The organism is Dongia sp. agr-C8 (assembly GCF_054658695.1).
On sequence record NZ_BAAGHZ010000002.1, the window covers coordinates 274,991 to 330,159 of the forward strand.

A 55,169-nucleotide genomic window follows, 5' to 3' on the forward strand; every position below is an offset into this window, starting at 1 on the left:
GACCACGCGGACCCGTCCGTCCACCAGCCAGGTGCCGTCCGCGCGCTTCACGACATTGGTCGCCTCGTCGCTGGATTCCAGCAGCTGGCCGGTGACCGCCGAGAGCACGTCGCTCGGCGTCACCACGCCTTCCAACGAGCCGTACTCATCGAGCACCACGGCGAGATGCGACGGCGCGTTGCGAAACAGCTCAAGCAGCCGCAGCGCCGTCGTGGTCTCGTGGATGCTCAGCACCTGGCTGCAGGCGGCCTCGAGATCGATCGCCTGCCCGGCCGCCAGCTGGTTCATCAGGTCGCGCATCCGCACCATGCCGACGATGTCGTCGAGTTCCTCGCCGCAGAGCAGCAGGCGCGAATGCCTGGCGGTGGCCAGGGTCTGCAGCACGTCCTCGCGCGAATCCTGCTTGGAAATCCATTCCACATCGGGCCGCGGCGTCATGATCTGGCGCACCGACAGATCGCCGAGCGCGAACACGCCTTCCAGCATGTGGCGCTCGGACTCCTCGATCCCACCCTGCTCGGCCCCTTCGGCGATCAGGGTCTTCACCTCCTCGTGGGTGACGCCCTCGCGCTCCTTGTGACCGCCGAGCAGGCGCACGAGGAGCTCGGTCGAGCGCTGCAGCAGCCAGACCACCGGCGTGCCGATCTTGGCCAGCAGCGCGATCGGCCGGCTGACCACGGCGGCGATGCCCTCGGCATGGTTCATGGCGAGGCGCTTCGGCACCAGTTCGCCGATCACCAGCGAGAGGTAGGTGATGATCGAAACCACGATCACCAGCGCCGCGTCGTCCGCCATCGTGCCGAGGAACGGAAAGGTCTCGCGTAGGGTGGCCGCGAAGGGCTCAGCCAGCGTCGCGCCGGAATAGGCACCGGCGACAATGCCGATCAGGGTGATGCCGATCTGCACCGCCGAGAGGAACTGGCCCGGATCCTCGGACAGCTTCAAGGCCAGCGCCGCGCCCTTGTGACCGCGCTCGGCCAGCTTCTGCAGCCGCGGCCGCCGCGACGAGACGATGGCGAGCTCCGACATGGCGAAGAAGGCGTTGAGCAGGATCAGCAGCAAGACGATCCCGCATTCGAAGAGGATGGTCACCAGGGTCCCCTTATGTGGCGCTAGAGGATCGTCTGCTTCAGCAGGCGGATCGCCTCGTCACTGTACCAGTCGACCGGCGCATCGACCCGCACCAGGGCATAGCCGTTCTTGTCGATCAGCAGCGAGACCGGGATCGCCTTGATCTCCAGGGCCTTCGCAAAGACATTCTTCGGGTCGAGATAGGGTTTCAGCGCATCCCAGCGCCGGTTGGCCAGGAAGTTGCGCACCTTTGCAGGGTCCGGCTCATCAACCGCGACCGCGACCACGGCGAGCGTGCCCGGCGCGGACGCGGCCTGGAGCTGGTTGAGCTTCGGCATCTCCGCAAGGCAGGGCGCGCACCACTTGGCCCAGATGTTGAGCAGGACGGGCCGTCCCTTGAAGTCGGAAAGCCGCACGGTGTTGCCGTCGGCGTCCTGGAAGGCGAAGCCGCCCATCTGCATCGGCGGGTCCATCGGCTTGAAGCCCTCGGGCAGCGCGCCCGCCGCCACGCCGCTGGGTGCCAGCGGTGCCGAGGACATTTGCCAGTACCAGTATCCGCCGGCGCCGATTGCGAGCAGAATGGCGATCAGCACCGGAACCAGGACTTTGGTGCGCGACACAGCGAGTGCCGTCACGAAGCATTGCCTTTGAGGTAATGCGCGATCAGCGCCTTGGCCTCCGCGGAATCCCATTGCGCGGCACCTTCGATCCGTCCCACCACCCGCCCCTCGCGGTCGATCACGACGGTGAGCGGCAGGCTCTTCGCCTGGAAGGCTTCTTGCAGGTTGCCGCGGGTGTCGTTGTAGAGGGCGAGATTCTTGATCCCCGCCCGGCGGTAGAACGGCGCCGATTTCTTGATTCCCTGGCGGTCGGTGGAGACCGCGACCACAGCAAAATCCTTGCCGCCCAGCTCGGATTGCAGCTTGTCCAGGGCCGGCATCTCGGCCACGCAGGGCGGACACCAGGTGGCCCAGAAGTTCAGGACCACGACCTTGCCCTTGAAGGCATCGAGGCTGACCGACTGGCCCATTTTGTCCTGGAAATTGGGCGCGGCGATTTGCTCCGGCGGGTCGATCGGGCTAAAGTCGGCGGAGATTCCGGCAAATTTGGGCGGTTCCGCCGCGCCGGCCGTTGCCCCCCAAAGGGCGATGGCGACGAAGGCGGAAAGGCGAGCCATACGAGTGAAGATCGAGAAGATCGAGGCCATGACGCAACAGAATCCTACCAAACCGGCCCCAACCCATTCGGGGAGCGACGAAGCGGCAACCCGCATGTGGGGCGGGCGTTTCGCCGCCGGCCCCTCGGCCGTGATGCAGGAGATTAACGCCTCGATCGATGTGGATAAAAGGCTTTATCGCGAGGACATTGCCGGCTCCCTGGCCCATGCCGCCATGCTGGCCGAGCGCGGCATCATCTCCCGGGAGGACGGCGCCGCCATCGCCGGAGGCCTGCAGGCGATCCGCGCCGAGATCGACGCCGGCGACTTCAAGTTCGACGCGGCGCTGGAGGACATCCACACCAATATCGAGGTGCGGCTTAGGGCGCTGATCGGCGACGCCGCCGGCCGGCTGCACACCGCCCGCTCCCGCAACGACCAGGTGGCGACCGATTTCCGGCTCTGGGTGCGCCGTGCCTGCGACGAGGTCACCCTCGATTTGAAGGACCTGCTGGGCGCCCTGATCGATCGCGCGGAAGAGCATTCGGCGACCCTGATGCCGGGCTTCACCCACCTGCAGCCGGCGCAGCCCACCACTTTCGGCCATCACTTGCTGGCCTATGTCGAGATGTTCGGCCGCGACGTCTCTCGCCTAGCGGATGCCAGGAAGCGGCTGAATGAATCGCCGCTCGGCGCCGCGGCGCTCTGCGGCACGTCGTTTCCGATCGACCGCCACCAGACCGCGAAGGCGCTGGGCTTCGACCGCCCGACCGCCAACTCGCTGGATTCCGTGTCCGACCGCGACTTCGCGCTGGAATATCTCTCGGCCCTTTCGATCATCGCCATCCATCTCTCCCGCTTCGCCGAGGAGATGGTGCTCTGGACCAGCGACGGTTTTCGCTTCGTGGCGCTCTCGGATGCCTTCACCACCGGCTCCTCGATCATGCCGCAGAAGCGCAACCCGGATGCGGCCGAGCTGGTGCGCGCGAAAGCCGGCCATGTGATCGGCATGCTGACGCAGCTGCTGATCGTGATGAAGGGCCTGCCGCTGACCTACGGCAAGGACATGCAGGACGACAAGGCGCCGACCTTCGCCGCGACCGACACGGTGCGCCTGGGGCTGGCGGCGACCGCCGGCATGGTGCGCGACATGCAGCCCAATCCGGCGCGTATGAAGACCGCGACCGAGACCGGCTTCATCACCGCGACCGATCTCGCCGACTGGCTGGTCAGGAAGCTCGGCCTGCCGTTCCGCGCCGCTCACCACGTCACCGGCGAGTTGGTGCGGCTGGCGGAATCCAAGGAGACCGCGCTGGAGAAGCTGAGCCTCGACGAGATGCGCTCGATCGACGCCCGGATTACCGACGACGTCTATTCGGTCCTCACCCCCGAACATTCGGTCGCGAGCCGCACCAGCTTCGGCGGCACCGCGCCCGACAACGTGCGCAAGGCGGCCGCCCAGGCGCGGGAGCGCTTTCTATGAACATGCGGGAGCGCTTCCTATGAGACTGCACAGCTTCGTGGCGCTCCTGCTGGCGCTGGCCGTGGCGACATCCCTGGTCGCCTGCGGCAAGAAGGGCGACCCGACCTTGCCCAAGGGGCAGAAGGACGACTATCCGAACACCTATCCGCAATCCTCCGACCCCCAGACCGGAGTCTTCAGCGGTTGAGATCCCTAGAATCAGAGAATCAATGAATCCGTTTCATCACAAGGACGGCGAACTCTACGCCGAAGACGTTCCGCTGCGCCGGATCGCCGAGGAAGTGGGCACGCCCTGCTACGTCTATTCCTCTGCCGCGATCACCGAGCGCTATGAGCGCTATGCCAAGAGCCTCTCGGGCTTGAACGCGCGGATCTATTACTCGGTGAAGGCCAATTCCAACCAGGCCGTGATCGCGACCCTGGGCAAGCTCGGCGCCGGCGCCGACGTGGTCTCCGTCGGCGAGATGTACCGCGCGCTGAAGGCCGGCATCGCCGCGCATGACATCGTCTTCGCCGGCGTCGGCAAGACCCGCGACGAGATGGTGGCAGCGCTTGAGGCCGGCATCCATCAGTTCAACGTCGAATCCCGCGGCGAACTGCTGACGCTCAACGAAACCGCCTTGAGCCTGGGCAGACGAGCGCCGGCGGTGTTGCGCATCAATCCCGACGTCGATGCCAAGACCCATGCCAAGATCTCGACCGGCAAGTCGGAGAACAAGTTCGGCATCGACATCGCCCATGCCGCCGAGATCTATGCCGAGGCGGCGAAGCTGCCGGGAATCGAGATCATCGGGCTGGCCTGCCATATCGGTTCGCAGCTGCTCGACATCGCGCCCTATCGGTCGGCCTTCGGCAAGCTCGCGGAGCTGACGCGCCAGCTGCGCGGCGCCGGGCTGAAGGTCAGTCGCATCGACCTGGGCGGCGGCATCGGCGTCGCCTATCGCGGCGAGCAGACCATCTCGGTAGACGACTACACCACCGCGGTCATGGAGACGGTCGGCAATCTCGGCGTTCAGCTCGAGATGGAGCCCGGGCGCAGCATCGTCGGCGACGCCGGGCTGCTGCTGGCGCGGGTGATCAACGTGAAGGCGGGGGTCAGTCGCAAATTCGTGATCGTCGATGGGGCAATGAACGATCTCATTCGCCCGGCGCTCTACGACGCCTATCACGAGATCCTGCCGGTCAGGGCCCCCGAAAGCGACGCGCCGGTCGAGCGGGTCGATGTGGTCGGCCCGATCTGCGAAAGCGGCGATCTTTTCGCCGAACAGCGGCCTATGCCGCCGGTTTCGCCGGGCGATCTCATTGCCTTCATGACGGCGGGAGCCTATGGCGCGGTCATGGCTTCTACCTACAACACCCGGCCGCTGGCCCCGGAAGTGATGGTTAAAGGCGGAGATTTCGCGGTGGTCCGGCCGCGCCTCAGTTATGACACTTTGATCGGCCAGGATGTTGTTCCGGCATGGTTATAGGGTAAAGTCACCCCATATCGTCGGGTAGGCGAACCGGGCAGGAGGATCGCCCTTGGCTGAAGGGCAGCGGCGCTCAGTTCTCGATCAGGATCGCAAGGCGGGATCGGCGCAGCGCGGCGCCGATGCGCTGCCGCTGCGGATTCGGGCCTATGTCTCGGCCGCCTGGCTCTGGCTGTTGCTGGAACGGTTGCTGCCCGCCGTGCTGCCGGCCTTCCTGGTGGCCGGCACCTGCGTCGCCCTCGCTCTCTTCGGCGTCCCGCGCCTGCTGCCCGCCTGGCCGCAGCTGATCCTGCTGATCCTCTGCGGCTTGGGCTTCCTGGCGGCGCTTTGGTACGGCTTCCGCGGCTTCCGGCTGCCCGACGGCGGCGAGGCGGTGCGCCGGGTCGAGACCGACAGCGGCTTCACCCACCGTCCGATCACCCATCTGACCGACGCCCAGGCCTCGAACCTGATCGACGCCGACTCGGTGGGCTTGTGGAAAAGCTATCGCCACCGCCTGATCGCCTCGATCGGCGTTCCCTTCCTCGGCCTGCCGCGCGGCACCGTCGCCGCCAAGGATCCCTACGGCCTGCGCGCGGTCGTGCTGCTGGCGCTGGTGATCAGCATCTTCGTCGCCGGCGACAGCTGGCAGAAGCGCCTGGTCCAGGCGACGCACCCGAACTTCTCCGCCTTCACCCAGACCGAGACATCCAAGGTCGAGGCTTGGCTGACCCCGCCCGAATACACCCGCATGGCGCCGATCAGTCTTTCCAGCACCGTGCAGCTCGAAAGCGGCGAGTCGCCCCCGCTCACCGTACCCGCGGGCAGCAAGATCCTGGCGCAGGCCGAAGGCATCGGCGCCAAGGCGGTGCTGCTGGCCAACGGTCAGAGCCGGGATTTCGAGATGCTGGACGCGATCACCCAGCGGATCGAAGGCAAGATCCAGTCCGGCGACGAGATCGCGATCGAAGCCGACGGCGACACCCTCGCCCGCTGGCGGATCAAGGTGATGCCGGATCAGCCGCCGAGCATCGCCTTTGCCACCGATCCCAGCGCCACCGATCGCGGTGTGCTGCGGCTCGACTACACCGCCAAGGACGATTACGGCATCCACAGCGTGAAGGCGGTCATCCAGCTCGCCAAGGACAGCCCGAACAAGGAGAGCCTCGAGCTCAACCTGCCGATTCCGCAGCTCGATGCCAAGGAAATGAAGGCCTATTCCTACCAGGACCTGACCGCGCATCCCTGGTCCGGCCTCGAGGTCGAGATCCGACTGGTGGCGCGCGACGCCCAGGGCCAGATCGGCGCCTCCCCGCCGGTGACCATCACGCTGCCGGAGCGCAAGTTCTACAACCCGGTCGCCCGCGCCATCATCGAGCAGCGCAAGAAACTGGCGCGCGACCCGGACTCCAAGGACACCGTCGCCGAGGCTTTGCGCGGCTTGAACGCCCAGCCCGAGGCCTATGACGGCGATGTCGCGGTGTTCCTCTCGCTGAATCTCGCCTGGCGCAGGCTCTCGGCGGATGCACTTTCCAAGGATGAGCTGTCGAAGATCGAAGAACAGCTCTGGGACACCGCGCTCGCGCTCGAGGATGGGGGCGTCTCGTTGGCGATGCGCGAGTTGCGCGAGATGCAGCGCCGGCTCGAGGAGGCGCTTAACAACGGCGCCAGCCAGGAAGAGATCGAGCGCCTGATGAACCAGGTACAGGAGGCGATGAACAAATACCTGGAGAACATGCGCCAGCAGCTCCAGGAGGCGATGAAGAACGGCATGCAGATGCAGCGCCTTTCGCCCAATGGCCTGAAGCTGTCGCAGCAGGACCTGAATAAGATGTTGAACGACGCGCGGCGCATGGCCCAGAGCGGCTCGCGCGAATCCGCCAAGCAGATGCTCGACCGGCTGCAACAGATGCTGGAGAACCTGCAGGCCGGCATCCCGATGCCGATGGGCCAGCAGGGCAATCAGGCGCAGAAGATGATGAACGACCTGATGCGCATGCAGCAGCAGCAGGATAAGCTGCTTCAGGACAGCTTCCGCATGCAGCGCGGCCAGCAGCAGGGCGAAGGCCAGCAGATGAACGGCCAGCCCCAGGCCGGGGAGCAGGAAAGCCTGCGCCAGGACCTCGGCAAGCTGATGCGCGACTTGGGTAACATGACCGGCGACATGCCGCAATCGATGGGCCAGGCCGAGCAGTCGATGCGCCGCGCCGTCGATGCGCTGAAGAAGGGCGACTTCGAGGGCGCCGGCGAGGCGCAGAGCCAGGCGCTCAGCCAGATGCAACAGAGCATGCAGCAGATGCAGCAGCAGATGCAGGCCGGCATGAACCGCGGCCCCGGCCAGCGCGACCCGATGGATCCCTTCGGCCGCACCACGCCGCGCGAGGATGCCGCCGGCGGCAACTCGGTCAACACCACCGGCGTGAAGGTACCGGACCAGTCGGAGATGGAACGCGCCCGCCAGATCTTCGAAGAACTGCGCGACCGCCGCAACGATCCCGCCCGCCCGCGCGACGAGCGCGACTACCTGGACCGCCTGCTAAAGCAGTTCTGAGGTCGCGACGATCTCCCAGCACTGAAAAGCACCGAGCGCGCAAACGAAAACGCCGCAGGCTGATCCAGCCCGCGGCGTTCTCAGATTCTATGAATGAAACGTCAGTGCACTTTGCCGCGCCGGGCGGCAAGCGCCTCTTCGACCGCGGCACAGATTTCCTTCAGCGAGAACGGCTTCGAGATGACGCGCTCGACCGGGCCGGCGGCAGTTTGCGCGCGCTGGCCTTCGCTGGCGAAGCCGGTCATCATCAGGACCGGCATGGCCGGGTCCTGCTTGCTGGCCTGGGCGGCGAGGGCGACGCCGTCGAGACCCGGCATGACGATATCGGTCAGCATCAGGTCGAAACGGCGCTCGGCCAAAGCCGCGAGCGCGGCGCTGCCATCCGGCACCGAGGTCACGCTATGGCCGTAATAGGCCAGCGCCCGCGACACGAAATCGCGCACCGCCTGATCGTCCTCGGCCACCAGGATAGAAGCCATCGCGGACCGTCCACCGGTCAGGGTCTGACCACCACCGAATTTCATCACTGTGTCTTCACTCTCGTTGTCATTCCGGGGCTTCGCCGCCTTCGCATCCGAGTCGTTAAGGTAAACAAACCCGTAACCGCTTGAATCTGGCCGAGCCAGCTGCGACTCGCGTCGACTCCGATACACCCTGGAAGAGTAGCCTTCAGCCGTTAAAAATTGGTGAGCGCACCCGTAAACGCGCACAACCTCGTGTGGTTCCACGGCCTTGCGAGGCAAGGCCTGCGTTCACGATTGTGGCGTTGTTGTGGCTTCTAGCTCTTCGGCTGCAGGCGACCGAAGGTGACGATGATGCCGCGCATGCCCTTCGGCGGGTTTTCGTAAAGAATGCGAAAGGTGATCGTCTCACCGGGTGCAATCTCGGATTCCTGCGTGCGGAACTGGAAGCCGGCGCCGATCGGTTGCTTGTCGGAATCGAGCGCGGTCACCATGAGCGGCGGAACCGCCAGGGGATAATCGGTCGGATTGAAGATGTCGGCGCGAACCGACGTCAGGCCGGAGCGCTGCTCGGACTTCACGTTGCCGATTTGCAGCACCCGTGCGGCATCGCTCTCGCCGGCGCCGAGCAGGTCGAAGATCGATTGCGCGGCCGGGAACATGCGCGCGATCGGCCCCTGGTAGATATAGGCGGCAACGCCGAGGCCGCAGACGATGCCGAGCAGCAGGATCCAGGGCCAGAGCCCGACCTTGCGCTTGGGCTGCGCCGGCTTGAGCTTCGGCGGCACCACGACCTGGGAGACCGGCTTCTGCTGCTGCTCGCGTCCGCTGAGCAGGGCCGCGAGGCCGGGCGCCATCCCCGGCGGCTCTTGCGCCGGCGTCTCCAGCTCGACCGGCGGCAGGGGCTCGATCGGCGTCGGCGGCTCCTGGCGCCAGCGATGCCCGCACTTCGCGCAGCGCACGTTGCGCCCGTTCGGTCCCAGCAGCGAGGCATCCAACGAGAAGCGGGTCGCGCAGGCGGGACAACTGACGATCACGACTCGACTCGCATGATTTTACGATGACAGGTCGTTATAGGACCTCGATCTGGCTCCTGCAAGGCGAGGGCCGCCCCGAACCTAGAGCGACTCGCGGCCAGGGATGGCGCGACGCGCACCGGTCCAGGCAAGACTGGACGAGCCGAAACGGCCTGTGTCATTTTGCCAGAGCTGCCTTAGGGTGGCTCTTTTTCCACAGGCCCGCACGGGACGGACGACCGTGATTCTGTTCGATGGGGTCGCGGTGCAATACAGTGCCGGCCCGCCGATTCTACGCGACGTCACTTTCACGCTGGCGCCCGGCTCCTTCCATTTCCTGGTGGGCCGCAGCGGCGCCGGCAAATCCTCCATGCTGAAAGTGATGTATCTGGGCCTGCGGCCGATCCGCGGCACGGTCTCGCTGTTCGGCCGCGACGTGGCGTCCCTGAGCCGCGCCGAGATGCCGGCCCTGCGGCGGCGGATCGGCGTGGTGTTCCAGGACTTCCGCCTGATCGAGCATCTCTCCACCTTCGACAACGTGGCGCTGCCCCTGCGCATCGCCGGCGTGCGCGAGGCCGAGATCAAGAAGCATGTGACCGAACTCCTCGCCTGGGTCGGTCTGAAGGAACATCTTGACGCCCTGCCCGCGACTCTTTCCGGCGGCCAGCAGCAACGGGTCTCGATCGCCCGGGCGGTGATCGCGCGCCCCAGCCTGCTGCTCGCCGATGAACCGACCGGCAACGTCGATGATGTGATCGGGCTCCGTCTCATGTATCTGTTCGAGGAGCTCAACCGCCTCGGCACGACGGTCGTGATCGCCACCCATAACGATACCCTGGTCAGCCGCTTCAGCCATCGCCAGCTCCGGATCGAGGAGGGCTCGATCCGCGTATTCGACCCGCGGCCGATGACCGCCTTCCCGTCTTCGGGCGCGGCCGGCGGCATACCCGCGGCGCCCAGTCCCGCGCGACGCCCGGGTGCAGCCTGATGTTCGGGCGCAGCGACCTTCCCTTGAACCGCGACGCCTCGGCGCGCTTCCTGCCCTGGATCATCGGCTTCATGACCTATCTCTGCGTCATCGCGGTCGCGGCGGCGCTGACCGTCGATCGCGTCGCCGAGCGCTGGCGCCAGGGTCTCGCCGGCAACCTGACCGTCGAACTCCCCTTCCCGGCCGAGCTCGAGACCGAGAAACGGGCGGAGCAACTCGACCAGGCGATGGAGCTGGTCACCGGCACCCCAGGCGTCACCGGTGCGACCGTCCTGGAGGACAGCCAGATCGCCGCCCTGCTCGAGCCCTGGCTCGGCCCCGATGCCGGCCAGCTCGACGTGCCCTTGCCGACCATGATCGCGGTGACCCGGCGCACCGATGCCACGATCGACCTCGCCGGCCTGCGCGAGAAGCTGCAGCAGATAGTGCCTGCGGCGCAGGTCGACGACCATGGCGACTGGGTCGCCGACGCGCTCGGCTTCCTGCGCTCGCTGCAGGCATTGGCGGCTGCCCTGAGCGCGCTTGCCCTCGCTGCCGCCGCGCTGACCGTGATCTTCGTGACCCGCACCGGCCTCGCCACCCATCGCGGCGTGATCGAAGTGGTGCATCTGATCGGCGCGCCGGACCAATACATCGCGCGCCAGTTCCAGGCCCAGGCGCTGAAGCTCGGGATCCTGGGTGGCATCGTCGGGCTGGGCTTCGGCGCTGCGACCTTGCTCGGCATTGGCCGCGTGGTCGCCTACAGCCTCGATGCGGCCAATCCCGGCTTGAGCTTCGATTTCCGCCTGCTGCCCTGGCAATGGGTCGTGCTCGGCGCCCTGCCGCTGGTGGTGGCCTTGCTCGCCATGTTCACGGCGCGCCGCACCGTAATGCGGTCGCTGGCAAGAATGCCGTAAATCATGGCGATGGCCCGCAGCTCCTCCCGCATCAATTTCCGCGACGCGCCCAACCAGCGCCGGCGCGGCTGGGGATGGCGCCTGGCGCACCTGCTGCTGGGCGTGCTGACGTTCTGGCTGATCGGCCTGCTCGCCTTCATCGCCGTGATCCCGGGCCAGGCCTCGAAGATCGACAGCGAGAGCAAGACCGACGCGATCATCGTCCTGACCGGCGGCGGCGACCGCCTGGCCGAAGGCTTCCGCCTGGTAGACCGCGGCCTCTCCAAGCGCCTGCTGATCTCCGGCGTCGCCCCCGGCGTCACGCTGCCCGAGCTGATCGACCGGCTGGGCGAGCAGCGCGACAGCGTGCCCAGCGCCGAGGAGCTCGCCTGCTGCGTGACCTTGGGCTACGAAGCCGGCAACACGGTCGGCAACGCCGACGAGAGCGCCGAATGGCTGCGCAGTAACGGCGCCAAGTCGGTGCGCCTGGTGACGGCGAACTATCATATGCTGCGGAGCCTGCTGGAATTCCGGCGCAAGGCGCCGACGATCTCCGTGGTGCCGAATCCGGTCTTCCCAAGCGAGGTGCGCGACCCGCACTGGTTCGTGAAGCCGCGCACCCTGCTGCTGCTGATCAACGAATATCACAAATACCTGGTCGCCCTCGCGCGCTCGCTGCCGGAGCTGGTGCAGCGCTGGACCTCGGGATGGTCGTTCGCATGGCCCAGCCTGTGATGAACGGCGCCGCACCGGCCGGCGTGGCCATCGTCCTGCGCTCCGTCCTGTTCAACCTGCTCTACGGGCTCTGGTCCGTCGGGATGCACATCGTCTGCCTGCCGCTGCTGTTCGCCTCCCGGCGCGCGGTGCAGGCCGCGGGCGGGATCTGGATCGACGGCACCCTCTGGCTCCTGAAGCATGTCGCCGGCATCGACTATCGCGTCACCGGCACCGAGCACCTGCCCGGCACCCCGGCGATCTATGCGGCCAAGCATCAATCGGCCTGGGAGACCCTGTTCCTCTCCCGCTATCTCGATTTCCCGGCTTTCGTGCTGAAGAAGGAACTGCTCTCGATCCCGCTGTTCGGCTGGTTCATGCGGAAGTCCGGCATGATTGCGGTCGATCGCAAGGGCGGCGCCAGCGCCCTGCGCCGGATGGCCCGCCAGGCGACCGAGACCCTGGAGAGTGGCCGTTCGATCCTGATCTTCCCCGAGGGGACCCGGGTCGCCCCCGGCCAGACCCGGCCCTACCAGCCGGGCGTCGCCGCGCTCTACACCCAGCAGAAGGTCCCGGTCGTTCCGGTGGCGCTGAACTCCGGCCTGTTCTGGGGCCGGCGCTCCTTCCTCAAGCGGCCGGGGACGATCCTGGTCGAAATCCTGCCGCCGATCCCGCCCGGCCTCGACCGCAAGGCCTTCATGAAGGAGCTCGAGAACCGGATCGAGCCGGCCGCCACGGCGCTCTTCCAGGGCGACCGGCGATAGTCCCGGGGACAACTCCGCCCACAGCCTGTGGACAGGAGTTGCTTTCATCAAAAGATAGCTTAGATTCAAAAGGCTATGCCGCTGAACTCTGTGGATGGTTTAGCGCGAAACAGCGGGAACAGTTTGAGAACTTTAGCCTTAGCGCTGGGGCCTGCTCTGCGCTAAAATCCCGGCCCATTTGAACACCGGATTAAGAGCATCCCATGCCGCAAGTGGCCGCCATCTCCCAGCAGATCTGGGACATGAAATACCGCCTGAAAGGGCCCGACGGCGCCCCGGTCGATAAGACGATCGAGGACACCTGGCGGCGCGTGGCGGAAGCGCTGGCGGAGGCCGAGCCCGAGTCGCGGCGCGCCGAGCTGGCGGACCGCTTCACCGCCGCCATGGCGGATTTCAAGTTCCTCCCCGCCGGCCGGATCATCGCCGGCGCCGGCGCCAAGCGCAGCGTGACGCTGTTCAATTGCTTCGTAATGGGCACGGTCCCGGACGACATGAGCGGGATCTTCGAGCATCTGCGCGAGGCCGCCCTCACCATGCAGCAAGGCGGCGGCATCGGTTACGACTTCTCCACCCTCCGCCCCAAGGGCGCCCCGGTCAAAGGCGTCGGCGCGGATGCTTCCGGCCCGCTCTCCTTCATGGACGTCTGGGACGCGATGTGCCGCACCATCATGTCCGCGGGACACAGGCGCGGCGCCATGATGGCGACCTTGCGCTGCGACCACCCGGATATCGAGGCCTTCATCGAGGCCAAGCATCAGCCCGGCCGCCTGCGCATGTTCAATCTCTCGGTCCTCGCGACCGATGATTTCATGCAGGCGATCAAGGAAGACCGGCCCTGGGAGTTGAAGTTCAAGGGCGTCACCTACAAGGTCGTGCAGGCCCGCGACCTCTGGGACAAGATCATGCGCTCGACCTATGCCTCGGCCGAGCCCGGCGTGATCTTCATCGACCGCATCAACAAGCGGAACAACCTCTATTACTGCGAATCCATCCAGGCCACGAACCCTTGCGGCGAACAGCCCTTGCCGCCCTATGGCGCCTGCCTGCTGGGTTCGGTCAATCTGGCAGCTCTGGTGACACGGCCGTTCGAGGGTGATGCCGAAGTCGACCTCGCCGCGCTCGACGAGCTGGTACGGACGGCGATCCGCATGCTGGACGATGCGATCGACGTCTCCAATTTCCCGCTGGAGCAGCAGCTCGCCGAAGCCAAGGCGAAGCGCCGGATCGGGCTCGGCGTCACCGGCCTCGCCGATGCGCTGATCATGTGCAACGCCCGCTACGGCAGCAAGGCGGCGGTGCAGCTGACCGGCCAGTGGATGAAGGCGATCGAGCGGGCGGCCTATCTGGCCTCGACCGAGCTCGCCGCCGAGAAAGGCCCCTTCCCGCTCTTCGACCGGGAGAAGTTCCTGGCTGGCGAGAACGTGCAGGGCCTGGACGAGGACGTGCGCGCGGCGATCGCGCAACACGGCATGCGCAACGGGTTGCTCACCTCGATCGCGCCCACCGGCACGATCTCGATCTTCGCCGACAACGTCTCCTCGGGCCTGGAGCCGGTGTTCAGCTTCAGCTACACGCGCAACATCCTCCTCCCGGATGGGTCACGCCAGGCCGAGGAAGTCTCCGATCACGCCTACCGCCTGTTCCGGCGCCTGAAGGGCGAGACCACGCCCTTGCCCGAGGCTTTCGTGGATGCGCAGTCGCTCACCCCGGCCGATCATGTGATCATGCAGGCGGCGGTGCAGAAATTCGTCGATAGTGCCATCTCCAAGACCATCAACGTGCCGGTCGAGCTGCCCTTCGAAGATTTCAAGGACATCTACACTCTCGCTTACGAGAGCGGCTGCAAGGGCTGCACCACCTATCGCCCGAACGAGATCACCGGCGCGGTGCTGGAGACCAAACCGAAGACCGAGCTCGTTCCGGCGCAGGCCGAGTTGCCTTTGCCCAAGCGCGTCGAGCACAAGCCCGAGGACGTCTACGAAGCTGGCGGCGTGGTCTACATGACCCAGCCGCTCGACCGGCCGGAAGCGCTGCCGGGCTCGACCTACAAGATCCGCTGGCCGGAGAGCGACCACGCGATCTATGTGACCATCAACGACATCATCCAGGACGGCCGCCGCCGGCCCTTCGAGGTCTTCATCAACTCGAAGAACATGGAGCATTACGCCTGGACCGTCGGCTTGACGCGCATGATCAGCGCCGTGTTCCGCCGCGGCGGCGACGTCTCCTTCGTCGCCGAGGAGCTCAAGGCCGTGTTCGACCCGCGTGGCGGTTCCTGGATGGAAGGCCGCTACGTGCCGTCGCTGCTGGCCGCGATCGGCAACGTGATCGAGCGCCACATGATCAACATCGGCTTCCTGCCCGATCCCGCCAAGGACCGCGCCGAGCTCGACCGCATGGTGGCCCGCAAGGTCGCCAACCTCGCCGACGGCCAGGGCAACGGCGATGCCGGCGGAAGGAAGCTACCGCACTGCCCGAAATGCGGCTCGCCCTCGCTCATCCGCCAGGAAGGCTGCGACCTCTGCACCAGCTGCGGCTATTCGAAGTGCGGGTGAGCGGCGCCGTGCATGCCGAAGACAATCTATTGTTGGCAATGCAAGCAAGACGTTCCCATGCTCGACGAACGAGAATGGGCGCCGCTGGGCAAATGCCTGGAAGCGGTGAGTTACCACAGGCAGCACCACGGCAGAAACGACGGCAGTAGCCTCTCGGAGTCGCGGGGGTACTTGGAGCAAGAGGCGCTCGACCTCTATTTCAAGCTGACAGGACGCCGAGAAACCAACGTCGACGCTCTAAGGCATCATAGACTCTGCCTCTATGGCCCAATCTGTCGAACCTGCGGCAAGCCGCTTCGAACGCCACGAGCGAAGTTTTGCGTCGAATGCGGCACTTCGCTATAGGATCATCTGCAGGATACAGCGATCACGGTCGCGTTCCGCACGTCTCCAGCATCACCCCGCGCAACCAGCGATGGCCGGGATCGGCTTCCATGCGCGGGTGCCACATCTGCGAAATGGTGATCGGCGCGGTCTCGACCGGCAGCGGGAAGGCGCGGAGATCGTCGCGCCGCTCGGCGACGGCCTTGAGATAGGTTTCCGGTACCACCGAGAGCAGGTCCGACCGGCAGACGATCGCGAGTGCCGCCGGGAAACTCTGCACCACCGCCGCCACGCGCCGCGTCACGCCCTGCGCGGCGAGCGCCGCATCGACCGGGCCGTCGCGATGGCCGCGGCGCGAACTCACCACATGGCCGCAATCAGCGAAGCGCTGCGCCGTGATCCTCCCGGCGAGCAGGGGATGATCCTTCCGCGCGACCCCGACAAAGCGGTCGCGGAACAGCGCCTGCACCCGCACTTCCGGCCCGGCCTCGTGGCCCATGACGCCGATGTCGAGGTCGATCACGCCTTCGCGCAACGGCGTCACGCTCTTGTCGGGCTTCGGCGTGAAGTTGAGCCGCACGCCCGGCGCGGCCGCCGCAGCCGCGGAAACCAGGCGCGCGCCGAAGGTCTCGGCGAAACTCTCATTGGCGCGGAGGTTGAAGATGCGCTCGAGCCCGGCCGGGTCGAAGGCGGCGCCGTCTGGCTGCAACACCGACCGCACTGCCTGGGTCAGCGTGCCGACCTCGCGGCGCATCGCCTCGGCGCGCGGAGTCGGCACCATGTCGCGGCCGGCCCGCACCAGGATGGGATCGCCGGTCGCCGCGCGCAGCCGCGCCAGGGTCCGGCTCATCGCGGATTCGCTGAGGCCCAGCCGCCGGGCGGCGCCAGCCACGGAACCCTCCGCCAACAGCGCTTCCAGGGCGGTCAGCAGGTTGAAATCGATCTCGCTCATGCCTGACGGTAACATGCGCCTGGCGCCGGGTGCCATGGGGGACACCTGGCGTCCTGTGCAGGGATGAACTGCGGCCGGCGCGCCTTCCGGACCTTCCGACGCTGGCTATTTTGCCAGGGAGAACAGCGAAAGAGCCGCCATGTCCCCCTCCGCCGACCAAGCCACCCTGCCCCGCATCCCGGCCGATCGCACCGCCGCCCCGCCGGCGGCCGAGGCCGATGGCCTGCCGACCCCGCGCCGCTACTGGGCGATGGTGGCAGTGCTGACCGCCTTCGTCCTGGTGGTGCTCGACATCGCCATCGCCAACCTGGCGCTGCCCACCATCGCCGATACCCTGCGCATCGCGCCGAGCGCGTCGGTCTGGGTGGTCACCAGCTATCAGGCGGCGATCGTCATGTTCCTGCTGCCCGCTGGCGCGGCGGGCGAGAGCTTCGGCTATCGCCGGGTCTTCATCGCCGGCGTCGCCGTCTTCGCCGCCGCTTCGGCCTTGTGCGCGCTGGCGCCCTCGCTCGCCTGGCTGGTGGCCGCGCGCTTCCTGCAGGGCGTCGGCAGCGCGGGCGTGATGGCGATCGGCGTGGCCCTGCTGCGCTTCATCTACCCGAAGCAGCTGTTGGGGGCGGCGATCGGCTGGAACGCGCTGACCATCGCCCTGACCGCCGCCGCGGGCCCCTCGATCGGCGCCGCCATCCTCGCGGTCTCAAGCTGGCAGTGGCTCTTCGCCATCAACATCCCGTTGGGCGCGGTGATCCTGCTGGCCGCCGGCGCGCTGCCGTCGGCGCCAGGTTCGGGACGTCGCGTCGATCGCGTCAGCGTCGCCCTGAATGCCATCGTCTTCGGCGCGCTGATCGTCGGCATCGACCAGGTCGTCACCGATATGGGACGCGGAATCGCGCTGCTGGCCGTGGCCGCAATCGGCGCCGTCGCCCTGATCCGCCGCGAGTTGCCGCGTTCTCATCCGATGATTCCCTTCGACCTGCTGCGGGTGCCGTCGTTCCGCATCTCGGTGCTCGCCTCGATCTGCTGCTTCACCGGGCAGATGGCGAGCCTGGTGGCCCTGCCCTTCTACTTGCAGCACGAATTGGGGCAGAGCGCCGTCATGGCAGGCCTGTATCTGACGCCCTGGCCGCTGACCGTCGCGATCGCCGGGCCGCTCTCCGGCCGGCTGTCCGATCGCTTCTCGACCGGTGCGCTCTGCGCCTTCGGCGGCACCTGTCTCGCCGCCGGCCTGGCAATGACCGCGTTCTGGCCGCTGCAGGACAGCCTGCTGCCGCTGATCCCCTTCATGATGCTGGGCGGTCTCGGTTTCGGCTTCTTCCAAACGCCGAACAACCGCAACATGCTGCTCTCGGCGCCGAAGGAACGCAGCGGCGCTGCCGGCGGCATGCAGGGCATGGCGCGCCTCTCCGGCCAGACCGCCGGCGGCGTGCTGATGCTGGTGCTGTTCAGCCTGCTGCCGATCGCGGATGCGCCGCGCATCGGCTTGGCACTCGCCGCGGCCTTCGCCATGGCCGGCGGCCTCATCAGCATGCTGCGCGCCGGCCGCTGACAGCGCAGCGCGCCGGGGAACCCTGCATCTGCTGACGCTTTGACTTCAGGAGCGAAACCGCAACAGGAGTGCCTCATGGCCCGCGGCAGCAAGGCGAAATACACCGACAAGCAGAAGCGCAAGGCCGAACATATCGAGGAAGGCTACGAGAAGCGCGGCACCGGCAAGAAGGAAGCCGAGCGCCGGGCCTGGGCCACGGTCAATGCGATGGATCACGGCGGCAAGAAGGAAGGCGGCTCGGGCCGCGGCAAGAAGACCAACAAGAAGCCGGCGAAGAAGGGCGGCAAGCGCGGCGGCAAGGCCTCGGCCGCGCGCCCGAAGGCCGCCCGCAAGGCGTCAGCCAAGAAAGCCGCACGCACTCGCAAGAAGCGCGGCCACTGAACCCTTAGGGCAACAGCAGGTTCGTGACCCGGTCGCCGAACCAGGCCTGCGGCTCGGAATGCGGCACCATGCCGAGCGCGTTCTCCTTCGCCCGCACGCAGGCCTCGGTCGCGCGAAACAGTCCAGCAAAGGTCTGCGATTTAGGCCAGGCCTGGAACAGGCAATCGTCGAAATAGGTCAGCCGCTCCTCGGCGCTGCAGCCGAAGGAGGTTCGGTCGTCCCGCGCCGCGGTCAGGATGATGCGGTTGGGTGCTTCCGTAACACGCCCGATGAAGATGCCGCTGTAGCAGCCCGAGACGATCGCGACCGTCGGCATGTTGCTGCAACCCGCATCCAACATGCGGCCGAGGGCCGAAGGGTCGAGGCTGCGGTCGTGATCGAAATCGTCGGTCAGCCGCAGGCCGTGCCGGGTGCCGTGTGAGGTCAGGAACACCAGGCAGGCCTGGGGCGGTCCTGGCGGCACGGAAGCGAGCGCCGCGGCCATGCTGTCGGCCGTGGCGATCATGCGGTCCTTCTCGACCATGGTGGGATCCGAGGTGAAGCGGTCGATCCGCGAAACCCCGCGCGCCGCGAGGATGCCGGTCATTTCATCGACGGCATTGTCGAAGACCGAAATGGAATCGTCGCCGGCAGCGACCAGCGCCCGCCACTGCACCTTTTGCATCGGCCCGGTCGGCTGCGCGGCCGGAACGCTCGAAGCCGTGGCACTGCTGCCGTCGGCCTGCGAGCAAGCCGCGAGCACGAGCCCAATGGCGAGAAAACTCCAATGCCGCATCATACTTCGAGCACCTCCGCCATGCGCTCCAGGGCCGGCTCCATCAGATCATCCGGCACCGCGGCGTAACCGAGCAGCAGACCGGATTGGCGTCGTCCCCCTGAATAATAGCTGCTCAGGGCCGGCGCGACGATGCCCGCCGCGTTCAGGCGCATCGCCAGTTCGGTGTCGGGAATCCGCGCCAACGCGCCCAAGGGCCGCGCCACCAGATGCAAACCGGCGGGATCCGCCGCGAGTTCCAGCAAGCCGCCGAGATGGCGCTTCGCCAGGGCGAGCAGCCGCGCCTGGCGCTCCGCATAGCGCTTGCGCTGGCGCCGCACATGCGCCGCGAGATGGCCCTCGGCAAAGAAAGCGGCCAAGGCCGGCTGCGGCGTCATCGGCGGCGTCTCATCGATCGCCGCCCGGGCCTGGCGAAAGGCCTCGACCAGCGCCGGCGGGGCCACGAGATAGGCGATCCGCAGCGACGGGAACAGCACCTTGGAGAGCGAGCCCACATAGATGACGCGGCCCTCGGCATCGAGGCTCTGCAGGGTTGCGAGCGGCCTCCCCTCGTAGCGGAACTCGCTGTCGTAATCGTCCTCCAGGACCCAGGCGCTGGCCTCGCGCGCCCAGGCGAGCAGTTGCAGCCTGCGTTGCAGGGAAAGCACGACGCCCAGCGGATACTGATGCGAGGGCGCCACACAGGCGAGCCGCGCCTTCGGCGCCCTGGCGATGCCGCGCCCGACGACGAGGCCGTCGTCATCGACCGGGACATCCACGATCCTGACCGCCGCCGCGGCGATCGCCGCGCGCACCCCGGCATGGCAGGGATTTTCCATCCAGACCGCGTCGCCTGGATCGAGCAACAGGCGGCAGGTCAGATCGACCGCCTGGCGGATGCCGGAGAGGATCAGCACATGCTCGGCCTCGCAGCGCACGCCGCGCGCCTGCCGCAGATAGTCCGCGACCGCCTTGCGCAGGTCCGGATGCCCGGCAGGATCGCCGCTTTGCACCAGGTCGTTCGCCGGATGCCGCCAGCTCCGCGCCAGCAGCCTGGCCCAGAGCGCGAAGGGAAAGTCGCTGTTGTCCGGCACCCCCGGCGCGAAACAGGGATACCAGCGCCCGCGTGTCGCCGAAGCCGAGCCCGGCGTCGCCGCCAACCCGCGCCCGCGCTTTGAGAGACGGAAGCCGGCATTGGTGGCGGACGCATTGCGGGCGGGAACCGGCGTCGGCCGCGCGTCGGGCAGGTCGCGCGCGACATAGCAGCCGGAGCCACGCCGGGTTTCGAGATAGCCCTCGCTGACCAGTTGGTCGACCGCCGCGAGGGCCGTATTGCGCGAGACGCCGAGATCGGCGGCCAGCACCCGGCTCGCCGGCAAGCGGTCGCCGGCGCCGAGCCTCCCCTCCAGGATCGCCGCGCGCATCGCCGCGTAGAGCTGGCGCGACAGCCCGCCCTCGCCGGTTCCAAGGCGGATCGCCAGGCTGACCAGACTGCCCTTGCCGCGGCGCCGCGCCATCCGGCCTCCTGAAAGTGGTTCCATGACAACGTTTATACTGGCGCTTTCCATGGGACCACTCAAGCGCGATACTGGCACCGAAATCAAGGAGCCTGGCCATATGGATACCGGCGTCAACGCCTACAGCCCGACCGCCCGTTCGAAAGTGAAGCGCCTGCACGAGCGCGGCCATTACGACCGCGACACCGTGCATGCGATCCTCGACGCCGCGATGATGGCCCATATCGCCTATGTCATCGACGGCCAGCCCTACGTCACGCCGACCGCCTTCTGGCGCGACGGCGACGTGCTCTACTGGCACGGCTCCTCGGCGAGCCGCATGCTGCGCGCGCAATCGGAAGGCATTCCGGTCTGCGTCACCGTCACCCATCTCGACGGCCTGGTGCTGGCGCGCTCCGGCTTCCACCACTCGATCAACTACCGCTCGGTCATGGCCTTCGGCAAGGCGCGCAAGGTCGAGGACCTGGTGGTAAAGGAGCGCGAGCTCAACCGCTTCATCGATCGGATCTATCCCGGCCGCAACGCCACCATGCGCGGCATCGAAGCGCAGGAGCTGAAAGCCACCACCCTGCTCGCCATGAAGATCGAGGAGGCCTCGGCCAAGATCCGCACCGGCCCGCCGAAGGACGACGAGCCGGACTACGCGCTCGACTGCTGGGCGGGCGTCATCCCGATCGCGCAAGTGATCGGCAGTGCCGTGCCCGACCCGATGCTGAAAGCCGGCGTCGCCTGGCCGGAGCATCTCAAGGTCTTCAGCGACGGCCGTCGCTTCGACGCTGTGATGACTGAGCACGCGGAGCAATATTGAAGCGCCTGGCCAGCGGGGTCCCGGCCACGAGCGACCGGTTGATTTTGCTCAAGATTGTCGATCACAGCGGCGTGATCGATGGTCGCGTCGATTGTGCGAATAATTCGCATTTGCTATCCCTGAGGCCCTGACCTCGGGAGCTCATTGCGTTGTTCTTTGCCGACCAACTCGGCCGTTTCGGCGATGCGCCGGCCCTAATGTCCGATGCCGACGGCGTGGTGACCTATGCCGAACTCGCGGCGCGGGTGGACCGCGCGGCCGACGCGACCGGCGGCCAGCATCTCATCCTCGCAACCGCCAGTCTGAGCACTCCCTTTATCGTCGCTTACCTCGCCGCGCTGAAGGCGCGCTGCCCGATCATTGCCGCGGGTCCCACGGCTTCCGATATCGAGGAACGCTTCCGCCCGAGCCTGCGCCTCACCGAGCAGGGCTTCGAGGCGACCGGCGCGACAACGCCGAAGCTCCACCCCGACCTCGCTTTGCTGCTCTCGACCTCGGGCAGCCTGGGCAGTCCGAAGCTTGTGCGCCTGAGCGCCACCAACCTGCAGGCCAATGCGGAAGCGATCGCGCAATTCCTCGAGCTTCGGCCCGAAGATCGTGGCCTGCTCTCGCTGCCGCTGCACTACTCCTACGGCCTTTCGGTCCTGCATTCCCATCTCGCGGTGGGCGCCAGCCTCTACGTGACGGCACAGCCGATCGTCTCCCCCGGCTTCCTCGCTTGTGTGACCAAGGCGGGCTGCACCAACATCGCCGGCGTGCCGCATTCCTACGAACTCTTCGAAGAGATCGGGCTCCGCGGCCACGCCATGCCGGCGCTGCGCTTGATGACGGTGGCGGGCGGTGCGCTCGCACCCGATTTGGTGCGCGACTATGCCCGCTTCATGGAGCAGCGCGGCGGCCGCTTCTTCGTCATGTACGGCCAGACCGAGGCGACGGCGCGCATGGCCTATCTGCCGCCGGAGGCCGCCCTCACCCATCCCGACCATATCGGCATCGCCATCCCCGGTGGGCGTTTCGAGCTGATCGACGAATCGGGGCGACCGATCGACGGCCCCAACACCACCGGCGAACTGGTCTATTCCGGTCCGAACGTGATGATGGGCTGTGCGGAGACGCGGGCCGATCTCGCGCGCGGCGCAACACGAGACCGGCTGGAGACCGGCGATCTCGCAACCCGAAGCACCGCGGGCTTCTTCCGCATCGTCGGCCGCAGCGCCCGCTTCTCCAAGATCGCCGGCTTCCGCATCGGCCATGATGACCTGGAACGTCAGTTGCGCCGACACGGCCATGTCGCCGCCGTCACCGGCGACGATACCCGGATCCTACTGGCGCTCGAAGGCCGTGCGGCGATCGCGGATCTGCGCGACCAGATCGCGCGCGAGGCCGGCATCCCCGCCGACCGGATCCGGATCGCCGTCTGCGACGCGCTGCCGCGCACCGCGACGGGCAAGATCGACTACGCCGCCGTCTCCCGATGGGTGACCGAGGCCGCGGTCGCCGCGCCCGTTGCCGCCAAGCCGATCCAAGAAGCCTATGCCGCGACGTTCTTTCCGCGCCGCGTTCGGCGCGAAGACAGCTTCAACTCGCTGGGCGGCGATTCCCTCGCCCATGTACAGATCGCGCTCGCGCTCGAGCAGAATCTCGGCCGCCTGCCCCAGGACTGGGAGAGCGCCAGCATCGGCGAGCTTGCCGGCAAGGCGGCACCGAAGCCCGGCGCCTGGAGGGCTCTCGACGCCGCGCATCTGCTGCGCGCCGGCGCCGTTCTGCTGGTGGCCCTGCATCACGCAACGCTCTGGCCGATCCCGGGTGGTGCGGCGACCCTGCTGGTCCTGGTGGGCTGGAGCATGGCGCGCTTCCAGTCGCGCAATCTCTTCGCCGGCAAGGTCGCGCCGATGCTGCGGGCGATGGGCGTCAATCTCCTGCTCTATCTGCCGATCGTCCTGGTCTATTGCCTGGCAACCGACCGCTTCCTCTGGCCTTCGCTGCTCCTGATCGGCAACACCGGCATCGCCGATTACAAGATCGTCGGCGACTTCCTCTGGACCTACTGGTTCGTCGAGGCTTATGCCCAGACCCTGCTGGTTGCCGCCGGCCTGTTCCTGATTGCACCGCTCCGGCGCCGGATCGCCGCGCATCCGCTCGCGGCCGGTCTGATTGCGACCACGCTCGCCCTGCCGCTTCGCCATTTCACCCCGGCGGTCTGGGATGCGGGCGAGATGAAGAACCTGATGACGACCATGCTGCTCTACATGCCGGCGCTCGGCTGGGCGATCTGCTTCGCCGAGACCCGCCGTGCCAAGGCCGCGCTCAGTCTGGTCGCCGTCGCGGTGGCCGGATTCATCCTCTTCACCGGCGCCTGGCAGGCGTTGGCACTTTGGATCCGCGCCGCCATCCTGGTCGGCGCCTGCCTGCTGCTGATCTGGCGCGTGCAAATCCTGCTGCCGAACCTGCTCGCCGGATTGCTGCGCCGGGTCTCGGCGGCGAGCTACCACATCTACCTCGTCCACACGATCCCGATGGTTCTGCTGTTCGACGGGAGCGAACTCGACCCGATCACTCAGGCCTTGCGCTTCTCCGTGGGCGTCGCGTGCGGATGGCTGGCCTATCATCTCGACCACAGCCTGCGACGGCAGACTCCGCGCTTACTGCCGCGGTTCGCGGCGCCACGCCGCCAGCCTCAGGCCGCGGAGTAGTTCAAGCGTTCGGGTTGAACGGCTCGTTGAGCGGCACTGGCGCCGGGGTGGCGAGTTGGCGATCGATCTCGAAGCCCTGCAGCAGGCCGAACTTCAAGTCTCGCCCGGTGGCGAGGCCTTCCGGATCATCAACCCGCGCCAGCGCCAGCACGATGCCGTGGCTGCGGAGCCGCTCCAGATGCCCCTGGCGCTTCACCAGCTCGGGCGCCAGGCCCGCCTGCCAGAACACCTTCGCCATATTGGCGCCGAGCTGGGTCAGGTCCAGGATCGCGATCATCTGCGGAGAGAGTCCGTCAATCGCGATCGTGCCGCCACGGCTCTGGATCAGGTCGCGGGCCGCGCTGAACTCGGTGAAGTTTGCCATCACGTCGCTGGTCCGGAACTCGAAGTTGAACGGCCGCAGCGAGTTCAAGGAACGCTTCTCGAAACCCTCGAACTCGCTCGAGAACACGCTCTCGATGTTGATGTTGAGCGAGCAGCGCTGGTCCGGCCGCCGCACCCGGTCGATGCATTTCAGCAGGATGCGGTCGAGCGTCACGGTCAGCTGGTTGAAGACATTCTTGTTGTGCCGCATATCGACGCCGACCAGAAGGTGCTGGCGGATCGCCGACATACTGATGAAGAACTCGGTCATCACCGCCGAGAGCCCGCGGTTGGGATCGTTGATCGCGATCTGCTGGCTGCGCACGAAGAGATCAGCGAAGCGCGCATCGCCCAGCTGGCGGTGGCTGGTCTCGACCTTGGTGATGTGCTCCATCATCAACAGGTCCATCATGCTGGACAGGTTGTTGACGTCGGCCGCGGTCTGCTCCATGCGCTCGATCGCCTGGATCGCGCGCTCCCTGTCGCGCCTGAGGTCGTAGAGCTGCGCCAGCCGGTTGGTGTCGATCGCGCCGAAATAATCCGGCAGCATGCGGCCGATCATGCGCAACAGGATCAACTTGATCTCCGAGACCACGCCGGCCACGATCATCTCCTGGTCGCAGACCGTCAGCACGCTGTTGCTGATCGAGATGCGGATGAAATCGCAGCCGCGGCCCTTGGCGAACTGCTCGGTGCGATCGGCGAACGCCTTCAAGAAATCCAGCCCCTCGCGGTTGCGCGAGAACTCCTCCAGCGAGAAGGTGAGCACGAAGGGCGCCGCGCCCCGGCTGATCGGCGGATTGTTGATCCAATCCTTGAGATCGTTGACTTCGTCCATACCGCGCTCCCCCTGCGTGTCTCGCAGTATGGGCCAGCGCGGAATGCCGTCAAGCGAGGCTCTGCTTCACCTCCGGCAGCGCCCTCTTCACGGTCTCCACCACCGTATCGATCGTGTAGGGCTTCTGCACCCAGCCGAGCGGCGAGGCCGCGGCGGCGCGCTGGCGATAGGGCGGCTCGACATGGGCACTAGCGAAGATGCAGCGGATGCCGAGCTCGCGGTAAAGCTCGAGCGCGGCGTCGATCCCGTCCTTGGCGCCCGCCAGCCGGATGTCCATCACCGCGAGCAGCGGCCGCTCCGATCTGGCGAGGGCCAGGGCCTCCTCGGCGGTGGGCACCGGGCCGACCACCTCGAGCCCGGCGTCCCGCAACCCACCCTCGAGGTCGCTCGCCACGAAATAATCATCCTCGACGACAAGGATGCGCGGCGCGGGATGGTTTGTGGTCGGCATGCGAATCTCCCCGATTCGCCAACCCTAGGTCCGAAAAATGGTTCCGGAAACCGCAAATGTTAGAGCAAAGAGCCTTGATCCGGTTTGGTTTTGCTCGGGGGCGACCCGCGTTTGGGAGCAGATACCGGCGTTCCGGCCGCGGTTGCCCCGACTTCGCCATCGTGGAATTGCAGCCGCAAGCGTTCCCCGGCCGGGACTCCGGCCGCGGCCAGCACCGGCTCGCCCGCCGCGTTTCGGACCAGGGCAAAGCCGCGTTTCAGCACCTGGTCGTATGAATAGGATTCGAGCAGGCGCCCCAGCGATTCCAGCGCATGGGTCTGGCGCTCGATCAACCCGGTGATCAGGCGCGGCGCGAATCCGGCACCCACGCGTTCGAGCGCACGATCCTGCCGCTCGACCGCGTGACGGATCGCGGTCTTCAAGTGCACCGCCTCGAGATTGAGCGCGGCACCCGCCGCGGCGATCTGCTCGGCCGGCGTCTTCAGCCGCGCGCCGAGATTGGCGACGAGGTCGCGGCGCCGCGCGAACAGGGTCTGTGGCAGATGCAGCCAGCGCTCGGCGCATTGGTCGAGTTGCTGCGTCCGCTCCTGGAGCAGGCGCACCGGATCCGGCAGGCCGCGGCCCAGCCCCTCGACGGTCAGCCGCCATTCGTTCATCGATCGCGCCAGCGCGGCAAACAGCCGCTGCCCGCAATGTCCGGTCTCATTCAGCAGATCGCCGCGCACCGGCACCGCCATCTCCGCGGCAGCGGTCGGCGTCGGCGCGCGGCGATCGGATGCGAAGTCGATCAGGGTGGTGTCGGTCTCATGGCCTACGGCGGAGATCAGCGGGATGCCGCTCTCCGCAGCGGCGCGCACCACAATTTCCTCGTTGAAAGGCATCAGGTCCTCGATGCTGCCGCCGCCGCGCGCCACGATCAGCAGGTCGGGCCGCGGCACCGCGCCGCCGGGCTCCAGTGCATTGAAGCCCCGGATGGCGGCCGCGACCTGGCGCGCGGCATCCTCGCCCTGCACCAGGACCGGCCAAACCAGCACCCGGCGCGGGAAGCGGTCGGCGATCCGATGCAGGATGTCGCGGATCACCGCGCCGGTCGGCGAGGTGACGACACCGATCACCGCCGGAAGGACGGGGAGCTTGCGCTTGCGGCCGGGCTCGAACAGCCCTTCGGCGGCGAGCTTCTTGCGCCGCTCCTCGATCATCTTCAGCAGCGCGCCGACACCGGCCAATTCGATCCGCTCGATCACCAGCTGGTATTCCGAGCGCTCGGCATAGGAGGTGATGCGGCCGGTGACGATCACCTCCATCCCGTCCTCGGGCGCCATGCCGAGCCGGCCGGCGGTCATGCGCCAGCAGACGGCTTTGATTCCGGCATTCTCGTCCTTCAGCATCATGTAGAGATGGCCGGAGGCCGCACGCTTGAAGCCGGAAATCTCGCCACGGACGCGGACCCGGTCGAAGCTGCCCTCCAGGGTCCGCTTGATCGCCCCAGCCAGCTCGCTGACCGTGATTTCGCCCAGGTTGTGGCCCGGCTGCTGCCGGGGATTGGCCAGAGAATCGGTGTCGCTCATCGGCTTATTTTGTCACTTCCGGCGGACATATGGTATCCCTCCGCCACCTTCTGAGAGCAGCGATTCTAGAGGCGAGGCGAGATGCGGATTCTGGTGGTCGGGTCGGGCGGACGGGAACATGCGCTCTGCTGGAAGATCGCTGCCTCTCCGCTCTGCGACAAGCTCTATTGCGCGCCGGGGAATGCCGGGATCGCCGCCGATGCGGAATGCGTCGCGATCGGCGCCGAGGATATCGAAGGCCTGGTCGGCTTTGCCAAGCGGCAGGCCATCGACTTCGTGGTGGTGGGACCGGAAGGTCCGCTGGTGAAGGGCCTCGCCGACCGCCTCGAAGCCGAGGGTATCGCCACATTCGGCCCAAGCGCCCAGGCGGCCGCGCTCGAAGGCTCCAAGGGCTTCATGAAGGACATCGCTGCGAAGTACCGGATCCCGACCGCGCGCTATGCCCGCTTCACCGATCCGGCGGCGGCGATAGCTTTCGCCGGGACCTTCACCCCGCCGATCGTGCTGAAGGCGGACGGCCTCGCGTCGGGCAAGGGCGTCATCATCTGCGCCAGCCAGGCCGAAGCCGCTGCCGAGATCGACGCCATGCTGACGGAGAAGAAATTCGGCAGCGCCTCCGCCGAGATCGTGGTCGAGGAGTTTCTCGACGGCGAGGAGCTCAGCTACTTCGCCCTGACCGACGGCAAGCACGTCCTGCCGCTGGTCTCGGCTCAGGATCACAAGCGGGTCGGCGACGGCGATACCGGCCCCAACACCGGCGGCATGGGCGCCTATTCGCCGGCGCCGGTGGCAACGAAGGAGATCGAGGCGGCGATCCTCGACCGGATCATCCGCCCGACCGTCGCCGGCATGGCAGCCGAGGGCAAGCCGTTCAAGGGCGTGCTCTTCGCCGGCATCATGGTCACCAAGGACGGCCCAAAGCTGATCGAGTTCAATGTCCGCTTCGGCGATCCTGAAACCCAGCCCATCATGCTCAGGATGAAGTCGGACCTGCTGCCGGCGCTGATGGCGGCACGCGACGGCAATCTGCAGGACATCGATCTGCGCTGGTCCGACGAGACGGCGCTGGTTGTGGTGCTGGCGGCCAAAGGCTATCCGGAGAAGCCTCAGACCGGCACGGTAATTCGCAATCTCGACGCCGCCGCGAAGGTCGACGGCGTCACCATCTTCCACGCGGGTACCCGGAAGAACCCGCAGGGCGAGATCGAAGCAGCGGGCGGCCGCGTGCTCGGCGTCGCGGCGACGGCAAAGTCATTCGGGGAAGCGCAGGCGCGCGCCTATCGCGCGGTCGATCTGGTGGACTGGCCGGGTGGATTCTGCCGCCGCGATATCGGCTGGCGCGCCGTTGGGCGTCAATGAGCGGCGAGCTCGATCTCCCAAGGCACCTGCGTTGTCTCGAAGAGCAGCTGCTCTCTCCGGAAGGACGTGCCTCGCCGCGTCTGATCGACGATCTTTTGGCGGAGGACTTCCAGGAGATCGGCGCCAGCGGCGACGTGTTCGGCAAACCCGAAGCGATGGAGCTGCTAGCGGAGGAAGCGCGCGACGGCCATGCCTATGAACGTCGAACCAGCGACTGGTCGGTCCGCCGATTGGCCGGTGATGTGCAGTTGGTCACCTATCGCGTCGTTCGGCATGATCCGACCGAGAGGTCGACCGTCACCAGCCTGCGCAGTTCAATCTGGGCGCTTCGCGAGGGGCGCTGGCAGATGGTGTTCCATCAGGGTACCCGCCTGCGCTAGGCCGGGTATGTCAGGCGCTGGCCGGGAGCTGCTGGTCGCCGTAATCTGACGACACCCAGACGAAGAAGATGATGGCGCCCATCAGGGTGAAGAAGAGCTGGCCGCTGGCGAACAGACTCGGCAGGATCCAGCCGATGGCGATCAGCGCCAGGCTGACCGTGAGCTCGACCAGGCCGTGGATCCGCATCGGGATGATCTTCTTCAGGCCGAGCGGCATGTCGCTGCAAAGCGTCATGACCAGCTGGGCGGCGGCGAGGGCGTAGCATAAGGCGGCGCTCAGGCCCGTGATCCCGATCTGGCCTGGTGCCGTGGCGAAGATGACAACCACGCCGTAATCCAGCACGCCGTGAATCTTGTCGCAGAAGATCTTTCGCTTTTCCATGCCCAGGCTCCGGTTGTCCGGGGTCATTGATAGTCAGAGATTCCTGCTTTTTAGTAACCGCGGCGCAAGAAGATGGAGATGCGGCACCCGGTCGCGGCCGGGATCTCCCGGCGCTCACAGCCGCTTTCGCAGATAGATCTCATAGTCCTCGAAGCCGGACTTTTCATAGGCACGCCGCGCGGCGTGGTTAACCGCGAGTAAACCGATCGTCATCTGCGCCAGCCCCAGGCCGCGGCCATGTGCCTCGGCGGCGGCCAGCAGCGCGCCCGCCACATCACGGCCGCGCCAGGACTCGACGACGAAGATGTCTGAGATGTAGAGATGCGCCCGCGCCGCCGGCGTGACCGTGATGTCGGTTGGATCCTCGGCGCGCCAGCAGGTCACCATGCCGATTGCGGCGCCGTCCGGGGCCTCCGCCAGGAAGGCCGCGCCGGAATTGGCGGCGATTTCATCGAGCAGCCAGGCGGCATAAGCAGCGCCGCCGTCGGCCCAATGCGCGCGGCTCGACTCCATGGCGCATTCGGCAAGCTGCAGACCCAGAACCATGCGCCGCAGGTCCGGGAGGTCGGCCGCGCAATAGGGCCGGATGCGGAAGCCGTTCGGCATGACCTTGCAATCCCGTTTCCTGGCCCCAATCCCTGGACGCGCTGAAAGCCGCCCGGCATGATGGCCCGCCGATTCAAGAGGGGACAAGTCCATCGTGACCGCAGACGTTTTCGCCGCCGATTACCGCGACCAGCCCTATTGGTGGGACGACGCCCCCCGCCCCGCCCCCGCCACCGATCCGCTGCCGGCCAAGGTCGATGTCCTGGTGATCGGTTCCGGCTATACCGGCCTGATGGCCGCGCGCGAGACCGCCAAGGCGGGACGCAGCACCCTGGTGATCGACGCCAAGGATGCGGGCTTCGGCTGCTCCAGCCGCAACGGCGGCCAGATCTCCACCAGCATCAAGCCGGATCTCGGCACGCTTTCGGGCCGCTACAACCAGGAAATCGGCTTCGGCATCCGCAAGGAGGGCATCACCGCCCTCGACTACATCGCCGATCTCATTGCCAGCGAGAAGCTCGACTGCGACTGGCGCCAGGTCGGCCGCTTCCACGCCGCGCATAACCCCAAGCAATACGAAGCGCTGGCCGCGGACGCGAAGTCCCAACCTAAGGGACTGGAAGTCCCGATGGAGATGGTGCCGGCCTCCGAGCAGCGCCGCGAGATCGGCAGCGACTATTATTACGGCGGCCGGGTCTACCCAAAGCACCAGTCGCTGCATCCCGCGAAATATCACCTGGAACTGATGCGCCTCGCCAAGGCCGCCGGCGTCACGGTCATCGACCACTGCCCCGCCACCGGCCTCGAGCGCGACAGTTCGGGCTTCGTCGTAACCACCGCGAAGGGCAAGGTCGCCGCCCGCGATGTCGTGGTCGCGACCAATGGCTATACCAGCCCGATCACCCCCTGGCAGCGGCGTCGGGTGATCCCGATCGGCAGCTACATCATCGCGACCGAGAACCGGCCGAAGGAAGAGATGCTGAAGCTGATCCCCAAGGACCGGGTCTTGAGCGACAGCCGCAAGCTGGTCTTCTACTACCGGCTCTCGCCCGACCAGCGCAGCATGCTGTTCGGCGGCCGCGTCGCCTATATGGAGAACGACCCGCGGGTCAGCGCGCCGCGGCTCCATGCCTGGATGCGCGCGATCTTCCCGGAACTCGCCTCCGTGAAGGTGACGCACAGCTGGATGGGCTATGTCGCCTATACCTTCGACACCCTGCCGCATATCGGCAAGCAGGACGGGCTCTACTATGCCATGGGCTATTGCGGCTCCGGCATCAGCCTTGCGACCTATTTCGGCATGCGGATCGGCCAGCAGTTGCTGGGCAAGGCGGAAGGCAAGACCCCGCTCGACAACATCCCCTTCCCGACCCGGCCGCTCTATTCCGGCAACCCGTGGTTCCTGGCGCCCTCGATCTTCTACTATCAGCTCCGCGACAAGCTGCCGATCTGATCGCGATCTTCGTCGGCGAGAATCTTCGACCCCCCACCCTGTTCCTCTCCCGCAAGGGGAGAGGGAACGCTGATGCGCCAGCCCTCAAGACTCCGTCACGCCCAGCAGCGATAAGAATCCCCCTCTCCCCTTGCGGGAGAGGGCTGGGGTGAGGGGTCGACGGGTCTCTCCGACTACCGCCTCTCGCGGAAGAACGCCCGCAGCAGTTCGGCGCTCCGCTCCGCACCAGCGCCGCCGATGACTTCGGGCCGGTGGTGGCAGGTCGGCTGGGTGTAGACCTTGGCGCTGTGCTCGACGCCGCCGCCCTTGGGATCGCCGGCGGCGAAATGCAGGCGGCGCAACCGGGCGAAGGAGATCGCCGTCGCGCACATCGGGCAGGGCTCGAGGGTCACGTAAAGATCGGCGAAGGGCAGGCGCTTTTCCTTGCGCCCCGTGGCGACCGCGCGGATCACCAGCATCTCGGCATGGGCGGTCGGGTCGTGCAGCTCCTCGACCCGGTTGTGGTCGGCGGCCAGCACCTCGCCGGAGCCGGGGTCGACCAGGACCGCCCCGATCGGCACCTCGCCACGGTCGCGGGCCGCCTCCGCCTGGCGGAAGGCGAGGTCCATGTAGTCGATTGCATGCCGCCCGGGGTCGAAAATACTCATGGCTGGCAGTTCAGCCGCGCAGGCCCGCCCGGTCAAGCCGCCTTGTCCGAAACCGGCCCTTGCTCTAGCTTGCCGCGCAGAGGAGCTATCATGAATCAACCGCTTATCGGCCTGACCCTGGATTCCGACGAGAGCGAAGGCATCGCCCGGTCCGCCCGCTACGGCCTCAGGGCCAACTATGCCGATGCCATCGCCGAGGCCGGCGGCATGCCGGTCGGGCTGCCGCATGCGCTGGACGCCATCGACTCCTACGCCGACCGGCTGGACGCGCTGGTGGTGACCGGCGGCGCCTTCGACGTCGATCCCGCCATGTTCGGCGCCGATGCCAAGCACGCGACCGTGACCCTGAAGCCGAACCGCACCAATTTCGAATTGGGTGTCACTAAGGCGATGCTGGCGCGCAAGAAGCCGGTGCTCGGCATCTGCGGCGGCGAGCAGCTCCTGAACGTGATCCTCGGCGGCACCCTGATCCAGCATATCGAGGACGAGGTGACGGATTCCCTGCTCCACGAGCAGCCGAACCCGCGCCACACGCCGGGCCATGCGGTGAAAGTAACGCCGGGCTCGCTGCTGCACAAGATCAGCGGCGAGGCCGAGATCAAGGTCAACTCCGCGCATCACCAAGCGGTGAAGTCGGTCGGGCCGGGCGTGGTCGTGAACGCGGTCGCCGCCGACGGTGTCATCGAAGGCATCGAGGACCCGCGCCTGCCCTTCTGCATCGGCGTGCAATGGCATCCCGAGTTCCGGATCGGCGCCGCGGACAAGAAGCTGTTCCAGGCTCTGATCGCCGCCGCTTCGCCGAAATGAGCACGACGCCTGAAGGCGACCGCATCGCCAAGGTGATGGCGCGCGCCGGCTTGTGCTCGCGCCGCGAGGCCGAAGCCTGGATCGCCGACGGCCGGGTGAAGGTCAACGGCCAGAAGATCACCTCGCCCGCGCTAAACGTCACCGCGCGCGACGATATCCGCGTCGACGGCAAACCGCTCCCCGACAAGGAGAAGATCCGGCTCTGGCGCTACAACAAGCCGCGCGGGCTGCTGACCACCGCGAAGGACCCGCAGGGCCGGCCGACCGTGTTCGAGAGCCTGCCGAAGGAATTGCCGCGAGTGGTCTCGATCGGCCGGCTCGATCTCAATTCCGAAGGCCTGTTGCTGCTCACCAATGACGGCGAGCTGGCGCGGCGCCTCGAGTTGCCGACGACCGGCTGGGTGCGGCGCTACCGCGTGCGCGTTAACGGCAAGGTCGAGGTCGCGCATCTCAACGAATTGCGCAAGGGCATCACCGTCGAAGGCATCCGCTACGGCTCGGTACAGGCCAGCCTCGACCGGCAGCAGGGCGACAATGCCTGGCTGACCATGGCGCTGACCGAAGGCAAGAACCGCGAGATCCGCAAGCTCTGCGGCCATTTCGGCTGGGCGGTCAGCCGCCTGATCCGCATCTCCTACGGCCCGTTCCAGCTCGGCAATCTCGAGACCGGCGCGGTGGAAGAAGTCAAAGGCAAGGTGCTGAAGGACCAGCTCGGCATCGAGACGCCGAAGGACAAGCCGAAGCCCCAGGTCGCCGCGAAGCCGACGCCGGCGCGAAAGCCCGATGCGGATCGACGCCGGAAGCCATAGGGGCGTCAAGCTCGTCTCGCAGGACGGTTTGGACACCCGCCCCACCGCGGATCGCGCGCGCCAGGCGGTGTTCAACATCCTGATGAACACCTACGATGCTGTGCGCGGCGCCAAGGTGCTCGACGTCTTCGCCGGCTCCGGCGCCATGGGGCTGGAGGCTTTGTCGCGCGGCGCCGAACGCGCGAGCTTCATCGAAAGCGACCGCAACGCTGCCGAGGCGATCAAGAAGAACATCGCCGCCTGCAAGGAACAGCCGCGGGCACAGCTTTTCATCGCCGATGCGCGAAAGCCGCCGCGCGTTGCGGCGAATTGGGGACCGGCCTCGCTCGTCTTCCTCGATCCGCCCTATGGCAAAGATCTGCTCGTTCCCGCGCTGGCGGCTTTGCGCGAGGCAGGGTGGCTCGCGCCGGAAGCCCTGCTGGTCGCGGAGATGCATCGCAAGGACGCGTTCACGGCGGAAGGCTTCGAAGTGCTGGACGATCGCGAATACGGAAAGGCGCGGTTCGTGCTGCTGCGCGCTGCCTGAGAGGCGGCACAAGCCGTGGCTCACCGCCGGCCGAAGAGGCGTTCGATATCCGCCAGCTTCAGCTCGACATAGGTCGGGCGGCCGTGGTTGCACTGGCCGGAATGCGGCGTCGCTTCCATCTGGCGCAACAGCGCATCCATCTCGGCCTGGTTGAGCTGGCGCCCGGCGCGCACCGAGCCGTGGCAGGCCATGGTGCCGCAGACATGCTCCAGCCGTTCCTTGAGGCTCAAAGCGGTGTCGAACTCGGCGAGCTCGTCGGCGAGATCGCGCAGCAGACCGTGCACGTCGGTGGCGCCGAGCAAAGCCGGCACCTCGCGCACCACCACCGTCGCCGGGCCGAAGCTCTCGATCACCATGCCGAGCTCTTCCAGTTCCGCTGCGCGCGAGAGCAGCCGTTCGGCAGCGGGCTGATCCAACTCCACCACTTCCGGAATCAGCAGCGCCTGGCGGGCGATGCCGGTGGCGGCCAGCGCCTCCTTCATCCGCTCATAGACCAGGCGCTCATGGGCGGCATGCTGGTCGACGATGACGATGCCGTCGGCGGTCTGCGCGACGATGTAGGTGCCGTGCAGCTGCGCCCGGGCGACGCCCAGCGGATAGTCGCGCAAGGCCGTCGTCTCCGGCGCGGCTTCGGCCCGCACCGAGGGCCGCGCCAGTTCCGGATCCAGCGGCGCGAAGGCCGCGACCGCCTGCGCCGCGAGATGCGCGACCGAGGGACCACGCAGCGGCATGGCCTGGTAGCTCGGCAGCGGCGGCGCGCTGAAACCCTGCAGGGTGGCCGCAGCCACCGTGGTCGAGGCGCGATGGCCGGCGCCGGTCAGCGCATGGCGGATGCCGCCGACGATCAAGCCCCGCACCAGCGCCGCGTCGCGGAAGCGCACCTCTGCTTTCGCCGGGTGGACGTTGACGTCGACATCCTCCGGCGCGCAATCGACGAACAGCACCGCCAGCGGATGGCGGTCGCGGGCCAGGAAATCCTGATAGGCGCCGCGGATCGCACCCACCAGCAGGCGGTCCTTGACCGGCCGGCCGTTGACGAAGAGATACTGCATCGAGGCGGTGGCGCGGTTCAGCGTCGGCAAGCCCGCAAAGCCGGTGATGCGATGGCCGTCGCGGATCGCCTCGACCGGCGCCGCATTTTCCGCGAAGTCGCGGCCCATCACCGCGGAGAGCCGCTTCAGCCGCGCGCCCTCGGCCTCGGCGATGAGGTCGGTGGTCTCGGCGTGGAAACGCAGGATGTTGCGCTCGTCGTCGCTCAAGGAGAAGGCGACCTCGGGATGCGCCATGGCGAGGCGCTCGACGATCTCGGTGACCGCGTTCAATTCGGAGCGCGCCGATTTCAGGAACTTCAGCCGCGCCGGCACGGCATAGAAGAGGTCGCGCAGCTCGACCCGCGTGCCGGGATTGGTCGGCGCCGGTGCGATCGGCGATTTCTCGCCGCCTTCGACCGAGAGGCGCCAGCCGTGCTCGGCACCATGCTGGCGGGTGGTGATCGCCAGGCGCCCGACCGCGCCGATCGCCGGCAAGGCCTCGCCGCGGAAACCGAACTGGTTGATATGGACCAGGTCGTCGCCCGGCAGCTTCGAGGTCGCGTGCCGCTCGACGGCAAGCGCCAGCTCCTCCCGACCCATGCCATGGCCGTCGTCGGCGACCGCGATCAGCGCCCGGCCGCCGTCGCGCAAGGTGATGTCGATCCTTTGCGCGCCGGCATCGAGCGCATTCTCCACCAGTTCCTTCACGACCGAAGCCGGCCGCTCGACGACCTCGCCGGCGGCGATCTGGTTGACCAGGTTGGGCGGTAGCAGGCGAATCGACATGGGCGGTAGTCTAGCGCGCCACCGGGGAGGGTGCACATGGGGAATGCCGACGAAACGTTCATGAGCGCCGAGGATTATGGCCGCTCGCTCAAGGGGTTAGGGATAAACTTGCTGGTCCGCGACGTGGCCCGCTCGGTGGCGTTCGGCAAGGATGTGCTGGGGGCGACGGTCGCCGTCGCCGACAAGGATTTCGCCGTCTTGCGCTACACCAAGGGCCGCACCGCCGCCGAGTGGATGCTGCATGCCGACGGCACCTATCATGCCAACCCGCTGCTGCCCTTGCTGGAGGATTCCGCGGTGCGCGGCCTCGGGATGGAGATCCGGCTTTATGACTGCGATCCGGATGAAGCGGTCAAGCGCGCGGTCGCCCATGGGCATCACGTGCTGCAGGAAGCGACCGACAAGCCGCACGGCCTGCGCGAGGCCTACATTCTCGATCCCGACGGCTATTGCTGGGTGCCGGGGCGGCCGAAGGGTTAGAGCTTCGCGAAGTCGCGATACCAGGCCACGAAGCGCGGAATCCCCTCCTCCAGCGGCGTCCGCGGCGCGAAGTCGAGGTCGCGGCGGCTGGCCGAGATGTCCGCCCAGGTCGCCGGCACGTCAGCCGGCTGCACCGGCTTCACGTCGCGCTGCAGCTTCTTCCCGCAGGCCCGCTCGACCAGTTCGATCAGCCGGTTGAGCGTGTTCGGCTGGTCGTTACCGAGATTGAACAGCCGGTGCGGCGCGGCGTTCGAGCTCGGCGGCCGGTCGAGCGCCGCGATCACGCCGGCGACGATGTCGTCCACATAGGTGAAGTCGCGGCGCTGCGAGCCGTCGCCATAGACCGGCGCCGCCTTGCCTTCGAGCGCATCGGCGGTGAAGCGGTAATAGGCCATGTCGGGCCGGCCCCAGGGCCCGTAGACCGTGAAGAAGCGCAAGCCGGTCTGCGGGATCCGGTAGAGGCTCGCATAGGCGATGCTGGCCAGCTCGTTGGCCCGCTTGCTGGCGGCATAGAGCGAGGTCGGCTGGTCGACCGGGTTGTCGAGCGCGAAGGGGATCGCGGTCGAGCCGCCATAGACCGAGCTCGAGCTGGCATAGACCAGGTGCTTCAGCTGCGGGATGCGCCGCGCCAGCTCCAGGATGTTGAGATGGCCGGCATAGTTGGACTGCAGGTAGTCCTGCGGATGCTCGATCGAGTGCCGCACCCCGGCCTGGGCCGCCAAGTGCACGATGCGGTCGATCTTCTGCATATCATTATGTGCAGCGGCTTCCAGCGCCTGGAACCTGCCGATATCGGCGAAGACAAAGCGGAAGCCCCGGCGCTGCTCGAGCAGCGCCAGCCGCCCGGCCTTCAGCTTCGGGTCGTAATATTTGTTGAGGTTGTCGATCCCCAGCACCGCCTCGCCGCGGTCGAGCAGCGCGTTGGCGACGTGAAATCCGATGAAGCCGGCGACGCCGGTGACCAGAATTGTCATTCTCTCAAGCTTCCGGGTCCAGAGGCGGGCGAACCTAGCAAAGCCCGCCGCCCCCGGCATCCGCTTTCTCCGGCGCGAGTCGCCACCCCTAACTGTTTGAAAAATAACCGTAATAAGAATGAAAACCGCTTCTTAACAGATTATCAGCCAGAATGACGCAATGACCGGCAGCGCACAGGCCCTGGCGGCAAAAGCGGATTCCGCCGAGCCGCCCTATCGCGATTCACCACGCTGCCAATTGAGATTGGAGCGAGACGGCACGCCACGCCTGCTTTCCGCCTCGAAAGCGCTGGGCGCCTTGTTCCGGAAGCCGCAGGCCGAGATCGTCGGCCAGCCGGTCGCCGAGGTCCTCGGCGCCGATGCCCTGATCCTGCGCGACGCCGCGCGCGCCTGCTTGGCCAGGGGCGAGGTGCTGGAAGTCGATCTCGCGGTGACGCTGCCGCAGGGTGCGATACCGAGCCGCCTGGTGCTGATGCCGCAGCCGGACGGCGAGAGCATCCAGCTCCTGCTCATCGATCTCCGCCCGCAGTCCTTGACCGGCACGCCGGGCGCGGATGTCGGGGAGGACATGATGCTGCGCTATCGCGCCGACCTCACGATCCTCGAATGCTCGGAGAGCTACGCCGAGTTTCACGGCCGCAAGGTTTCCGAGATCATCGGCCACAGCTTCGCGGACTGGCTGCCGCCGGCGGAGCTGGAGATCGTGCGCCGCGCGGTCATCGAATCCAAGGGCCGCGCCATCGTCAACACCAACGAGATCGCCAAGACCCGGCCCGACGGATCGCAGCGCTGGTACCGCTGGGTCGACGTCGCGCTGCCGACCCGCGCCGGCGAGCTGCCGGAGTTCCTCTCGATCGGGCTCAACGTCACGGCGATGAAGCGGGCGCGCGACGAGCTGATGCGCAAGAACGCCGCGCTCACCGCCGTCGCCGAGGAGCTGCGCGAGGCCCAGATCGCGGCCGAAGACAGCAACCGCGCGAAGTCGCGCTTCCTCGCGCATATGAGCCATGAGCTGCGCACGCCGTTGAACGGCATCATCGGTTTTGCCGACATCATGCGCGCCGGCCTGTTCGGTCCGGTCGAGCCGGAGCGCTACCGCGAATATGTCGAGCTCATCCACAACAGCGGCGAATTGCTGCTCTCGCTGATCAACGACGTGCTCGACATGTCGAAGATCGAGGCCGGCAAGATGGAGCTTTCCATCCAGCCGCTCGAAACCACATCGCTCGCCGAAGCCTGCCGCACCATGGTGATCGGCATGGCGCGGGACGGCTCGGTCGTGGTCAAGGTCGAGATCGCGCCGGATTGCACCGAGATCCATGCCGACCCGCGCGCTGCCAAGCAGATGATCATCAACCTCCTGTCCAATGCGGTGAAGTTCACCCCGGCCGGCGGCGTCGTGACCTTGAGCTTCCGCAAGTTGACCGACGGCGTCGCGATCTCGGTCGCGGATAACGGCATTGGCATGACGCCCGAGGAACTGCAAAAGGCGATCCAGCCCTTCGGCCAGGTCGATAGCGAGCTGGCCCGGCAGCGCAAGGGTACCGGCATCGGCCTGACCCTGGTCAAATCACTGGTCGAACTCCATGGCGGCACGCTCGACATCGTCAGTGCCAAAGGCCGCGGCACCACCGCGACGCTCACCCTGCCCTGGATGAAGCTGGCGCTCTGAGCCGCTGGATCTGCATGTACGAACGACGGTTTCGGCGGGGCCGAAAGCGCTTCGCGCCTTTGGCCAAGAGGGTATTTGCCCGCCTCGTTACGGCGCCACATTCGATTCCGTACATGCACTGTACATGCAGCCGGCGGGCTCACTCCGCAGCGGACCCGCATCCGCTTCTCTTCACGATGTGAAAACAGCGGCGCTGATTATACCCGATGGCGCCGGTTAAGTCCGCCGCGGAATCCGAATTCTCGATCACAAATCATGCGCACTGTTTCAGTGCGGCTGTTCCTTGGTCTTCAGGAACTTGATCGCCGGGTGGTCCTGCGCCGCGCGGTCGAGATGCCAGGCGTTGCGCGCGAGGAACACCGGATCGCCGTTGTGGTCGTGGGCGATGCTGGCGCGGGTCTCGTCCAGGAAGGCCTTCAGCTTGGTGGGATCGTCGCTCTCGACCCAGCGCGCGGCGTAAAGTCCGACCGGCTCGAATTTCACCGGCAAGCCGTACTCGTTCTTGATGCGGTCGGCGAGAATCTCGAACTGCAGCGCGCCGACCACGCCGACGATCCATTCGGTGCCGATCTGCGGCCGCAGCACGCGCGCCGCACCCTCCTCCGCCAGCTGCTCCAGCGCCTTGCCGAGATGCTTGGCGCGCAGCGGGTCGTCGGCGCGGACGCTCTGCAGATGCTCCGGCGCGAAGCTCGGGATGCCGGTGAATTGCAGCGGCTCTCCCTCGCTCAAGGAGTCGCCGATCCTGAGGTTGCCGTGATTGGGCAGGCCGATGATGTCGCCGGCATAAGCCTCCTCGGCGATCTCGCGGTCGCGGGCCAGGAACAGCACGGCATTGTGCACGTTGATCTGCTTCCCCGAGCGGACATGGGTCAGCTTCATGCCGCGCTCGAAATGGCCGGAGCAGAGCCGCACGAAGGCGATGCGGTCGCGGTGCTTCGGGTCCATGTTGGCCTGGATCTTGAAGACGAAGCCGGAGACCTTGTCCTCCATCGGCTCGACCTTGCGGCCGGTGGTGGGCTGCGGCCGCGGTGACGGGGCGGATTCGCCCAGGCCGCGCAACAATTCGCCGACGCCGAAATTGTTGACCGCGGAGCCGAAATAGACCGGCGAGAGATGGCCCTCGCGGTAGGACTGCAGGTCGAACGGCTTCATCAGCCCGCGGGCCATCTCGACTTCCTCGCGCAATCGCGCGACCTCGTCGGGCTTCAGCATGGCATCGAGCTTCGGGTCGTCGAGGCCCTTGATCTCCTGGCCGGTCTGTTCCTGGGTGGTGCCGCGCTCGAACAGCACCAGGCGGTCCTTCATCAGGTCGTAGCAGCCGCGGAAGGTCTTGCCCATGCCGATCGGCCAGGAAGCCGGCGTCACGTCCAGCGCCAGGGTCTGCTCGATTTCCGACAACAGGTCGAAGGGATCGCGGCTCTCGCGGTCCATCTTGTTGATGAAGGTGATGATCGGCACGTCGCGCAGCCGGCAGGCCTCGAACAGCTTCCGGGTCTGGCTCTCGATGCCCTTGGCGGCGTCAATCACCATGACCGCGGAATCGACCGCAGTCAGGGTGCGGTAGGTGTCTTCGCTGAAATCCTCGTGGCCCGGCGTGTCGAGCAGGTTGAAGATCTCGCCTTCATGCTCGAAGGTCATCACCGAGGCGGTCACTGAAATGCCGCGCTCGCGCTCGACCTTCATCCAATCCGAACGCGCGCGCCGCTGCTCGCCGCGCGCCTTCACGGCGCCGGCCAGCTGAATGGCGCCGCCGAACAGCAGCAGCTTCTCGGTCAGCGTGGTCTTGCCCGCGTCGGGGTGGGCGATGATGGCGAAGGTGCGGCGCCGGGCCACTTCCCTTGCCAGCAGGGGAGCGAGGTTGTTCATGTTTCTGTCTGTCAAAATTCGCGCGGAATGTAGCGGTTTTCCGGGGGTTTTCCAGGGGATTCCGGTGGCCAGTGCCTAGGCCTGGTAGGCCTCACGCAGCGTCAAGGCCCTCACCACCAGCCCTCTCCCTACGGGAGAGGGGGATTGTGGGAAGGCTCGTGCAGCAGCGTTCCCTCGCCCGTAGGGAGAGGGACAGGGTGAGGGCCTTGCCGCTTCTTGAGGCGGAGCAGACTTACTCCCCCGCCGCCGCGGCCGGAGCTGCCGCGACAGGTGCCGGCTTTGGCGCGGGCTTCCGTGCGACCAGGATCACACCGGCGAGGACCAGGGCGGCGCCGATCATCTGCTGGATCGAGACGTCCTCGTTCAACAGCAGCCAGCCGAAGAAGATGGTGGCGACCGGGCCGACCGCGCCGATCAGCGAGACCTTGGCGGCGCCGATCATCTGGATCGCCTTGGCGGTCATGAAGATCGGCAGGATGGTGGAGACCAGGGCCATGAGGCCCGAATGCAGATAGACCGGCCAGGGCTGAGTGGCGATCTGGGCGACGGGGTTCTGGATCGCGAACTGGATCAGCACGCAGGCGGCGGCGACCGTGGTCGCGAGCGCTGCAAAGCGCGTCGCGCCGATGCGGCCGACGACCTCGCCCTGCCCGACCAAGTAGATCGCGTAGGTGATGGTGCAGGCGAAGATCAACCCGCCGCCGATCAGCACGGCATGCGCGTCGCCGCTGGTCTCCACGTCATGCACGCTGGCGAGCGCGATGCCGATATAGGAGAGCACCAGCGCCACGACGCCGGTGCGCCCGATCGGCTTCTTGAAGACGAAGAAGGAGATGATCGCGACAACGGTCGGATAGAGGAACAGGATCAGCCGCTCGAGCCCGGCGGTGATGTATTGCAGGCCCATGAAGTCCAGCAGGCTCGAGAGATAGTAGCCGACGATGCCGAGGAACAGCACGGCGAGCCAGTCCTTGCGGGTCAGCCGGTGGTGGTGCTTCCGCGAGGACCAGAACGCCGCGATCAGCAGGATCGGCAGCGAGAACAGCATGCGCAGCGCCAGCACGGTCACGGCGTCGGTCGGCAGCCCGGCCCCGGTCTGCCCGAGATAGGCGAGCTTCACGAAGATGGCTTTCATGGAGAAGAAAGCGGCGGCGGTGAAGGCCAGCATGGCCCCGGCGCTGAACGGCACGGTGACGGTCCTGAGGCGGTAATCCAGACCACGAGTATGGCCTTCCGGGACCCGCCGAGGCTCCCGCCAAAACGTCAACCCTCCCATCAGCGCGCTGCAATGCCGCAGCACGCCCTGCAGAGCCGTTAGATCAACCCGGCCTCAGCCGACGGCGATCATCGGCTCCGGTTCCGGCATCTCGACGCCCCACATCTTTTCCAGATTGTAGAAGCGCCGGATCTCCGGCTTGAACAGATGGACGATCACGTCGCCGCCATCGAGCAGGACCCATTCGCCCTGCGTCAGCCCTTCGATGCTGACTTTCTTGATGCCGGACTTGGTGAGTTTCTCGTCCAGGTGCTGGGCCATGGAAGCCAGCTGCCGATTGCTCCGGCCGGTGGCGATCACCATGAAATCCGCGATCGAGGATTTGCCCGCGAGGTCGATGGAGATGATGTCCTCGGCCTTGTCGGCATCCAAGGACTTCTCGACGATTTTCAGCAGATCGGAAGGTGCACGCTCTGCCGAATTCTTAGCGGCCGCGCGCTTGCGGACCGCCGGCTTCTTTTGGGTAATGTTTCGCTCTCCTCAAGTCGCGGCACCGGCTTCCCGCGACGCTGTTTAAACACCCGGCTTGGCCGCCGCTTTCCGCTTCTTGCGGATCTCGGTGGCCGAGATCGGATTCAGCCGATGGTGGATGAACGTCCAGGCAGGTGGCGGCGTGATCGCCAGCCTTCCTGCCGCCTGTTCCGGGCGCCTGAAGGCCTGGAAACGCCGGGCCGCCTGGGCGGCCATCGCCCTATAAGTATAGGTAGGACGGTCGAAAACCGCAATTGGCAGGAGGTGAAATATCTGTGTCCAGTCCTTCCAGTGTGCGATCTGGGCGAGGTTATCGGCCCCCATCAACCAGACGAAACGACAGTCCCGCTGCGTCTCGCAGAGCTTTCGGAGCGTGTCGGCGGTGAACCTCGTGCCGAGCCTGGCCTCGATGTCGGTGACGCGGATCTTCGGATGCCGGGCCACCTTCTGCGCCGCGTCGACTCGGGCGGCCAGCGGCGCCATCCCGTCCACGGGCTTGAGCGGATTCTGCGGCGAGACCATCCACCAGACCTCGTCCAGTGCCAGGAGCTGGAGGGCGGCGAGGCTGATCTCGCGATGGCCCTGGTGGGCGGGATTGAAGGAGCCGCCGAGAATGCCGATGCGGCGGTGCGGGCGGTGGTGCATGGAGGGTCAGTTTGCTGCTGGCAGCGGCTTGAAAGACGGCGGGAGTCTTCGACCCCTCACCCTGGCCCTCTCCCGCAAGGGGCGAGGGGACTCTAGTGGGGCGCTAGCGCGCCGATGCATCCGAGCGGAGAAAGGTTGTGTACCATCCCCCTCTCCCCTTGAGGGAGAGGGTTGGGGTGAGGGGTCGACGGGTCTTTCCGACGAGCTAGGCGTCACGGCCGCACTTGGCCGTTGCCGCGGACGAGATACTTGTAGCTGGTGAGCTGCTCGGCGCCGACCGGGCCGCGGGCATGCAGCTTGCCGGTGGAGATGCCGATCTCCGCGCCCATGCCGAACTCGCCGCCGTCGGCGAACTGGGTCGAGGCGTTGACCAGCACGATCCCGGCATCGACCTCGCGCAGGAAACTCTCCGCCGCCGCCGCGTCCTCGGTGATGATCGCCTCGGTGTGGTGCGAGCCGTGGGTGTTGATGTGCTCCATCGCCTCGGCCATGCCGTCGACGACGCGGACCGCGATGATGGCGTCGAGATATTCGGTGTCCCAGTCCTTGGTGGTCGCCATCTTTACCTTGTCGTGCAGCTTCAAGGCTTCGTCGTCGCCGCGGACTTCGCAGCCGGCCTCGACCAGGTCGGCGATGATCGGCTCGGCAAAGGGCAGCGCGGCCTTGTCGATCAGCAGGGTTTCGGTGGCGCCGCAGACACCGGTCCGACGCATCTTGGCATTGAGCACAATCGCGCGGGCCTTGGCGGGATCGGCCTTGGCATGGACATAGGTGTGGCAGAGGCCGTCCAGATGCTTCAGCACCGGGATGCGGCTTTCGGCGGCGACGCGCTCGATCAGGCTCCGCCCGCCGCGCGGGATGATGAGGTCGATGCAGTCGTCCATCCGCAGCATGATGCCGACCGCCTCGCGATCGGTGGTCGGCACCGATTGGATCGCGGCTTCCGGCAGGCCGGCGGCCTTCAGGCCGGCTTGCAGCGCGGCCACGATCACGGCGGAGGACTTGGCGCTTTCCGAGCCGCCGCGCAGGATCGCGGCATTGCCGGACTTCAAGCAGAGCCCGCCGGCATCGGCGGCGACGTTGGGGCGGCTCTCATAGATGATGCCGATGACGCCCAGCGGCACCGAGACCCGCGAAATCTTCAAGCCGTTGGGCCGGGTCCATTCGGCGAGCGTGCGGCCGACCGGATCGGGCTGGGCGGCGATCTCCTCCAGCCCCTGGGCCATGGCTTCGACGCGGCCCTCGTTGAGCTTCAGGCGATCGAGCAGCGCAGCGGAGAGATTGCGCGCCTCGGCGGCCTTCATGTCCTCGGCATTGGCGGCAAGGATCGCCGGCGCCTGGCCGCGGATCGCCTTGGCCATCGCGTGCAGGCCGGCGGTCTTGCATTCCGGCGTCGCCAGCGCCAATGCGGCGGCGGCGGATTTCGCCGCCTCGCCGAGCATGCGCATCGTCGATTCGAGACTTGAAGGCTTGGTCTGCGCGAGAGTCATGATCAGCTCAACACCAGATCGTCGCGGTGAATCATCTCATCACGGCCGCGATAGCCGAGCAAGTCGGCGATTTCGCGGCTCTTATGGCCCATGATGGCCCTGGCATCCTTGGCGTTATAGGCCGAGAGGCCACGCGCCACCTCGTTGCCGGCGAGATCGACCACGATCACGGCATCGCCGCGCTCGAACCGGCCTTCGACCTTCACGATCCCGGCGGGCAGCAGGCTGCGGCCGGTCTTCAGCGCATTCAGCGCGCCGGCATCGACGGTGAGGGTGCCGCTGGGCTTCAGGCTGCCGCTGATCCAGCGCTTGCGCGCGGTCTTCGGCTCGGCCTGGGGCAGGAACCAGGAGCATTTGGCGCCGTCGACCACCGCTTGCAGCGGATTCATCTGGCGGCCGTTGGCGATCAGCATGCGGCAGCCCGCGGACATCGCGATCCGCGCTGCGGCGAGCTTGGTCACCATGCCGCCGGAGCTGTAACCCGGGGGCGCCTCGCCGGCCATGGATTCGATCTCGGCATTCATCTCCGAGACTTCCGGGATGAATTGCGCGGATTTGTCCTTGCGGGGATCGGCAGTGTAGAGGCCGTCGATGTCCGAGAGCAGGAAGAGCGTGTCGGCGCTGATCATGGCGGCAACGCGGGCGGCCAGGCGATCGTTGTCGCCGAAGCGGATCTCCGAGGTGGCGACGGTGTCGTTCTCGTTGATGACCGGCACCGCATCGAGCTTCAGCAGGGTGTGCAACGTCGAGCGCGCGTTCAGGTGCCGGCGGCGCTCCTCGGTGTCGTCCAACGTCAGCAGCACCTGGGCGCAGGTGATGCCGTGGCGCGCCAGCGCCTCCTGATAGGCATGCGCCAGGCGGATCTGCCCGGTCGCCGCGGCCGCTTGCTTCTCTTCCAGGCGCAGCTGGCCGGTCTCCAGGCCGAGGCGGCGACGGCCGACGGCGATGGCGCCGGAGGAGACCAAGACGACCTCGGTGCCGGTCTTGCGCAGCGCCGCCACGTCGTCGCAGAGGGCTTCGAGCCACTTGCGGCGGATGTCGCCGGATTCGTCATCGACCAGCAGCGCGGAGCCGATCTTCACGACCAGGCGCTTCGAGGTGGCGAGGGAAGTGCGGCGGGCGGCGGTCATTGCATGCACTCGGATAGAGTCTTCGACCCCTCACCCCTGCCCTCTCCCGCAAGGGGAGAGGGGGATGATTCACAACCTGTCGGTGAGGGGTCGACGGGTCTCACCACATCGTCCTCAATACACCGCGCGGCCGCCGGTGAGGTCGAAGGTGAAACCGGTGGTGAAGCTGCAGGCCGGCGAGACGATCCAGGCGATCATCTCGGCCGCTTCGTGCAATTCGCCGACGCGCTTCATCGGGATCTTGGCGGTCATGTAGTCGACCTGGGGCTGCGGCATCGCGGCCACCATCGGCGTCTTGATCACGGCGGGGGCGAGGCCGTTCACGGTGATGCCGGTCTCGGCATAGTCCTTGCCCATCACCTTCACCAGGCCGATCAGCCCGGCCTTGGTCGCGGAATAGGCCAGCATGCCGGCATTGCCTTCCTTGCCCGCGATGGAGGCGATGTGGAGGATGCGGCCGTATTTGCGCTTCAGCATATGCGGCACAACCGCCTTCGAGAGCAGGAAGGCGCCGCGCAGGTTGATCTGGTAGCACTCGTCGAAGTTCTCGATCTCGACTTCGTGGGTCTTGAGGTTGGTCTTGCCGACGATCGCGGCGCAGTTCACCAGCCCGTCGATCTTGCCGAGCTGCCCGGCCACGGAATCGATCGCGGCCTTGGTCGCGTTCCAGTCGGTGATGTCGACCGCCACGCCGATCGACCCATGGGCGCCCCCTTGGCCGCCGAGCTCCTTGGCGGCGGCGGCGACGCCGTCCTGGTTGCGGTCGAGCACGGCGACGCGCACGCCCTGGCCGTTCAGGAAGCGGGCGGCTTCCAGGCCGATGCCGCTGGCGCCGCCGACGACGGCGACGGTGTAGTCATCCTGGTCGATGTAACGCAACGCCATATCCCCGTTCCCCTTACGCAAGGCTCTTAAGCCGTATGGATCTCTTCCATCGCCTCGGTCTCGATGCGGGCCTTGGCGGCCTCGCGCTCGTCGTCGATGATCTCCAGCGCCTTCCGCAGCAGCTCGGTGATCCCCTGCCCGGCCGCGCCGGAAATCGCGAAGACCTTGTTTCCGCTCTTCTTGGTGATCTTGGCGGCGCGCGCCAGCTTCTTCACCTTCTCCGCGATGTCTTCCTCGGTGAGCGCGTCGCATTTGTTGAGCGCGACGATCTCCCGCTTGGTCGCGAGTTCCCCGCCATAGGCGGCGAGCTCGTGGCGCACCGTCTTGTAGGCGCCGGCGACGTCGTCCTGGGTGCCGTCGATCAGGTGGATGAGCACGCCGCAGCGCTCGACATGGCCGAGGAAGCGGTCGCCGAGACCGGCCCCTTCATGCGCGCCCTCGATCAGGCCGGGAATATCGGCCAGCACGAACTCGCGCTCGTTCACATGCACGACGCCGAGCTGCGGGTGCAGCGTGGTGAAGGGATAGTCGGCGATCTTCGGCTTGGCGCGGGAGGTCGCGGCCAGGAAGGTCGACTTGCCGGCATTGGGCAGGCCGATCAGGCCGGCATCGGCGATCAGCTTGAGGCGCAGCCAGATCCAGCGCTCCTCGCCCGGCCAGCCTTCGCCATGCTGGCGCGGCGCCTGGTTGGTCGAGGTCTTGAAATGCGCGTTGCCGAAGCCACCGTCGCCGCCCTTGCAGAGCACGATCTTCTCGCCCGGCGTGGTGAGGTCGAAGAGAACGGTCTCCTTGTCCTCGTCCAGGATCTGGGTGCCGACCGGCACTTTCAGCGTGATGGTCGGTCCGGACGGCCCGGTGCGGTTGGCGCCGCTGCCGTGATAGCCACGGCGCGCCTTGAAATGCTGCTGGTAGCGATAGTCGATGAGGGTGTTCAGGTTGGGCACCACCTCGACGATGATGTCCCCGCCCCGGCCGCCATCGCCGCCATCGGGACCGCCGAACTCGATGAACTTCTCGCGCCGGAAGCTGACGCAGCCGGCGCCGCCGTCTCCCGACTTCACGAAGATCTTGGCCTCGTCGAGGAATTTCATCAGTCAAACATCCAGAAACGAAAAAGGGGAACGGCGGTTTCGCCATTCCCCTTCCTCAAACTCGCGGTCGTGAATGGCTGCGCCGGCTAGCGGCGCGGCGATTTCACTCCGCCGCCGGTCGCGCTGCAGCGGCGGCTTCGGGCTTCACCGAGACCGTGGTGCGGCCGCCGGTGCCGGTGTGGAAGGCCACCCGGCCATCCGCCTTGGCGAACAGGGTGTGGTCCTTGCCGATGCCGACATTGGCGCCGGGGTGGAACTTGGTGCCGCGCTGGCGGACCAGGATGTTGCCCGCGACCACCACCTGGTCGCCGAACTTCTTCACGCCCAGGCGCTGGCCGGCGGAATCGCGGCCGTTACGTGAACTGCCGCCTGCTTTCTTATGTGCCATTGCGTCGTACTCCTAAATCTGAGCTCAGGCCGCGTTGATGCCGGTGATCTTCAGCTCCGTCAGCTTCTGACGGTGGCCGTTCTTGCGGCGGTAGTTGTGGCGGCGGTTCTTCTTGAAGATGATGACCTTGTCGGCCTTCTCCTGGCCGACGATCTCGGCAGCCACGCTGGCGCCCTTCACGGTCGGCGCGCCGACGGTGATGTTGGCGCCGTCGCCGATCATGAGCACCTCGGCCAGGGTGATGCTGGCACCCGCCTCGCCCTCGATCTTCTCGACCAGGATCACATCGCCACTGGCGACCTTGTACTGCTTGCCGCCGGTCTTGATCACCGCATACATGACTTATCGTCCTCTAGCCGCCGCTGCCGTATCCAGTGAGGCGCGGCCGATTGCGCAAAAAACATGGGCCGCCAACCCGCTCTTCCGGGGCGACCCAAATCGAAGCCGGGAATATACGGGCCAAAGCTCTGGTGTCAATGCGATTCCCGGGCGGTTGGCCCGGCATATTCGGCGCCTCTCCGGGTGATGGTTAACCATGATCGGGGCGAAAAATACCTGAGATCCAGGGCGACGCAGTAACAACATCCCACTGATATCACAACATAAAGTTTGCCCCTCGACTTGCAGGCTCCAGCCCCGACCCCGGTTGACCGCGGCCCGTGCGCCTGGGCATTCTTTCCCCGTCAGGCACCTTTCCAGGACGGGGGAATGCGATGGTGAAGGGCTTTGCATTGGGGATGGCGGCGCTGGGCCTTGGCGCGCTGTTGATCGGGAGGGCCGAAGCCGCCGCGGTGCCCTATACGCTGAAGGGCACCTGGGTCTGCACCTTTGCCAACGGCGAAACCGCCACCATCATGGCGCGGGCCGGGAAATCGGGGGTCAGCTACCAGCGCAATGACGGCGAGACCTTCCGGGTCTTCATCGCCAACACAAATGACGGCGGCATCAGCGCCCATGGCGACGGCTGGGCCTGGACCCTCACGCCGAAGGGCGACGGCGCCGAGCTGGTGGTCGATGCCAAGGCCAAGGGCGAGGTCTACACCGCCACCTGCGCCTCCAGGTAGCGCCGCAGATCAGTTCGCCAGCACGTTGATCTTGAAACATTCCGTGCCCGGCACGGCATGGTCGCCACCGCGTTCCAGCCCCATCACCGCGAGGTCGCCTGTCTTCAGGTCGGCGATCACGGCGAGCCGGCCGAACTTGTTCAGCATCGGGTATTGCAGCCAGCGGAAGTCGTGCTCGAGATGCCGCAGGCCAGGCAGCAGCAGGCGGCATTGCGAGAGCCGGCCGGGGCTATCGACGCCGCGCGGGTGCCCGCGCCAATGCGGGTTGAGCCAATGGTTGGGGATCGCCCCCGGACCTTCGTGGACGATGGCCTGGTCCTCGACCCGCTCGATGATCGCCGCCTCCCCCGCCGGGCCGGCCAGGGTGATGAGGCCGGTATAGGCGATCGGGGTCTGCTTCAGCAGGCGGAATGCCTCGGCATAGGTCCTGCAGGTCTCGAAGGCGCGGCGGATCAGGTGGGTGGCGGGGATCGCCCGGCGCGGCCCGAGATGGATACGCTCCAGCAGCCAGTCCAATGGCCAGATCCCGGTCCGCGCCCGGACCGGGGCCTGGTTGTAGCTGATGGCGAAGCGGCCGGGCGCCATGCCGGTCAGCACGCCGACGAAACCCGGCCAGGTGACGTTGTACCAGGCGCCGGCCTCGCTCCGGTGCCGGGCGACGACGATGGCACCGCCCAGACCGTGGATCGGCCAGTCGAGGATCCGCACCAGCCGTCCATCGGCACTCGCGCTGGTGCAGGCCCATTCGGGGGAGAGATTGAGGCCATGGGCGCCGGCGACCCCGGGGATGGCGGCGATCGCATCGATCTCGGCGCGGTAGGGCGTCTCGTTGCGGGCCAGCCAGGCCTTGGACCGACGGTCCATCAAGGCGAGCATCGGCGCGGAGAGCAGGCTGCGTCCGGCGGCGGAGAGCAGCCGCACCTTGTCCGGCATGTCGAGCGCCAGGCGGTCGAGCCCCGCGGTTCCGAGATCGACCAGGGGAATGACGGGCAGCGGGCCGGCCGGCAGCGTCACCGCGCGGCGCTCACAACGTCGCGCCGGGCGGCCGCTTCACGGTGCCGGTGGCGATGCGGCGCTCGAGATCGAGCAAGGCGGCATGGAGCGGCGCGCCCAACGGGCTGTAGCCGATGCCGACCCGGCAGACGCGCTGCGGGAAATCGACGTCGGGATAGGAGTTGCCCTCGAGCAGCAGCGGCCCGTCCGGAGTCACCGCGACGTCCCAGCCGACCAGCAGCCGGCCTTGCGCCGCGTTATGCGCCTTCAGGGCGATCTGCTTGATCTCCTGCCAATGCGGCAGGGTGCGGCCGGTGACCGGCGCGCCGGTCACCGGATGAACGTCCCACCACTCCAGCAGCCACTTCTCCTTGTCGCCGGTCGCCGGGCCGAGCTTGCCGGTATCGAGGTCGACCGCGATGCCGAGCTCATAGGTGACCGGCCAGGAAGGCTCGAGCCGGGTGATGATGCGGATGAAGGCATAGGTGACGATGGCCTGCTGGTCGCGATCGCTCTTGCAGGTGATGACCCGGATCGCCATCAGCGACTGCTCGGCGAGATCGGCGACGGCGGGGTGGTTGGAGAGCCGGCGCTGCACCATCAGCGCCTGGGTCTTCGAGCGCTCGGCGACCCGCTCCAGCAAGGTGGCGCGGTCGATCTCCTGGCCTGCCTTGTCGCGGTAGCGGCCGGGGCCGATGCTCTGGAACACGTCGATGCCGCGCGAGCCCTTGGACTTCACCGGCTTGATGAACAGGTCCTGGTCGAGCTTGCCTTCCGCGCCCTCCTCCAGGGTCAGCACGCCGTCGCGGGCGATGCCGAGCAGCGGCGGTGTCGGCACGCCGATCCCCTTGCAGAAGGCGGCGAACTTCAGCTTGTTGTCGAGCGTGGTGCGGTGCTCATAGTCGGTCAGCTGCCAGGTCAGCAGCTTCATGATGCCGTTCTTGGTCTCGTAGCGCGTCAGATAGCCGCCGGCCGTCGGCCAGTATTCCGGCCGGTAGAGCTCGAACATGTAATAGGCCTGGGCGTCGAGGCCGTGCCGGTAGAACAGCCGGAACAGATCGAGGAACTGGCGCCACATCGACTTGTTGCCGCGGGCGCTGACCGGCCGCGCCATCGTCGCGAACCAGTAGACGAAGCGCGCGATGGTCAGCATCGGCCGGCCGCCGGGGAAACCCAGATACCAGACCCGGGGATAGGTGTAGCGGTGCACCAGGGTCTGGCCGGAGAAGATACGGCGCGCGAGATCGCCGGCATCGGTCGGCTTGTCGAGCTTGAAGACCTGCCAGCGCAGATAGCCGACGAAGGCGAGCGTCCCGATCAGGTAGAGCTGCAGGCAGAGGAACTGCGAGAGCTTGACGATCGCGCCGAGATCTTCCGGGTCGATGGCGAACAGCCCGCTGATGCGCCCGTCCTCGAGGTCGAGCGCGGTGGTGACCAGATGCAGCACGAAGCCGGACCACAGCAAGGCGCGCGAGTAATGCGGCATCTCGTCCAGGGTCGAGGTCAGCCAGAGCGCGACGAAGGCGGTCAACAGCACCAGGCCGTCCATCAGCCGGTCGAGCCCGGAGCTCTGCTCCAGCCCGGCGATCCCGGGACCGCCGAACTCGCGGATCGCGACCAGCAGCAGCAGAACCAGCGTCACCTGCCAGGCGCGGCGCGCGGTGCGGCTGACCGGGGCATAGGCGAGCCGCACGCCGACCAGCCAGACGCCGGCCAGCGCGGCGATGCCGCAGAGCGCATTCAGGAGCCAATAGGAGGTGGGCGCCGCTGCGAAGCTGAAACCGACCGCCAGCACGGTGCCGCCGATCAGGAAATGCGGCGCGTAGCTCTTTCTCAACAATCGATTCATCCGCGCCCCAGCCGCGGCCGCCAACCCGACGCCGCTGTCAGGTTTTTCATAGCACAGACACCAGGGGCTGACGCTAGGACAGTCTCGCAACGCGGGTGGCCGACTGCCAACCGGGTGGTGGCTTCACCCCATCGCCGCGCTATAGTCCCGCCGTCATCTGGGAGACAGGACGCTGACGAATCAGGCAGAAACCAAAGAGCCGCCGCCGAATCGGACCGAAGGGCTGGTGCAGAAGCGGCGAAAGCGCACAGGGCGCGCGCGCTGGGCTTTCTCGGATCTCACCACTGCACTCGCCCTTCTCCTGCAGCTTCCCTTCGCCTGGGTCCTGCCGGAAAGCGCATGGGCGCCACTTTGGCGGGCAGCCACCCGCCTGCCGCTGACCAGCCGGCGCGCCATCGAGCGCAATGCCGCAAGCATGGTAGCCGCGCTCGGCGATATCGACATGACGCGCGCCGCGGCGATCGCGCGCGACCTCAAGGCCGCGATCCACGAAATCCGGTTCCAGGATCTCCGCGCCTGGCGACCCAGTTCGAATCCTTTGGGCGGGTGGATCCCCAAGCTCTCGCTCGAAGGCGAAGCGCATCTCACCGCAGCGCTGCAAGGCGGCAAGGGCGCGGTGCTCTGGGTGTCGCCGACGGTCTTCAACAGCCTGCCGACCAAGATCGCGCTGCGCACCAAGGGCTACAAGGTCTCGCATCTGAGCAGCCCGGTGCACGGCTATTCCGAAACCCAGTTCGGCGTCGATCGCCTGAACAAGGTGCGCTGCATCCCGGAAGACCGCCATCTCGCCCAGCGGATCGTGTTCGACAGCGCGGCGCCGACCACGGCGATGCGCAAGATGATGCGCGCGCTCAAGGCCGGCGAAGTGGTCTCGATCGTCGCCGCCAACACCGAAGGCTTCGAGATGGTCGAGGCGCCGATCTTCGGCGGCCTGCTGCCGGTCGCGGTCGGCGCGCCGCGGCTCGCGGCGCTGACCGGCGCGCCGCTGCTCCCGACCTTCGTGCTGCGCGACCCGGCACTCGGCTTCCGCGTCGCGATCGAAGCGCCGATCGCGCTCGACCCCGATCAGCCGGCGGACGAACGCACCGTTGCAGCGGCGCGCGAGTATCTACGGCGCAGCGAAGCCTGGGTCCGGCGCTATCCCGAGCAATGGCGCGCCTGGAGCAAATGGCGCCCGCGCGCTTGAACGAAAATCAGATGGGGGCGTGACGCGCCGCCAGCGCCTCGAAGTCGCTCGGCTCCCAGAAGGCGGAATCGTCCTCGAGCCACTCACCCGAGGCATCGAGCACCCATTGCTGCTCGTCGCGCACCAGCACCAGGCGGCGGGGCCGCCCGCCGCAAGCCCGGCCGTTGCGCCGGGCGCTGCAGGCCAGCCGGCCAAGCAGGGTCATCAGCTTGGTGCGGGAGTCGAAACCGGCATGGCCGGGATAAAGCCGGAATTGCCGGCCGCAGCAATCGCAATGGGAAAGGAGCTCGCTGTCGCCGAGATCGGCGATGCGCGTGGGCAGGCCGCGATCAAGCGCTTTCAATCGGGCGGATCTGCTGAGCAGGGCTTTGCTGCGCACTGGACCTACCATGGGGACTCACCATTGGCCAAACCGGCGTCGAATCTGACGCTTAGCTGCAGAATCTCACCTCCCGCCGAGTCGGGTCCAGAGCCTCGTTCCCGAATCGTACCGGCCTTTCAGGAGGCCTTTCGTGAGCCCGACATGATCCGGATCAGGGGAATCCCTAGCTATGAATGAATTCCGATTCACCTCAGAGTGGCGACGAGCAATGCGATTACGCGTGAAAGCACAGATGCCGCACCGCCGCCGCAGCCGCCACCTTGTCCTCGTTGTCGATGACGACGCGGGTCTCCGGGATTCGATCCGGGCGCTGCTGGAATCCATGGGCTTCCTGGTCAGCACTGCCGCCAACGCCCGGGAGGCGATTGGCGAACTCGCTGCGCAGCGGCCCGACGTCATTCTCACCGATATCTATATGCCGGAGGGCGACGGCTACGAGTTGATTTCCGCGATGCGGAGCTTCGGCGAGGCCATCCCGATCCTCGCCATGTCCGGCGGCGCACTCCAATACGGCGTCGAGGATCATCTCGGCATGGCCAAGCGCCTCGGGGCCGAGGCGACGCTCGCGAAGCCTTTCCGCGCCGCGGCCTTGATCGAGCTGGTCGATCGCGCAATCGCCCATCGGCTGGTGGCCTGAAGCCGCGCGCGGGTCGGTGCGGGAGCGCGCCGATCGCGAAGCGGCACGGGGCTCTCGAGAATGCGCGCGCGGTAGGGCAACGCGGCGGCTACTTGTTCTTGCCATTGCCGGCACCGTTGCCGCCGCCGTTGCCACCACCATTCCCACCCGCATTGTTGCCGCCGGCATTGCCGTTGCCTCCGGCATTGCTGTTCCCGCCGGCATTGCCGCCGTCGCCGTTGCCACCACTATTGCCGCCGGCGTTGCCGCCGCCATTCCCGCCGGCGTTGCCGCCGCCATTCCCGCCGGCGTTGCCGCCGCCATTCCCGCCGGCGTTGCCGCCGCCATTGCCGCCGCCGTTGCCACCACCATTCCCGCCGCCGTTGCCGCCACCATTCCCGCCGCCGTTGCCGCCACCATTCCCGCCGCCGTTGCTGGCGCTCTGCTTGTGGGAGCTGGAGCTCCCGCTCCCGGCATTGCCCGAGGACGTTGCCCGGATAGTCACTCCATCCTGCACGGAATCGACCGCGGCGGTTTCGCCGGCGGAAACCGGAAAGGATGCGCCGGTGCGGCGGTTATGCGCGACGACCCGGCCTTCGCTCACACTGACACTGCTTTGCGATGCGGCGGCGGCGACCGTGAAGGTGGTGCCCTTCACCACCGTGCTCATGACCCGCGTATCGACCTGGAAATGCGGCGTCGCCATCT

Annotated in this window: 54 protein-coding genes (2 of these 54 running past the window's edge); 24 read left to right on the forward strand and 30 right to left on the reverse strand. The window is 66.9% G+C overall.

What is annotated here, in order from left to right; translation table 11 throughout:
* The 3 genes in view from ACYQ4T_RS08745 to ACYQ4T_RS08755 are tightly spaced (at most 20 nt apart) and all read right to left on the reverse strand, a layout consistent with a single transcriptional unit that may run on beyond the window.
* Positions 1–1,092, reverse strand: partial view of a hemolysin family protein gene (locus ACYQ4T_RS08745; RefSeq protein ID WP_459852654.1) — the 5' portion only. Its footprint begins 198 nt before the window's first position; only the first 1,092 of its 1,290 coding nucleotides appear in the window; it begins with the start codon at positions 1,090–1,092; the stop codon falls past the left edge of the window.
* A 20-nt stretch (positions 1,093–1,112) separates the two neighbouring features.
* Positions 1,113–1,706: a TlpA disulfide reductase family protein gene (locus tag ACYQ4T_RS08750; protein WP_459852657.1), complete on the reverse strand. Its 594-nt coding sequence runs from the start codon at positions 1,704–1,706 to the stop codon at positions 1,113–1,115.
* A complete protein-coding gene (locus ACYQ4T_RS08755) occupies positions 1,703–2,278 on the reverse strand; it encodes a TlpA disulfide reductase family protein (RefSeq protein ID WP_459852660.1) in 576 nt (191 codons plus the stop codon). The genes ACYQ4T_RS08750 and ACYQ4T_RS08755 overlap by 4 nt, the downstream gene beginning before the upstream one ends.
* Between ACYQ4T_RS08755 and argH the strand changes: the two genes are divergently transcribed.
* The 4 genes from argH to ACYQ4T_RS08775 are packed head-to-tail and all read left to right on the forward strand — an operon-like array spanning position 2,277 to position 7,709.
* Positions 2,277–3,710: an argininosuccinate lyase gene (argH, locus tag ACYQ4T_RS08760; RefSeq protein ID WP_459855157.1), complete on the forward strand. Its 1,434-nt coding sequence runs from the start codon at positions 2,277–2,279 to the stop codon at positions 3,708–3,710. The two genes, ACYQ4T_RS08755 and argH, sit on opposite strands and share 2 nt — an antisense overlap.
* A gap of 19 nt (positions 3,711–3,729) precedes the next feature.
* Complete coding sequence (lptM, locus tag ACYQ4T_RS08765) at positions 3,730–3,897, forward strand: LPS translocon maturation chaperone LptM (RefSeq protein WP_459852662.1); 168 nt, start codon at positions 3,730–3,732, stop codon at positions 3,895–3,897.
* A gap of 22 nt (positions 3,898–3,919) precedes the next feature.
* Positions 3,920–5,179, forward strand: coding sequence for a diaminopimelate decarboxylase (gene lysA, locus ACYQ4T_RS08770; RefSeq protein ID WP_459852665.1), 1,260 nt, complete (start codon positions 3,920–3,922; stop codon positions 5,177–5,179).
* Positions 5,180–5,231: 52 nt separating this feature from the next.
* Positions 5,232–7,709: a TIGR02302 family protein gene (locus ACYQ4T_RS08775; RefSeq protein ID WP_459852668.1), complete on the forward strand. Its 2,478-nt coding sequence runs from the start codon at positions 5,232–5,234 to the stop codon at positions 7,707–7,709.
* A 101-nt stretch (positions 7,710–7,810) separates the two neighbouring features.
* Here the strand turns inward: ACYQ4T_RS08775 and ACYQ4T_RS08780 are convergent, their stop codons facing one another.
* Entirely contained in the window at positions 7,811–8,188 is a 378-nt protein-coding gene (locus ACYQ4T_RS08780) for a response regulator (protein WP_459852670.1), read from the reverse strand.
* A 299-nt stretch (positions 8,189–8,487) separates the two neighbouring features.
* A complete protein-coding gene (locus ACYQ4T_RS08785; protein WP_459852672.1) occupies positions 8,488–9,207 on the reverse strand; it encodes a zinc-ribbon domain-containing protein in 720 nt (239 codons plus the stop codon).
* Between the two features lie 220 nt (positions 9,208–9,427).
* On the opposite strand from ACYQ4T_RS08785, the gene ftsE reads away from it, so the two are divergent.
* From ftsE to ACYQ4T_RS08810, 5 genes are all read left to right on the forward strand, one after another.
* Positions 9,428–10,174, forward strand: a complete 747-nt coding sequence (gene ftsE, locus ACYQ4T_RS08790) for a cell division ATP-binding protein FtsE (RefSeq protein WP_459852675.1) — start codon at positions 9,428–9,430, stop codon at positions 10,172–10,174.
* Positions 10,174–11,070, forward strand: coding sequence for a cell division protein FtsX (locus tag ACYQ4T_RS08795; protein WP_459852678.1), 897 nt, complete (start codon positions 10,174–10,176; stop codon positions 11,068–11,070). The genes ftsE and ACYQ4T_RS08795 overlap by 1 nt, the downstream gene beginning before the upstream one ends.
* Positions 11,071–11,073: 3 nt before the next feature.
* On the forward strand, positions 11,074–11,784 hold the full coding sequence (locus ACYQ4T_RS08800) for a YdcF family protein (protein WP_459852680.1): 711 nt from the start codon (positions 11,074–11,076) through the stop codon (positions 11,782–11,784).
* Positions 11,769–12,527: a lysophospholipid acyltransferase family protein gene (locus ACYQ4T_RS08805; RefSeq protein WP_459852682.1), complete on the forward strand. Its 759-nt coding sequence runs from the start codon at positions 11,769–11,771 to the stop codon at positions 12,525–12,527. The genes ACYQ4T_RS08800 and ACYQ4T_RS08805 overlap by 16 nt, the downstream gene beginning before the upstream one ends.
* Before the next feature lie 203 nt (positions 12,528–12,730).
* Positions 12,731–15,082 (forward strand): adenosylcobalamin-dependent ribonucleoside-diphosphate reductase, encoded by a 2,352-nt coding sequence (locus ACYQ4T_RS08810; protein ID WP_459852684.1) that lies wholly within the window; start codon positions 12,731–12,733, stop codon positions 15,080–15,082.
* A gap of 367 nt (positions 15,083–15,449) precedes the next feature.
* On the opposite strand, the gene ACYQ4T_RS08815 is transcribed toward ACYQ4T_RS08810, so the two are convergent.
* The gene (locus ACYQ4T_RS08815) at positions 15,450–16,358 is read right to left on the reverse strand and encodes a LysR family transcriptional regulator (RefSeq protein ID WP_459852687.1); all 909 of its coding nucleotides are present in this window, start codon (positions 16,356–16,358) and stop codon (positions 15,450–15,452) included.
* A 139-nt stretch (positions 16,359–16,497) separates the two neighbouring features.
* Here ACYQ4T_RS08815 and ACYQ4T_RS08820 point away from each other — a divergent pair, with 139 nt between their 5' ends.
* Both ACYQ4T_RS08820 and ACYQ4T_RS08825 read left to right on the forward strand, forming a co-directional pair.
* Positions 16,498–17,904 carry an MFS transporter gene (locus ACYQ4T_RS08820; RefSeq protein ID WP_459852689.1) on the forward strand — a complete coding sequence of 469 codons (1,407 nt, stop codon included), beginning with the start codon at positions 16,498–16,500 and terminating at the stop codon, positions 17,902–17,904.
* Between the two features lie 75 nt (positions 17,905–17,979).
* A complete protein-coding gene (locus ACYQ4T_RS08825) occupies positions 17,980–18,285 on the forward strand; it encodes a hypothetical protein (protein WP_459852691.1) in 306 nt (101 codons plus the stop codon).
* 4 nt (positions 18,286–18,289) lie between these two features.
* Here the strand turns inward: ACYQ4T_RS08825 and ACYQ4T_RS08830 are convergent, their stop codons facing one another.
* Together ACYQ4T_RS08830 and pdxR are read right to left on the reverse strand one after the other, a co-directional pair.
* On the reverse strand, positions 18,290–19,063 hold the full coding sequence (locus tag ACYQ4T_RS08830) for a C13 family peptidase (protein ID WP_459852694.1): 774 nt from the start codon (positions 19,061–19,063) through the stop codon (positions 18,290–18,292).
* A complete protein-coding gene (pdxR, locus tag ACYQ4T_RS08835) occupies positions 19,060–20,556 on the reverse strand; it encodes a MocR-like pyridoxine biosynthesis transcription factor PdxR (protein ID WP_459852696.1) in 1,497 nt (498 codons plus the stop codon). The genes ACYQ4T_RS08830 and pdxR overlap by 4 nt, the downstream gene beginning before the upstream one ends.
* A gap of 22 nt (positions 20,557–20,578) precedes the next feature.
* Here pdxR and ACYQ4T_RS08840 point away from each other — a divergent pair, with 22 nt between their 5' ends.
* Positions 20,579–21,364 (forward strand): pyridoxamine 5'-phosphate oxidase family protein, encoded by a 786-nt coding sequence (locus ACYQ4T_RS08840; protein ID WP_459852698.1) that lies wholly within the window; start codon positions 20,579–20,581, stop codon positions 21,362–21,364.
* 149 nt (positions 21,365–21,513) lie between these two features.
* Positions 21,514–24,057 carry an AMP-binding protein gene (locus ACYQ4T_RS08845; protein WP_459852701.1) on the forward strand — a complete coding sequence of 848 codons (2,544 nt, stop codon included), beginning with the start codon at positions 21,514–21,516 and terminating at the stop codon, positions 24,055–24,057.
* A 1-nt stretch (position 24,058) separates the two neighbouring features.
* Here ACYQ4T_RS08845 and ACYQ4T_RS08850 read toward each other — a convergent pair whose 3' ends face one another.
* Genes ACYQ4T_RS08850 through xseA form a run of 3 tightly spaced genes read right to left on the reverse strand, consistent with a single transcriptional unit; the run spans position 24,059 to position 27,277 of the window.
* Complete coding sequence (locus ACYQ4T_RS08850) at positions 24,059–25,258, reverse strand: hypothetical protein (RefSeq protein ID WP_459852703.1); 1,200 nt, start codon at positions 25,256–25,258, stop codon at positions 24,059–24,061.
* A gap of 49 nt (positions 25,259–25,307) precedes the next feature.
* Entirely contained in the window at positions 25,308–25,709 is a 402-nt protein-coding gene (locus ACYQ4T_RS08855) for a response regulator (RefSeq protein WP_459852705.1), read from the reverse strand.
* A 59-nt stretch (positions 25,710–25,768) separates the two neighbouring features.
* Complete coding sequence (gene xseA / locus ACYQ4T_RS08860) at positions 25,769–27,277, reverse strand: exodeoxyribonuclease VII large subunit (protein ID WP_459852707.1); 1,509 nt, start codon at positions 27,275–27,277, stop codon at positions 25,769–25,771.
* 81 nt (positions 27,278–27,358) lie between these two features.
* Between xseA and purD the strand changes: the two genes are divergently transcribed.
* Complete coding sequence (gene purD, locus ACYQ4T_RS08865) at positions 27,359–28,636, forward strand: phosphoribosylamine--glycine ligase (protein WP_459852709.1); 1,278 nt, start codon at positions 27,359–27,361, stop codon at positions 28,634–28,636.
* Positions 28,633–29,016: a nuclear transport factor 2 family protein gene (locus ACYQ4T_RS08870; protein ID WP_459852711.1), complete on the forward strand. Its 384-nt coding sequence runs from the start codon at positions 28,633–28,635 to the stop codon at positions 29,014–29,016. Before purD ends, ACYQ4T_RS08870 begins: the two co-directional genes overlap by 4 nt.
* 10 nt (positions 29,017–29,026) lie before the next feature.
* Here the strand turns inward: ACYQ4T_RS08870 and ACYQ4T_RS08875 are convergent, their stop codons facing one another.
* Together ACYQ4T_RS08875 and ACYQ4T_RS08880 are read right to left on the reverse strand one after the other, a co-directional pair.
* Positions 29,027–29,398 carry a hypothetical protein gene (locus ACYQ4T_RS08875; protein WP_459852713.1) on the reverse strand — a complete coding sequence of 124 codons (372 nt, stop codon included), beginning with the start codon at positions 29,396–29,398 and terminating at the stop codon, positions 29,027–29,029.
* 114 nt (positions 29,399–29,512) lie between these two features.
* The gene (locus ACYQ4T_RS08880) at positions 29,513–30,004 is read right to left on the reverse strand and encodes a GNAT family N-acetyltransferase (RefSeq protein WP_459852716.1); all 492 of its coding nucleotides are present in this window, start codon (positions 30,002–30,004) and stop codon (positions 29,513–29,515) included.
* A 94-nt stretch (positions 30,005–30,098) separates the two neighbouring features.
* Here ACYQ4T_RS08880 and ACYQ4T_RS08885 point away from each other — a divergent pair, with 94 nt between their 5' ends.
* A complete protein-coding gene (locus tag ACYQ4T_RS08885; RefSeq protein ID WP_459852719.1) occupies positions 30,099–31,397 on the forward strand; it encodes an NAD(P)/FAD-dependent oxidoreductase in 1,299 nt (432 codons plus the stop codon).
* Positions 31,398–31,570: 173 nt separating this feature from the next.
* On the opposite strand, the gene ACYQ4T_RS08890 is transcribed toward ACYQ4T_RS08885, so the two are convergent.
* Entirely contained in the window at positions 31,571–32,044 is a 474-nt protein-coding gene (locus ACYQ4T_RS08890) for a nucleoside deaminase (RefSeq protein ID WP_459852722.1), read from the reverse strand.
* A 90-nt stretch (positions 32,045–32,134) separates the two neighbouring features.
* On the opposite strand from ACYQ4T_RS08890, the gene ACYQ4T_RS08895 reads away from it, so the two are divergent.
* The 3 genes from ACYQ4T_RS08895 to rsmD are packed head-to-tail and all read left to right on the forward strand — an operon-like array spanning position 32,135 to position 34,186.
* Entirely contained in the window at positions 32,135–32,851 is a 717-nt protein-coding gene (locus ACYQ4T_RS08895; protein ID WP_459852725.1) for a gamma-glutamyl-gamma-aminobutyrate hydrolase family protein, read from the forward strand.
* Positions 32,848–33,660, forward strand: a complete 813-nt coding sequence (locus tag ACYQ4T_RS08900; RefSeq protein WP_459852728.1) for a pseudouridine synthase — start codon at positions 32,848–32,850, stop codon at positions 33,658–33,660. The genes ACYQ4T_RS08895 and ACYQ4T_RS08900 overlap by 4 nt, the downstream gene beginning before the upstream one ends.
* Entirely contained in the window at positions 33,635–34,186 is a 552-nt protein-coding gene (gene rsmD / locus ACYQ4T_RS08905) for a 16S rRNA (guanine(966)-N(2))-methyltransferase RsmD (RefSeq protein WP_459852730.1), read from the forward strand. Before ACYQ4T_RS08900 ends, rsmD begins: the two co-directional genes overlap by 26 nt.
* Before the next feature lie 20 nt (positions 34,187–34,206).
* Here rsmD and mutL read toward each other — a convergent pair whose 3' ends face one another.
* The gene (mutL, locus tag ACYQ4T_RS08910; RefSeq protein ID WP_459852732.1) at positions 34,207–36,003 is read right to left on the reverse strand and encodes a DNA mismatch repair endonuclease MutL; all 1,797 of its coding nucleotides are present in this window, start codon (positions 36,001–36,003) and stop codon (positions 34,207–34,209) included.
* Between the two features lie 60 nt (positions 36,004–36,063).
* Between mutL and ACYQ4T_RS08915 the strand changes: the two genes are divergently transcribed.
* Positions 36,064–36,483: a VOC family protein gene (locus ACYQ4T_RS08915; RefSeq protein WP_459852734.1), complete on the forward strand. Its 420-nt coding sequence runs from the start codon at positions 36,064–36,066 to the stop codon at positions 36,481–36,483.
* Here the strand turns inward: ACYQ4T_RS08915 and ACYQ4T_RS08920 are convergent.
* Positions 36,480–37,457 (reverse strand): NAD-dependent epimerase/dehydratase family protein, encoded by a 978-nt coding sequence (locus ACYQ4T_RS08920; protein ID WP_459852736.1) that lies wholly within the window; start codon positions 37,455–37,457, stop codon positions 36,480–36,482. The genes ACYQ4T_RS08915 and ACYQ4T_RS08920 overlap by 4 nt on opposite strands.
* Positions 37,458–37,617: 160 nt before the next feature.
* Here ACYQ4T_RS08920 and ACYQ4T_RS08925 point away from each other — a divergent pair, with 160 nt between their 5' ends.
* Entirely contained in the window at positions 37,618–39,129 is a 1,512-nt protein-coding gene (locus tag ACYQ4T_RS08925) for a PAS domain-containing sensor histidine kinase (protein ID WP_459852739.1), read from the forward strand.
* A gap of 267 nt (positions 39,130–39,396) precedes the next feature.
* Here the strand turns inward: ACYQ4T_RS08925 and ACYQ4T_RS08930 are convergent, their stop codons facing one another.
* The 10 genes from ACYQ4T_RS08930 to rplU all read right to left on the reverse strand — a co-directional run bounded on the left by ACYQ4T_RS08930 (position 39,397) and on the right by rplU (position 48,710).
* Positions 39,397–40,995, reverse strand: a complete 1,599-nt coding sequence (locus tag ACYQ4T_RS08930) for a peptide chain release factor 3 (RefSeq protein WP_459852742.1) — start codon at positions 40,993–40,995, stop codon at positions 39,397–39,399.
* Positions 40,996–41,227: 232 nt separating this feature from the next.
* A complete protein-coding gene (locus ACYQ4T_RS08935; RefSeq protein WP_459852745.1) occupies positions 41,228–42,184 on the reverse strand; it encodes a DMT family transporter in 957 nt (318 codons plus the stop codon).
* Positions 42,185–42,325: 141 nt separating this feature from the next.
* The gene (gene rsfS / locus ACYQ4T_RS08940; protein WP_459855159.1) at positions 42,326–42,667 is read right to left on the reverse strand and encodes a ribosome silencing factor; all 342 of its coding nucleotides are present in this window, start codon (positions 42,665–42,667) and stop codon (positions 42,326–42,328) included.
* Between the two features lie 117 nt (positions 42,668–42,784).
* Positions 42,785–43,387, reverse strand: coding sequence for a nicotinate-nucleotide adenylyltransferase (locus ACYQ4T_RS08945; protein WP_459852749.1), 603 nt, complete (start codon positions 43,385–43,387; stop codon positions 42,785–42,787).
* 212 nt (positions 43,388–43,599) lie between these two features.
* Positions 43,600–44,880 (reverse strand): glutamate-5-semialdehyde dehydrogenase, encoded by a 1,281-nt coding sequence (locus tag ACYQ4T_RS08950; RefSeq protein ID WP_459855161.1) that lies wholly within the window; start codon positions 44,878–44,880, stop codon positions 43,600–43,602.
* Entirely contained in the window at positions 44,880–46,007 is a 1,128-nt protein-coding gene (gene proB / locus ACYQ4T_RS08955; protein WP_459852752.1) for a glutamate 5-kinase, read from the reverse strand. Before proB ends, ACYQ4T_RS08950 begins: the two co-directional genes overlap by 1 nt.
* Positions 46,008–46,121: 114 nt before the next feature.
* Positions 46,122–46,892, reverse strand: coding sequence for an SDR family NAD(P)-dependent oxidoreductase (locus ACYQ4T_RS08960; RefSeq protein WP_459852754.1), 771 nt, complete (start codon positions 46,890–46,892; stop codon positions 46,122–46,124).
* A gap of 26 nt (positions 46,893–46,918) precedes the next feature.
* Positions 46,919–47,983 (reverse strand): GTPase ObgE, encoded by a 1,065-nt coding sequence (gene obgE, locus ACYQ4T_RS08965; RefSeq protein ID WP_459852756.1) that lies wholly within the window; start codon positions 47,981–47,983, stop codon positions 46,919–46,921.
* Positions 47,984–48,086: 103 nt separating this feature from the next.
* Positions 48,087–48,371 (reverse strand): 50S ribosomal protein L27, encoded by a 285-nt coding sequence (gene rpmA / locus ACYQ4T_RS08970; RefSeq protein ID WP_459852759.1) that lies wholly within the window; start codon positions 48,369–48,371, stop codon positions 48,087–48,089.
* Positions 48,372–48,395: 24 nt separating this feature from the next.
* Positions 48,396–48,710: a 50S ribosomal protein L21 gene (gene rplU, locus ACYQ4T_RS08975; RefSeq protein ID WP_459852762.1), complete on the reverse strand. Its 315-nt coding sequence runs from the start codon at positions 48,708–48,710 to the stop codon at positions 48,396–48,398.
* 374 nt (positions 48,711–49,084) lie between these two features.
* Here rplU and ACYQ4T_RS08980 point away from each other — a divergent pair, with 374 nt between their 5' ends.
* On the forward strand, positions 49,085–49,435 hold the full coding sequence (locus ACYQ4T_RS08980; RefSeq protein ID WP_459852764.1) for a hypothetical protein: 351 nt from the start codon (positions 49,085–49,087) through the stop codon (positions 49,433–49,435).
* A gap of 9 nt (positions 49,436–49,444) precedes the next feature.
* Here ACYQ4T_RS08980 and ACYQ4T_RS08985 read toward each other — a convergent pair whose 3' ends face one another.
* Together ACYQ4T_RS08985 and ACYQ4T_RS08990 are read right to left on the reverse strand one after the other, a co-directional pair.
* Positions 49,445–50,449, reverse strand: coding sequence for a C45 family peptidase (locus tag ACYQ4T_RS08985; protein ID WP_459852766.1), 1,005 nt, complete (start codon positions 50,447–50,449; stop codon positions 49,445–49,447).
* A 10-nt stretch (positions 50,450–50,459) separates the two neighbouring features.
* Positions 50,460–52,265: a sugar-transfer associated ATP-grasp domain-containing protein gene (locus ACYQ4T_RS08990; RefSeq protein WP_459852769.1), complete on the reverse strand. Its 1,806-nt coding sequence runs from the start codon at positions 52,263–52,265 to the stop codon at positions 50,460–50,462.
* Positions 52,266–52,503: 238 nt separating this feature from the next.
* Here ACYQ4T_RS08990 and ACYQ4T_RS08995 point away from each other — a divergent pair, with 238 nt between their 5' ends.
* Positions 52,504–53,463 carry a lysophospholipid acyltransferase family protein gene (locus ACYQ4T_RS08995; RefSeq protein WP_459852771.1) on the forward strand — a complete coding sequence of 320 codons (960 nt, stop codon included), beginning with the start codon at positions 52,504–52,506 and terminating at the stop codon, positions 53,461–53,463.
* A gap of 7 nt (positions 53,464–53,470) precedes the next feature.
* Here the strand turns inward: ACYQ4T_RS08995 and ACYQ4T_RS09000 are convergent, their stop codons facing one another.
* On the reverse strand, positions 53,471–53,806 hold the full coding sequence (locus ACYQ4T_RS09000) for a hypothetical protein (RefSeq protein WP_459852773.1): 336 nt from the start codon (positions 53,804–53,806) through the stop codon (positions 53,471–53,473).
* A 259-nt stretch (positions 53,807–54,065) separates the two neighbouring features.
* Between ACYQ4T_RS09000 and ACYQ4T_RS09005 the strand changes: the two genes are divergently transcribed.
* Positions 54,066–54,482 carry a response regulator gene (locus tag ACYQ4T_RS09005; protein WP_459852775.1) on the forward strand — a complete coding sequence of 139 codons (417 nt, stop codon included), beginning with the start codon at positions 54,066–54,068 and terminating at the stop codon, positions 54,480–54,482.
* Positions 54,483–54,570: 88 nt separating this feature from the next.
* Here ACYQ4T_RS09005 and ACYQ4T_RS09010 read toward each other — a convergent pair whose 3' ends face one another.
* A protein-coding gene (locus ACYQ4T_RS09010; RefSeq protein WP_459852778.1) for a FecR domain-containing protein crosses the window boundary here: on the reverse strand, positions 54,571–55,169 show its 3' portion. It continues 358 nt past the right edge of the window; 599 of the gene's 957 nt are visible here — the last part of the coding sequence; its start codon lies off the right edge, out of view — the gene reads right to left on this strand; the stop codon is at positions 54,571–54,573.

Excerpts from the sequence above, each read along its gene's own strand:
- ACYQ4T_RS08875 (WP_459852713.1), bottom strand. The coding sequence starts at position 29,398 with ATGGAAAAGCGAAAGATCTTCTGCGACAAGATTCACGGCGTGCTGGAT.
- ACYQ4T_RS08920 (WP_459852736.1), bottom strand. The coding sequence starts at position 37,457 with ATGACAATTCTGGTCACCGGCGTCGCCGGCTTCATCGGATTTCACGTC.
- ACYQ4T_RS08895 (WP_459852725.1), top strand. The coding sequence starts at position 32,135 with ATGAATCAACCGCTTATCGGCCTGACCCTGGATTCCGACGAGAGCGAA.
- ACYQ4T_RS08925 (WP_459852739.1), top strand. The coding sequence starts at position 37,618 with ATGACCGGCAGCGCACAGGCCCTGGCGGCAAAAGCGGATTCCGCCGAG.
- ACYQ4T_RS08945 (WP_459852749.1), bottom strand. The coding sequence starts at position 43,387 with ATGCACCACCGCCCGCACCGCCGCATCGGCATTCTCGGCGGCTCCTTC.
- ACYQ4T_RS08900 (WP_459852728.1), top strand. The coding sequence starts at position 32,848 with ATGAGCACGACGCCTGAAGGCGACCGCATCGCCAAGGTGATGGCGCGC.
- ACYQ4T_RS08890 (WP_459852722.1), bottom strand. The coding sequence starts at position 32,044 with ATGAGTATTTTCGACCCCGGGCGGCATGCAATCGACTACATGGACCTC.
- ACYQ4T_RS08780 (WP_459852670.1), bottom strand. The coding sequence starts at position 8,188 with ATGGCTTCTATCCTGGTGGCCGAGGACGATCAGGCGGTGCGCGATTTC.
- pdxR (WP_459852696.1), bottom strand. The coding sequence starts at position 20,556 with ATGGCGCGGCGCCGCGGCAAGGGCAGTCTGGTCAGCCTGGCGATCCGC.
- ACYQ4T_RS08795 (WP_459852678.1), top strand. The coding sequence starts at position 10,174 with ATGTTCGGGCGCAGCGACCTTCCCTTGAACCGCGACGCCTCGGCGCGC.
- lptM (WP_459852662.1), top strand. The coding sequence starts at position 3,730 with ATGAGACTGCACAGCTTCGTGGCGCTCCTGCTGGCGCTGGCCGTGGCG.
- xseA (WP_459852707.1), bottom strand. The coding sequence starts at position 27,277 with ATGAGCGACACCGATTCTCTGGCCAATCCCCGGCAGCAGCCGGGCCAC.
- purD (WP_459852709.1), top strand. The coding sequence starts at position 27,359 with ATGCGGATTCTGGTGGTCGGGTCGGGCGGACGGGAACATGCGCTCTGC.
- ACYQ4T_RS08825 (WP_459852691.1), top strand. The coding sequence starts at position 17,980 with ATGGCCCGCGGCAGCAAGGCGAAATACACCGACAAGCAGAAGCGCAAG.
- ACYQ4T_RS08830 (WP_459852694.1), bottom strand. The coding sequence starts at position 19,063 with ATGATGCGGCATTGGAGTTTTCTCGCCATTGGGCTCGTGCTCGCGGCT.
- rplU (WP_459852762.1), bottom strand. The coding sequence starts at position 48,710 with ATGTATGCGGTGATCAAGACCGGCGGCAAGCAGTACAAGGTCGCCAGT.
- rpmA (WP_459852759.1), bottom strand. The coding sequence starts at position 48,371 with ATGGCACATAAGAAAGCAGGCGGCAGTTCACGTAACGGCCGCGATTCC.
- obgE (WP_459852756.1), bottom strand. The coding sequence starts at position 47,983 with ATGAAATTCCTCGACGAGGCCAAGATCTTCGTGAAGTCGGGAGACGGC.
- ACYQ4T_RS08980 (WP_459852764.1), top strand. The coding sequence starts at position 49,085 with ATGGTGAAGGGCTTTGCATTGGGGATGGCGGCGCTGGGCCTTGGCGCG.
- lysA (WP_459852665.1), top strand. The coding sequence starts at position 3,920 with ATGAATCCGTTTCATCACAAGGACGGCGAACTCTACGCCGAAGACGTT.
- ACYQ4T_RS08820 (WP_459852689.1), top strand. The coding sequence starts at position 16,498 with ATGTCCCCCTCCGCCGACCAAGCCACCCTGCCCCGCATCCCGGCCGAT.
- ACYQ4T_RS08815 (WP_459852687.1), bottom strand. The coding sequence starts at position 16,358 with ATGAGCGAGATCGATTTCAACCTGCTGACCGCCCTGGAAGCGCTGTTG.
- mutL (WP_459852732.1), bottom strand. The coding sequence starts at position 36,003 with ATGTCGATTCGCCTGCTACCGCCCAACCTGGTCAACCAGATCGCCGCC.
- ACYQ4T_RS08960 (WP_459852754.1), bottom strand. The coding sequence starts at position 46,892 with ATGGCGTTGCGTTACATCGACCAGGATGACTACACCGTCGCCGTCGTC.
- ACYQ4T_RS08850 (WP_459852703.1), bottom strand. The coding sequence starts at position 25,258 with ATGGACGAAGTCAACGATCTCAAGGATTGGATCAACAATCCGCCGATC.
- ACYQ4T_RS08880 (WP_459852716.1), bottom strand. The coding sequence starts at position 30,004 with ATGCCGAACGGCTTCCGCATCCGGCCCTATTGCGCGGCCGACCTCCCG.
- ACYQ4T_RS08930 (WP_459852742.1), bottom strand. The coding sequence starts at position 40,995 with ATGAACAACCTCGCTCCCCTGCTGGCAAGGGAAGTGGCCCGGCGCCGC.
- ACYQ4T_RS08870 (WP_459852711.1), top strand. The coding sequence starts at position 28,633 with ATGAGCGGCGAGCTCGATCTCCCAAGGCACCTGCGTTGTCTCGAAGAG.
- argH (WP_459855157.1), top strand. The coding sequence starts at position 2,277 with ATGACGCAACAGAATCCTACCAAACCGGCCCCAACCCATTCGGGGAGC.
- ACYQ4T_RS08800 (WP_459852680.1), top strand. The coding sequence starts at position 11,074 with ATGGCGATGGCCCGCAGCTCCTCCCGCATCAATTTCCGCGACGCGCCC.
- ACYQ4T_RS08755 (WP_459852660.1), bottom strand. The coding sequence starts at position 2,278 with ATGGCCTCGATCTTCTCGATCTTCACTCGTATGGCTCGCCTTTCCGCC.
- ACYQ4T_RS08840 (WP_459852698.1), top strand. The coding sequence starts at position 20,579 with ATGACAACGTTTATACTGGCGCTTTCCATGGGACCACTCAAGCGCGAT.
- rsmD (WP_459852730.1), top strand. The coding sequence starts at position 33,635 with ATGCGGATCGACGCCGGAAGCCATAGGGGCGTCAAGCTCGTCTCGCAG.
- proB (WP_459852752.1), bottom strand. The coding sequence starts at position 46,007 with ATGACCGCCGCCCGCCGCACTTCCCTCGCCACCTCGAAGCGCCTGGTC.
- ACYQ4T_RS08805 (WP_459852682.1), top strand. The coding sequence starts at position 11,769 with ATGGCCCAGCCTGTGATGAACGGCGCCGCACCGGCCGGCGTGGCCATC.
- ACYQ4T_RS08810 (WP_459852684.1), top strand. The coding sequence starts at position 12,731 with ATGCCGCAAGTGGCCGCCATCTCCCAGCAGATCTGGGACATGAAATAC.
- ACYQ4T_RS08855 (WP_459852705.1), bottom strand. The coding sequence starts at position 25,709 with ATGCCGACCACAAACCATCCCGCGCCGCGCATCCTTGTCGTCGAGGAT.
- ACYQ4T_RS08915 (WP_459852734.1), top strand. The coding sequence starts at position 36,064 with ATGAGCGCCGAGGATTATGGCCGCTCGCTCAAGGGGTTAGGGATAAAC.